This is a genomic window from Micromonospora radicis, assembly GCF_003583405.1.
Lineage (GTDB): Bacteria > Actinomycetota > Actinomycetes > Mycobacteriales > Micromonosporaceae > Micromonospora > Micromonospora radicis.
Window position 1 is genome coordinate 171,985 of the sequence record NZ_QXEC01000003.1, and the last position, 57,412, is coordinate 229,396.

Below are 57,412 nucleotides of genomic sequence, written 5' to 3' on the forward strand. Positions count from 1 at the left end.
ATGAGTATCGAGGCGGACACCTGGGATAGCGAGCTGTCCGGCGTCGCCCGGACCGCCCGTTGGACCGCGGCAGCGCGGGCCCGGGAGACAGCCCGCCCGGACCGGCTCTTCGACGACCCGTTCGCCGCGCTGCTCGCGGGCGCCGACGGGGACGCCCTGCTGCGGCACTTCCACACCGAACGGGCCGCCGCCGACGGCAACCCGGTCCTGCCCATCCGCACCCGGTGGTTCGACGACTTCCTGCGCGGCAGCGTCACGCCGGGCTGCCAGGTGGTCGGTCTGGGCGCCGGGTTGGACACCCGGGCGTACCGGCTGGACTGGCCCGCGGGGGTGGTGGTGTTCGAGGTGGACCAGGCCGCGGTGCTGGACTACAAGCAGCAGCGGCTGGCCCGGGTCGTCAACGTGGCGCGGTGCGAACGCCGGACCGTGGCGACCGACTTCACGGGTGAGTGGGGGCCGGCGCTGCTCGACGCCGGTTTCGACCCGGCGGCACGGACCGTGTGGTTCGCCGAAGGACTGCTGTTCTACCTGCCGGCGCCGCTGGCCACCGCGGTGGCGACCCAGGCCGCCGAGCTCTCCGCCGTGGGCAGCCGGATCGCGGTGGACCTGATCGGTACCGGAATCTTCCGGCTGCGCTACATGCGACCGTTCCTCGACAAGCTGGTCGAGGCCGGCAGCCCGTGGCGGTTCGGCACCGACACACCGGCCGAGTTCCTCCGGCAGGCCGGTTGGGCGGTCGAGCAGGTCACCGAGCCCGGCGCGGCCGGGACCGACTACGGGCGCTGGCCGCAGGGCGCGCCGCCGGTGGCCTTCCCGCAGCTTCCCCGCAGCTATCTCGTCACCGCCGGCCGCAGCGCCGGCGGCCCCGGCACCACACCCGACGGCGCTGCTGCGGCGTCGGATGCCCATCGCTGAGACAGGAGTTGGCCCCGATGCCCGTTCAGTTCTCCGGAGAGACACATGGCTGCTTCTCCGACTCCCTCCAGATGGCCTTCGGCGACGAGGGCCCCGGCGAGACCGTGGTCGAGGTGCTGACCGGGTCGGCCTTCGGCATGTACCTGCACCACGACGGGCGCCCGTTCTTCGCCCCGGGCGGCTGGAACCCGGAGAAGGGCATCGCCAACGTGCTGGACCTGCTCGGCTGGACGTGCGAGCGGACCGGCGGCTCCGTCGACGAGGTGGTCCGGGCGTTGGCGAAGGTGGACGACCAGCACCGGGCGATGGCCGGCCCGGTGGAGATGGGACTGCTCCCGCACCATCCGGGGCTCGGCCAGCCCATCGGAGCCGACCACTACCTGGTGGTCGTCGGCTTCGACGGGGAGAACGTGGTGATCCACGACCCGCGCGCGCATCCGTACACGGTGCTGCCGGTACAGAAGCTGCTCGACGCGTGGCGCACCGAGACGCTGTCCTACACCGTCCCGGACTTCAACCTGCGTACCGGCTTCCGGCGGGTACGCGAGGTCGACACCGCCGACGCGGTACGCCGGCTGCTGCCGATCGCCGCCGACATGGTCGCGCCGGATGCCTCCGCGGAGGCGGCCGAGGGCGCGGCGAAGGTGCTCGACGGCGGGCTGAGCACCTTCCTCTTCTTCCATCTGGCCGACTTCATGGTGTGCGTGGGCGCGCGGCGGCGCAACGACGCGGCCGTGGTGCTCGCCCGGTACGGCTACACCCGGGTGGCGGAGGTACTGGACCAGCAGGCCCGGCTGATCGGGTCGATGGAGTACCCGCTGGTCGCCGGGGACTACGCCGCCGCCGCGGCGACGATGCGCAAGCTCGCGCCCACGTTCGCCCAGTTGGAGACCGAGCTGCGGGCGGCGGTCCGGGCGTGAGGCACGACTACGCGGCAGTGGCCCGTCCTCACCCGGGCGGGGCCCTGGTGCGAGGAACGGAAGGCTGACCCGATGCACGCGATCCTGCTCGTGGGGGGACGGGGCACCCGCCTCATGCCACACACCCGCAACCGCCCCAAGGCACTGATGCCGATGGGGCGACACTCCCTGCTGGAGATCAGCCTGCGCCGGCTGCACGCCTGCGGGTTCACCCGGGCGACGCTCTGCGTCTCGCACCTGGGCTCGATGATCCGCTCCGCGATCGGCGACGGTTCCCGGCTCGGCCTGCGGGTGGACTACTGCGTCGACGAACGTCCGATGGGTACCGCCGCGCCGCTGCTGCTCGTCGCGGACTGGACCGAACCCGCCGTGGTGATGAACGGCGACCTGCTGACCTCACTCGACTTCGGTGACCTGCACCGGCGACACGTGGCCAGCGGTGCCGGGTTGACCGTGGCGTACCAGCGGTACTGGGTCTCCACCGGGGTCGGGCTGCTCCGCACCGACGGTGACCGGGTCCGTCGGGTGCACGAGAAGCCGACCTTCGAGTGGAACGTGTGCTGCGGGATCTACGTGGCCGACCCGGACGTCCGGTCGTACATCCGGGCCGGCGAGCCGACCGACATGCCGGCCCTCATCAACGCGCTGACCGACGCCGGTCGACCGGTCAACGGTCACGCCTTCAACGAGTCCTGGCACGACGTGGGCACACCGGCCCGTTACGAGCAGGCGCAGGCCGACTTCCTGGCGGATCCCGACCGGTACCTGCGGTTGGTGCCGTCCACGCCACCGGCGCAGCGGTCGCGCCCGGAACTCGACGTCGTCTTCCTCGACGAGCCGGTGACGGGCAGTGCCACGATCGAGACGTGGACGTGAGCGGCGGTACCGGCGAGGTCCTCGTGGTCTTCGCCGGCTACGGGCCGGCACGGGCCGGGGCGGAGCGGATGGCGGTCCGCGCCGCGACGGGCCTGGCCGCGCGGTCGCGGCGGGTGACGGCGCTGGTGACCGACGCCCATCCGGAGACCGTGGCCGGTCTGCGCGCCGCCGGGGTGCCGCTCCACGCCGACGCCGCCGAGCTGCTACGGGCCCGCCCGGACTTCGCCCCGTCGGTGGTGCACGCCTTCGACCTGGCCCGCCCCGACGCGCCGGCCGAGGCGGTGCGGCTGGCCCGCCGGTACGGCGTCCAACTGGTGCTGACCCCCTGCTCGGCGCCGCAGGTGTGGCCCGATGCGGTCCGGGCCGGTGAGGTCTGCCGGGCCGCCGACGTGGTCTTCGCCCTGACCGCCGCGGAGGTGACCGCGCTGAGCGGCCTGGGTGTGCCGGCCGACCGGATCCGCCGGCTGCCCTCCGCCTCGGACCTGACCGGGCCGGTCGACACCGCGGGGTTCCGGCGCCGCCACGGCATCGACGGGCCGTTCGTCCTCTTCGTCGGGCGGCGGATGGTCAGCAAGGGGTACCGGACCCTGCTGGAGGCGATGGCCCCGGTGTGGCGGCGGTTGCCCGCCACCCGGTTCGTCTTCGTCGGCCCGGACGTCGATCCGGACGCCCCCGCCCACTTCGCCGCCCACGCGGATCCGCGCCTGCACGACCTGGGCGCGGTCGACGAGCAGACCAAACACGACGCGATCGCCGCCTGCGAGCTGCTCTGCCTGCCCAGCGTCGCGGACGTGTTCCCACTGGTCTTCGCCGAGGCCTGGACGTGTGGCCGGCCGGTGGTCAGCGGGGCGTTCTCCGGCGCGTACGAGGTGGTGCGGCAGGGCGTGGACGGGCTCGTCGTCCCGCCCGGCCCGGCGCGCCTGGCCGCCGGGCTGATCGAGCTGCTCGGCGACGACGTGCGACGTCGGCAACTCGGGGCGGCGGGGCGGCGCCGCGCCGAGCGGTCGTTCGGCTGGGATCGGGTCCTCGACGCCTACGAATCGAGCTACGCGCCCTCGCCCGGCCCGGCCGCTCCGACCACGGTACCGCGGTGAGCGGCACCCGGTACCTCCTGCCCATCGCCCGGAAGGATGCACACCGATGAGCGCACCGACCGCCCCACGTTGGCGGGTCACTCTGGCCGACAACACCGTCGACGAGCAGGAGATCGCGGCGGTCACCGACGTGCTGCGCTCACGCTGGCTCTCCGCCGGTACGCAGACCGCCGCCTTCGAACGGGAGTTCGCCGACCGGCTCGGTGCCGACGACGCCGTCGCGGTCAGCAGTGGCACGGCCGCGCTGCACCTGGCGATGATGGCCCTCGACCTGGGACCGGGCGATGAGGTGATCATGCCGGCGCTGACGTTCGTGGCCTCCGCCGCGGTGGTGGCGCTGGCCGGCGCCACCCCGGTCCTCGCCGACGTGTGCGCCCCGGACGACCTCACCGTGGATCCGGCGGACGTGACCCGGCTGGTCACCCCGCGAACCCGGGCCGTCGTCGCGATGCACTACGCCGGCTACCCGGCGGACCTGGCCGCGCTGCGGATGGTCTGCGACCGGCACGGCGTGGTCCTGGTCGAGGACGCCGCCCACGCCCCGGTCGTCGAGCACGAGGGGCGGATGCTCGGGACGCACGGCGACATCGGCTGTTTCAGCTTCTTCGCCACCAAGAACGTCACCTCCGGTGAGGGTGGGATGGTGCTCGCCGGCGATCCCGCGGTACGGGAACGGATCCGGCTGGCCCGCTCACACCACCTGACCACCTCCACCTGGGACCGGCGCAGCTCGGGCGACGCCAGCTACGACGTCGCCGGGATCGGGCTGAACTACCGGCCGACGGAGGTCTCCGCCGCGCTGGGGCGCGTCCAGCTGGGCCGGCTCGGCCGGGACCGGCAGCGGCGCCGGGAACTGGTCGCGACGTACCGGGAGGTGCTCGCGGCGGCACCCGAGCTGGTGCTGCCGTTCGCCGGGCGGACCGGCGACTCCGCGCTGCACCTGATGCCGGTGGTGCTGCCCGAGGGGACCGATCGGGGCGGGGTACGCGAGGGACTCGCCGCCGCCGGCGTCCAGACCTCCGTGCACTATCCGCCGGTGCACCACCTGTCGGCCTACCGGGACAGCGCGGGCGCGGGTCGTTCGGCGCTGACCGTGACCGACGCGGTGGCACCACGACTGCTGTCGCTGCCGCTGCACAGCCGGATGTCCGACGACGACGCCGTACTGGCCGGGCGGGCGTTGCTGAGTTGTCTGCGGGGGCGCTGAGGGGTGGTGCCCGCGGCGGGCACCCGCCGCGCCACCGGCCCCGCCCCCGCCCCGGCCCCGGCCCGACCCGGCCCGGCCGCACGATCCCCCATCGACTGGACGGAGCACATCATGATCTCTCCACCCACCGCCGCCTCGGTCGAGGCGACCATCATCCGCCTGCTGATCGAGATGACCGGGATCGATGCGGCGAGGCTGACCGGCGACACCAAGATCTTCATGGAGCTCGGCCTGAACTCGGCCATGATCCTCGAACTGTTGATGCGACTGGAGGAGGACCTCGGCCGGCCGATGGTCGGCCAGGTGGACTGGTTGCACATGGAGACCATCGCCGACCTGGCCGGGTTCGTCGCCGGACGGCAGGACGGCAGCGCGCCCCGGTCCTGAACCGGGCGGTGCCGGCCCCGGCTGCCGGGGCCGGCACCGCGGCGGATCCTCAGGCGTAGTTGTGCACCAGCACCTGCGCGACGCAGACCGGCACCCGGCGCCGCTCCGTCTCGAAGGTCAGGCTCAGCGCCAGCTGGACGCCGTTGCGCAACGGCCGGACCTCACGCAGCCGCACCCCCGCCCGGATCCGGGAGCCGACGAGCACGGGCGACAGGAAGCGGACCCGGTCGCAGCCGTAGTTCACCTTCATGCGTACGCCCTCGGGAACCAGCACCTGCTCCAGTACCCGGGAGGTCAGGGCGAGGATGAGGAACCCGTGGACGACGGTGCCGCCGAACGGGCCGTCGGCGGCCCGCTTCGGGTCGACGTGAATCCACTGGTGGTCGCCGATCGCCTCGGCGAAGCGGTCCACCTGTTCCTGGTCGATCGACATCCACTCGCTGAAGCCGAGGTGCTGCCCGACCAGGTCGCGCAGGGGCTCGGCCTCGGTACCGACAATGATCATGTTGCCTCTCTCCTCGGGTCGGGTGATCGGACGGCCAGGGGTCACCGGGTCACTGGACGAGGAAGTAGGCCGGCCCCAGCCGCTCCGGCGCCGACGCGTCGGCGGTCGCGCCCAGGTGACGCAGGAACGGGACGTCCAGGCCCAGGTCCACCCGCCAGTACGCGCCGCCGGGGCTGCGGTGGGCGGGCCAGTCGTCGCCGAGCAGTCCCCAGCCGACCAGCGTGTGGAGGAAGAACGGATCCGCCGGCCACCAGCGGCCCTCGGCGTCACGCAGCTCCAGCCAGTGGTGCCGGTTGGCGAAGGGGCGCGACAGGCACAGTCCGGTGGCCGCCCGGACCGGCGTACCGAGTTCGCCGCCCCGGTGCACCAGGTGGCGCACCGCGAGGGTGCAGTCGGCCAGGCCGGTCTCCCGCACGAATCCCAGATCGGCGGTGAGTCCCGGCGGCAGCAGGTGGAACCGCAGCCGCGCCGCCTCGTCGAAGAGTCGCCGTTGCGCGGGGGTGGGCGCCGTCGGTGCGGCGGCCGGGACGAGTTCGAGGTCCATCTCGAACCGGGCCGCCTCGGGTCGCCGGGTCGCCACGACCTGCGGCGCGGACGTCACCGCCGGGTCCAGGTGGAAGGAACAGCCGGTGCAGTGCTCCCGCGCCGGGCAGTACGCGCGCACGATCACCGTACGGCGCGGGGTGGCCGCGGCCCCGGTGGCGCGCAGAGCCGCCGCCATCGCCTCGTACGTGGACCGCTGCGGTGACCGCACTTCCAGCGCAAGTGCCGCGTTACGCAGGTCGTAGCGGTCGAACAGCGGGCCGTCGGCTCTCCGGGAGTGTGGGAGACCCAGCTCGACCAGCTGCTCCAGGCAGGCCCGGGGCAGCCGGTGGAACTGTGCGGCGTGCTCCAGCGACGTCTCGAAGGTCCGGTGCTCGTCGGGTACCAGACCGGCCTGCCGCACCACGGCCTCGAGCCTCGTCGAAGCGGCGGTCCGCTCCGGGGTGGACATCGACGCCCTACCGGACGGGCTTGCGGGCGAGGAACAGTCCGTTGCCCGGTGCGCTGCGCACCGCGTGGAACTCCACGTCGACCAGCCCGGCGTCGGTGAACCAGTCGCGTACCTCGTCGAGCGGGTACGTCTGCTGGCCGACGCTGTTGAACATGCTCAGCGCCATCATGGCGCCGAAGCTGCGTCCGATCGGGCCCAGTTCGGGTGCGGGGAACTGATCGAGGAGCACCAGCAGGCCGCCGGGCCGCAGGGCGGCGGCGGTACGGGCGACCAGTTCCCGGTTCTGGCGGTGGCTCTTGGAGTGGATGACGTTGAACAGCAGCGCCATGGAGGTGCTGCCCAGGTCGTCGGTGAAGAAGTCGCCGGCCCGGAAGTCGATCCGGTCGGCCATGTCGTTCTCGGCGATGGCCCGGTCGGCGAGCCGCTGCATCTCCGGGATCTCGAAGATGGTCGCGCGCAGCCGGGGATGCCGGCTGCAGATCGCGATGCTGTAGAGGCCGTAGCCACCACCGAGATCCAGCAGGTGCCCCGCCGGGTCCGGCACCGGAATCCGCTCCAGCACCTCGTCGATGTTCATGTTGGTGAGGGCCACCATGCCGTCCTGGAACACCCGCCACTCCCTGGCCAGCCAGCGCGGCGTACGCGGCTGCTCCGGCTCGAACGGAAGGGTCAGGTCGCCGCGCAGCCGGCTCTCGAGGTTCGCCCAGTCGGTGAAGACGATCTTCTCGAAGTACGGGATACCCATGCTGATCATCGGTAGTAGTTCCCGGGTGGTGTCGGTGGCCGCGTACCGGTCACCGGCCCGGGCGACGTAGCCCAGGCAGTCGAGACAGTCGAGCAGGAACGCGGTGCCGCGGGGATCGAGGTCCGTCCGGCCGGCCACCTGCTCGGCGGTCAACTCCTCGTCGGCGAGCGCCGCCAGCACACCGGTGCGGAAGGCCAGGACGACGGCCCGGAAACCCCAGGCCGAGAGCATGTCGAACATGAAGGCGGGCACCGCGTTCTCGGCACCGGTCAGGGGCCGCTCGCCGGGGACGGTGATGGGCATGGTGGTCTCCTGTCGATGAGGCATCCCCGCTCGGCGACGGCGGATGCGGGTCAGTACGGGGCTGGCTGTTGGTGGACGGACGGGACGTCGTCGGGCCGCAACTCGCGCGGCCCGGCGAGCAGCCGCCAGTCCTTGCCGTCGAGGACCACCTCCTGGCACACCGGTCGGCCGGCGGGCGGCTGCCAGCGCAGTTGGACGCGGCGCGCGGTCGGCGCGTGGTTGACCAACAGCACCTCGTGCGGGTCGCCGGCCCGCCCGGGCAGGATCTCCACGTCCGGGTCGGCGCAGTCGACCTCGGGCGCCAGCCCCGCCAGCGCGGCGACCCGCCGGTACAGGACCTCCCAGGCGGCGGCGGTGAGCCGACCGGGCACGTCGAGCTGGCGCTCGAACGGGGCCGCGCAGAACACCACCTGCCCGGTGCCGACCGCGTTGCGCACCAGGGCCGGGGTGCCGTCGGGGTAGCGGCCGAGCACCTGCCCGGTGGTCACCGAAAGCACCGACGGCCGGACTCCGGCACCGGCCCAGTCGATCGCCCACCGGTCGGCGTCCCACTCGACGTACTCGCGTCCGGCGGTGAGCAGGGTGTAGTCGACCGGTTCGGCACCGGCCAGGTCGGACCCCGGAAACCCGTGCAGGTGGTCGGCCATCGAGTAGTACACGGTCGCGCCGTGGCGGGCCGCGCCGGCCAGCCGGTCCAGGTCGGTCAGGGTGACGTGACCGACCGACGGGCAGACCACCAGCCGGTAGCCGGTCGGGTCACCGGCGACGATGTCGACGTCCAGGTGTGCCCGTTTGAGCAGGAGGTAGGCGTAGAAGGTGGCCACCGTGCCGACCCCGGTGTCCAGGTACGACCCGCCGTCGACGCGGGCCCGTTCCGGTAGGTAGAGCGCGACCGGAGCCCGGCCCGGCCCGGGTCGCAGCCGGGGAGCCGCCCGCAGCGCCCCGCGTAGCCCGGCCATCGCCGGCCGGGGTGTCCCGTCGAGCCGGTGCAGACCCACGAAACGCTCACCCGGTCGCTGCTGGTAGGGCTCCGCGGTGGAGGCGATGTCCTGCCAGCACCAGGCCAGTACGCCGGCAGCGCCGTTGCCCAGGGCGGAGGCCGTGGCGGCGCGCAGGTAGGCCGCGGTGGTGGCCTCGTCGGTGCCGTAGCTGGTCAGCTCGTCGACGAGCGGCACCCCGAACGCCCGCGCGTAGCGGACCAGGAACGGCACCAGGCTGGTCGCCTTGTAGCAGCTGGTCGACTCGATCGACACCGGCGCCCAGGTGGGGAAGCCGTGCAGCGCGATCAGGTCCAGCCCGGTGGCGTTGTCCGGACCGAACGGCGCGGCGCCGAGCACGCCGGAGGCGTCGTTGGCCTGTGTCACCAGCAGCCCGGGAAGCTCCGCGCGTAGCGTCTCGGCCAGCCCGGTCTGCCAGGCGGCGACGGCCTCCCGGGGCAGCCGGGCGGCACCGGGGTCGACGTTGGCGATCTCGTCACCGAGATCCACGGCCAGCACGTTGCCGGCCCCGCGTAACGCGAGGGCCACCCGCCGGGCGTAGGCCCGCTGCCGCTCCAGCAGTTGCGCGTCGTCGAAGAAGCCACGGCCCGACCGCCAGGACAGCTCCAGGCGCTGTCCGTTCATCCAGATCGTCAGCAGCGAGAGCACGCAGGCCAGCCCCGCTTCGGCGGCCAGGTCGACGGCGGTACGCAGCCGGTCGAACACGACCGGGTCGTGCCGGCCGGGCGCCGGTTCGAAGTCCCGCCAGAACAGGAAGAGCCGTACGGTGTTCAGTCCCGCGTCGGCCATCGCCCGGAAGTCGCGGCGCAGGGCCGACGGATCCCAGTCCGTCCAGATCCGGCAGCCGGCCGCCGACGGGTGGTAGTCGACCCCGGCGACGGGGAACGGTGTGCCGTCGCGCCACAGCTCACCGTCGCGGATCTCGAAGCTCATGGGTGGTCCCGCACGAGCGCCGGCGCGGCGGGGGTCGGGTCGGCGGTGAGGGCGGCCGCGTACCAGTCGAAGGTCTGCCGCAGCCCTCGGTCCAGGTTGACCCGAGGTGCGTACCCGAGGGTGCGCCGCAGCCGGCCGAGGTCGGGTAGCCGCCGGTCCGGGGAGCCGGGCGGGGGGTCGAAGACCTCGAAGGTGGGGGTGTAGCCGGCCAGCCGGGTGACCCGCTCGGCCAGCTCCCGGATCACGATCTCCTCGGTGTCGTTGCCGATGTTGGCCACGACCGGTTCGGAGCCGGGCAGCCGGGTCAGGCCGATGGTCGCGTCGACGGCGTCGTCGATGTGGCAGAAGGCGCGGGTCTGGGTCGCCCCGTAGATGGCGAAGGGATCCTGGCGGGCCAGGGCCCGGGCCACGAAGTGGGGTATCACGTGGTCGTGCCCCATCCGGGGACCGTAGATGTTGTGGTAGCGGCCGATCCGTACCGGAAACAGGTCGGCGCACTGGCGCAGCAGCGTCTCGGCGACGATCTTGCTGAGCCCGTAGGAGGCCCGGGGCAGCGACGGGTCGGGCAGTACGAAGGGCACGTCCTCCGGCACCGGGAACGGCGCCAGGCCGAGGCGGGCGGCGCCGTCGGCGACCTCGCTGGTGGAGCTGAGGTAGACCCGCCCGGGTGGGCGACGCCGGCACCAGTCGATCAGGTTCAGCACGGCCCGCAGGTTCACGTTGAGTGCCAGCGACGGGTTCTCGCTGTTCTGCCGTACCCCGACGACCGCGGCCAGGTGGTAGACCTCGTCGAAGTCGTCGATCAGCAGGTCCGCGGGGATCGGGGTGGTCAGGTCGTGCCGGACCAGGCGGGCGTCGGCGCGGACCTGGTCGAGGTCCCGGTCGGCCCGGCCCCGGGACAGGTCGTCGAGCAGGGTCACGTCCGCTCCGTCGCGCAGCAGACGGCGGGCGAGGTGCAGGCCGACGAAACCGGCTCCGCCGGTGATCAGGATCCGGTCAGCCACGGCCCAGCCCCCGGTAGTCCACCTCGGCCACCCCGGACAGCGACGACGCCAGGTCGCCCCAGACGTCGACCACCAGCGCGGGACGGTTCATGGTGCGACGCAGCAGCGCGGCGTCGATCTCGGCGCGGTAGCGCGGGTGGTCCACCAGGAGCACCAGGGCGTCCGCGCCGGCCAGACCGTCGGCCAGGGACGTCGGGACGTACCCGAGCCCGGCGGTGACGGTGTCGGAGACCAGGTAGTCGTGGCCGGCCAGCAGCCGGACCCGCTCGCGCAGGCCGTCCGCGACGACCGTGGCGGCCGAACCCCGCACGTCGTCGGTCTCCGGCCGGCCCTTGTAGGCCATCCCGCAGACCAGGACCTTCGCGTCGGCCGGCACCCGGCCGGTGGCGGCCAGGGCCTTGAGCACCCGTTCGGTCACCAGGTGTGGCACCTGCTCGTTGACGGCGCGGGCGGCAGCCACCAGCGGCGGATGGTATCCCGCGGTTCCGGCCGAGTACATCAGCAGGTACGGATCCTTGGTCAGGCAGCTGCCACCGACGAAACCGGGCCGGGCCAGATCGGGCCGGGGATAGTTCAGGTTCGCGGCGGCGATGACCTCGGTGGCGTCCACGCCGACCGCCTCGGCGATCATCGCCAGCTCGTTGCCGAAGCCGTACAGCAGGTCGGTGTGGGCGTTGCAGGCCAGCTTGACCAGCTCGGCCGTCTCCAGGTCGGCGGTGCCGACCTGTTCGGGGGTGAGCCGGGCGAACAGCCGCCGGGCACGGTCGGTGGAGCGGTCGTCCAGACCGCCGACGACCTGCGGAAGGCTGGCCAGTTCGGCCAGCGCGCGGCCCTGGATGGTGCGTTCGGGGCAGAAGGCGAGCAGCGGCTCGTCGACCCGGGCGCGCAGCAGCGGCAGCAGGACGCGCCGGGTCGTCCCGACCGGGACGGTGCTGCGTACCACGACGAGGGTGTCCGCGGTGGTGGCGGCGGCGGCGGTCTCGGCGGCGGCGGTGAAGTGGCGCAGATCCGGCCGGCCGGTGCCGGTGTCGAGCGGGGTGCCGACGCAGATGACGATCGCGGACGGCGTGACGCCGGCCAGCGTGTCGGTGACGGTCAGCCGGTCCGCCGGCAGGCTGCGCAGCAGTTCGTCGACACCGGGCTCGAACAGTGCCGGTGTTCCGGCCCGCAACGCCGCCCGGGTCTTCGGGTCGGCCTCCACGCCGACGACGGACACGCCCGCCCGGGCCAGGCTCACCGCCAGGGTCAGGCCGACGTACCCGAGGCCGATGACGGCGACCGGGCCGTCCGGCCCGTCGGCGGGAGTCCATGGTCGTGGAAACGTGGGGTGGGTCATCTCAAACCTCGCTTCCGATCGGTACGGCGGTCACGGCCGCGATGACGGCCTGCCGGTCGACCTTGCCCATCGCGGTCCGGGGCAGCCGGTCCAACCGATGGAGTTCGTGCGGCACCTCGTACGGGGCCAGACCACGCGCCCGGCAGTGTTCGGCGAGGTCCGCCCGGTCGGTGCCGGGTCCGAGCACCACCGCCGCGTGCACCCGCTGCTCGCCGTCGGCGTCGGTCAGGCCGAAGACGAAGGCCTCCCGCACCTCGGGGTGCTCGCCGAGGATCCGCGCCACCCGGGTCGGGTTGACCTTGCGGCCGCCGACGTTGACGAAGGTGTCCTTGCGGCCGAGCAGGTGCAGCCGGCCATCGGCGTCGAGGCGGGCCAGGTCACCGGTGTCGTAGAACCCGTCCGGTGCGCACACCGGACCGGACCCGCCGAGATAGCCGTGGAACAGCGTCGGCGTGTACACCGACAGCTGGCCGGCGCCGGTCGGGTCGTCCGGCTCCGCGCGGGTCAGCCGCAGCCGTACCCCGGGCGCCGGTACGCCGACCGACGGGTCGGGCAGCTCGCCGTCGAGGTCCGGCTGGTAGCTGATCAGGCCGGTTTCGGTGCTGCCGTAGAACTGGCGCACCGGTACACCGAGCACCGCGCACGCCCGGACGCCGAGGTCGGCGGGGAGTGGTCCGCCCGACGACACCGCGGCCCGCAGCCGGGCCGGCGTGGGGCGGCGGTGCATGACCGGGGTGAGCAGCCGGTACACCTGCGGGGTGCCGAACAGCACGGTCGCCTCGGCGGCGAGCGTGTCGGCGAGCCGACCCGGCTGGAACCGCTGCGTGGTACGCAGTTCGGCGCCGGAGACGATCACCGCGGTGAGCGCGCCGACCAGGCCGAACGAGTGCGCCAACGGCACCGCGGCGACGACCACGTCGGCCGGGGTCAGGTCGAGGATCTGGCGGTAGGTGTGCCCGCCCTGCCACACGTTGGCCAGCGAATGACGAACGATCTTGGGTTCGCCGGCCGAACCGGAGGTCAGCTGGAGCACCTCGCCGAGGCGGCCGGCCCGGGGTGCGCCGGCCTGGTCGGGCTGGGCCCGGCAGCGCTCGTAGCTGAGGAAGGCGATCCCCGCGGGCTGGGTGCCGGCGGCGCGGGCCGGGCCGACCACGGTCCGTACGCCCGGGTTGCGGCTGGGCGCGAGCAGGTCGGTCAGGTGGGAGTTGACCTCCTCGACCGGCAGTACGTCCACACCGGCGGCGGTCAGCCCGATCAGGGTCGCCGCGCTGGCCGGGGTGTTGTCCACGATCAGCAGCACCGGGGCGGTCGGCTCCAGCGTCGCGGCGAAGCTCAGCACGGCGTACGCGGCCTCGTGCAGCTGCGCCCAGGTGGCCAGGTGGCCGCCGCCCGTCGTCGCGGTCCGCAGGGCCACCGCGGCGGGACGCTCGTCGCGGCGTCGGCGCAGCTCGGTCAGCAGCTCGCCGGGGGCCGCGCCGGTGCCGTCAATGACGCTGCCCTCCGCCGACGGCCCCCGGCACGGTCGCGTGGGCGACGCACACCGCCGCCAGCCCGGCCGGGGTCGCGTCCTCGAAGATGGTCTCCAGCAGGGTGGATCGCAGCGCCTCGGCGGCCTCCGGCCCGGCCGGTCGGCAGACGTCGACGAGCCGTTGCAGCACGTCGACGGCGCGGACCGAGTCGCCGCCACAGTCGAAGAAGTCCTCGTCGGGGGCGAGCGGGCCGCGCAGCAGCGCCTCGCCCATCAGCGCACCAATCGTGGCGCTGACATCGGGTTGTCCGTTGCGCATGTCGTCCCCGATCAGTTCGTGGTGGTGGGTGCACTCGGCGCCGGTGGCCGGGCGGGCGCGCCTCGACGCCGTATGCGTGCCCGGCCGCCCCGGGCGCCGTGCCACCAAGGTTCACCCGCGCCGGGCCTGGGCAGAAGACGCGACTGAGCGCGCCACTGCCCTGCGCGAACGGGTATGGCGCAGGGCGTCGACCGGTGTTCCGGTAGCTGCCCGCCCTGACCGTCCGAGCGCCCGTTGGCGGCTTGTCCTGAGCGGTACAGCGCCAAGAATGGCCAGGGACGGCAGAACCGGGAGGCGGTGGCATGGCAGACGACGTCGGCGTGCAGGGAGTGCGGTACGAGGAACTCGCGGCGCGGTACGGCACCCCGCTGTACGTGTACGACTCGGCGGTGCTGGGTGCCCAGTTCAGCCGGCTGCGGGCGGCGCTGGACCCCCGACTGGACTTCTTCTTCTCCCTGAAGGCAAACCCCAATGTGGCGATCTGTGCCCGGCTCGCCGGCCTCGGCGCGCACGCCGAGGTCTCGTCCCTCACCGAGCTGCTCACCGCCCGCCGGGCCGGGGTACGCCCGGAGAACATCATCTTCCTCGGCCCGGGTAAGAGCGCCGAGGAGTTGCAGGCCTGCCTGGCCCAGCGGATCCACGCGATCGTCTGCGAGTCCCTGGGTGAGCTGCGGCTCATCGACAGTCTGGCCCGGGCGGCGGGCACGATCGCTCCGGTGGTGCTACGGGTCAATCCGAACTTCAGCGTCAAGGGTTCGGGCCTGACGATGGGCGGGCGGCCCCGGCAGTTCGGCATCGACGAGGACGAGCTGATGCGGCAGAGCGGGCTGAGCAGCCGCTATCCCGGTGTCCGGCTGATGGGCGTGCACGTCTACATGGGAACCCGCATCCTCGACCCGGGGGTGGTCGCGGACAACAGCCGGCGCATCTTCGAGCTGGCCGAGCGGCTCTCCGCGCGGCTCGACTTCCCGCTGGAACTGGTCGACGTCGGCGGCGGTCTGGGGGTCGCGTACTTCGACAACGAACAGGACCTCGACGTCGACACCCTCGCCGGGCTGCTCAACCCGGTGCTCGGCGAGTTCCGGGCCCGGCACCCCGGTACCCGGTTGGTGATGGAACTGGGGCGTTACCTGACCGCACCGAGCGGCATCTACGTGGTCCGGGTCCGCTATCTCAAGAGTTCGCTCGGTCAACGGTTCGCGGTCACCGACGGCGGCACCCACCACCACATGGCGGCGGTCGGCATCGGCTCCTACGTCAAGCGCAACTTCCCGATCCGGTTGCTGGGCGCGGCCACCGGAGCGGCGGAGCCGTGGCAGGTGACCGGGCCGCTGTGCACGCCCAACGACACGCTCGGCAAGAACGTCATGCTTCCGCCGCTGCGTACCGGCGATCTGCTCGGTGTGCTCCGGTCCGGAGCGTACGGGCCGACCGCCTCGCCGGTGCAGTTCCTCAGCCACGGCTACCCCGCGGAGGTGCTGGTCCACGATGGACGGCCCTTCCTGGTGCGGGAGCGCGACCGTCCCGAGGACATGATGCGCCGCCAGCACCTGCCGGGCGCGCTGCGGGCCCGACCGGCCGTGCCGGTGCGCTGACGGCGGGGTCGGCCGGTGATCGGCCTCGCCAGCGGGCGGCCGGTCACGGGCGGGCGTCGGCGGGTGACCCCCGGGGTCACCCGCCGAACGTGTCGTCGTCTGGCGACGCGAGCACCGCGCCGGTCGGCACCCGGGCGAGGTCCACCGGGCGGCAGCGCCGGTACTCGATGTCGAACGGCTCGGTGCCGGCCAGCGCGACGCTGCCCCGGTAGCCGGGTGGCACCCGCAGGTCGCGTACCCGCCACGGGCCCGGGAGCCGTCCGCCGGACTGCTGCACGAGCAGCCCGTCGGGGCCCGCCACCGGCAGGTCGAGCCCGTTCAACAGGCGGTCCCCGGCGGCCTTGACGCACGCCTCCTTGCGGGTCCAGAGCGTCAGGTGCAGCGCGGTCCGCTCGGCCGGCGCGGCGGTGGCGACCAACCGCGCCTCGGCCGGCGGGAAGTAGCGACGGGCGAACGCCTCGACCGGTCGACCGCGGCGGGCCTGTTCGACGTCGACGCCGACGTCGCGTTCGACGCTCACCGCCAGCAGCGCGCAGCGGCCGGAGTGCGAGATGTTGAAGCGCGGCCCGTCGTCGCCGAGCAGCGGCTTGCCCCACCGCCCGGTGCGCAGCGGCACCCGCGCGGGTGCTTCCCCCCGGTAGGCGCCGAGGATGACGCGCACCGATCCGTACACGGCCAGGAACCGGCGCCGCACGGCCGGGTCGGCGTAGCCGTCTCGGCGGGCCCGTTCGGCCGGGCTCAGCAGTTCGTCGAAGACCCGGGCCTGCGGCGCGGGCAGGTCCAGCCCGAGCCGCCAGACGTGCACCACGCCGGGTGCGCTCACCGGCCACCCGTCGTCGCGGTGGGGCCGACGCCCGGGTACCCGTCGAAGGCGCCACGGTCGAGCGCGGCGGCCACCGCCAGCCGCTGCACGTTGCCGGTGCCCTCCATGTACTCCAGCGCCGTGGCGTCGCGCGCGAACTTGTCCAGCAGCGGCTGGTCCAGTCGGGCGCCCGGACCGAAGCTGCCCAGCGCCCACCTCGTCACGCCGATGGCCAGCCGGGTGGCCCGCAGCTTCGCGGCCGAGGCGAGGTGCCCGCTGCCGCTGTCGGCGTCGACCGCCACGGCCGCCCGGCGGGTCAGCCGGCGTACCCCCTCGATCTCCCCCGCGACCCGGGCCAGCAGGTCGCGTTCGTCCGGGCGCAGCACGCGACGGTGTTCCCGGACGTGGTCGCAGGCGGCCTGCGCGAGGCCCACCGCCATCGCCGCCACCGTGGGGCGCAGCAGGTTGAACGTCCGCTGCCAACCCCAGCTGCCCCGGCGCATCGGTGAGAGGTGCCGCCCGAGCAGCTGCTCGGCGGTGATCGGCACCGCGTCGAGGTGCAGCGCGCCGAGTTGGGCGCCGCGCACCCCGAGGGTGGGCACGGCGGTGGCGGTGAAGCCGGCGGCGGTGGTGTCGACCAGCGCCGCGCCGAGGCCGAGGGGCCCGTCGCCGGTGCGGTGGAACACCACCCCCATGGACGCGCGCAGGGCGTTGCTGATGTAGCGCTTGCGCCCGGTCAGGTGCCACCCGCAACCGTCGGTCGACTCGGTGGCGCGGGTGCGCAGACCAGCGGCGTCGGTGCCGCCGTCGGGCTCGGTGAGGGCGAAGAAGGTCCAGGTGGGTCGCTCCAGGAGCCGACCGTAGAACCACTCCTGCTGGGCGCGGTCGCCGATGGCGGCGACCAGTACGCCGGACATCGACGCGCCGGGTAGCGCCAGCATCATGCCCAGGTCGCCGCGGGCGATCTCCTCGCAGAACACCACCCGTTCCAGCGCCGAGGTGAGCAGGAAGCGTTCACCCGCCAGGACCAGCGGCGAGGGGTTGAACGCGGCGGGGATCTGCAGGCGCGCCGCGTGGTGGAACGCGGTGGCGTCCCGCAGCCGCAGCACCACGTCGGGATCGCCGTCCAGGTCCAGGGCGTACGGGCGCAACTCGGCGGCCCAGCCACGGGCGTGCCGGCGCAGCAGCCGCAGCCGGTGGTCGAGCTGGGGCACGGGTGGTCACCTCCTCACGCCGGCATCCGCACGTCGCAGTGGGCCGGCAGGTAGACGTCGGCGAGCAGGTGGGACAGGTACACGGCCCGTCCGGGACCGTCCCCGGTGAAGCCGGCGGCGCCGAGTACCGGCAGTAGCGCGTGATCCGCGGCGGTCAACTGGTGGTGCGCCTGCACCAGGTCGGCGACAGAGTCGGCGTCCGGGTCCGCGTCGGTCAGCAACGCCTCGACGGTGAGCTGGTCGGTGACCGCCTCGGCGAGGGTGGCCTGCACCAGTTGCTGGCGCAGCAGGGGCCCATCCGCGGCCCGCCGCCCGGCGAGGTGGGTGCGGATCCGGTCCAGCAGCCCCGCCGAGCAGCCCAGCCGCAGCCAGGCCAGGCCGAGCAGCCAGGCCCGGTACGACGCCCACCCGGGCCCGTCCGGACCGGGCAGTCCGCGGAAGGCCGCCAGGTCGGCGTCGCGCACCGGCGCCGGCAGGGCGACGGTGGTGGCGCCGTCGAGCCCCCGTAGCGGTGCCCCGCCGGGCCACACCCGCTCGGCGGCGCGGCCGACCGGGCCGGGTGCCAGTGCCTGCCCGGCCGGCCCGGCGACCAGTGCCCCCCCGGCGACCCGGTCGTAGAGGTCGGCGAGGGCGGCCTCGACACCGACCGACCGGGCGGCGTCGTACGGTCGGGTCCAGTGGGCCACGACGGTCATCGCCTTCCTGCTGCCGGAACGTCGAGCAGGCAGGTGGCGAGCCGTTCCTGGTCGGCGTCGTGGTCGGCGACCAGGACCCGCGCGCCGTCGACCTGCCACCGCGGCAGCCGGGTGGCCACCTCCTGCCACACTCCGGTGACCGGTTGCCCGGGCGGCGCCGACAGCACCAGCGTGTCGTCGGGCACCGGGGGCAGCCGCCCGGCCAGGCCCGCCCCCGTCACGAGTACCTGCGGTTTCTGTTCGGCCAGCACCTCGGTGAGGGCCGCCTCCGGCGTGCGGGACACGGTCGGCACACTTGTCGGCGGGTACAGCCGGCCGCCGTCGGCCACGGGGTCGAACGCCAGCACCACGACCGCGTCGCGCGCGACGCGCAGCCGCTGCGGCACCGGCAGGTCGTGCAGCAACACGGACTGGTCGACCGCGACGAGCAGCAGCCGGCCGGCGCCGTCGCGGCGGGCCCGGTTGGCCAGCACCTGTAGCGCCGTGAACGCGGTGACCAGGCCCTGGTCGAGTACGGCGAAGGCGAGCCCGGCGTCGGGCACCAGGTTGCTCAGGTGGCACATCGGGAAGCCCGGCTGCGAGTCGGGGGTGGCCGCGGCGAGGACGGCCAGGTCGAACCCGTCGGCGTACGGACGCAGCCGGGGCAGGACCGCGGTGAGCATGTCGGTGAAGGAGTTGCGTCGCCCCTCGAACGCGCCGGACGGGCAGGTCGTGCCGTAGGAACGCATCAGGTCCGGGTAGTAGATGTGGTCGTCGTTGCCGAACGGCCCACCGGGACCGAACACCTGGTGCACCGCCCGGGCGAGGCCGAGCGGCGCGGCGTGCCCCACCGGGGTGCCGGTCTGCGACCGACGCCCCGGCGCGGTGACGTACATCAGGCGTTCTCCTCGACCTGGCCGGCGACGTAGGCGACGAGCGCGCCGACGGTCTCGAAGTCGGTCGGTTCCAGGGTGTCGGTGTCGAACTCGACGTCCAGCTCCGCCTCCAGTTGGATGAGCAGCTCCAGCACGCTGGTGGAGTCGAAGGAGAGGTCCTCGAAGAGCCGTAGCTGGGTGGAGATGCTCGCCGGGTCGCGGCTCAGCATCTGCCCGAGGGCACCGACCACCACGTTGGTGATGTCACCGGCGGCAGCCTGCGGAGCAGCACCGATGGTCGCGTCGCTCATGTCGTCTCCCTGTCTGGTCGCGGTCCCCGCCGAGCGGACGGGACCGGTGGGGTGGGCCGATGCGGGGCGCGTCGGCCCGGGGTGCGGCGGGGTGATCGGCCGGCGCCGATCGGCTGGTGGCTAGGGTTGCGCGACGGTCGCGGAGCAGTTCCGCAGCCGTTCGGTGACCTCCCGGTCGAGGGCGGCGACCTGCTGGGCGGAGTCGGCGGCCACCACGCCGTAGAGCCGGCCGCCGAAGTCGGTGCCCGCACCGCTGGCGGCGTTCACGGTGGCGAAGTTGTTGATCACCAGGCCGGGTCGGTCCGGTCGGTCGGCGAGTACGCCGTCCAGCAGCGCCCGCAGCTCGCCGAAGGGCAGCGCTCTGGTCAGCCGCAGGGGGTACTGCCGGGCCAGCGCGACCGTGTCCGGGCCGAACCAGGTCCGCCGCAGCCGCTCCTGGTAGGTGGACATGTTGTTGCGCGCGTTGATCTCGATGATCGGGTAGAGCCGGCCGTCGGTGGTGGTCAGGGCGTCCACCCCGACCACCCCGAAGTACCCGTCGGCGGCCAGGCGGCGGCCGATCGCCGCGGCGGCGGAGCGTACCTGCCGGTGCTGCGGTTCCGTCAGGGGCGCCGGCATGCGATGCCCCTGGTGCACGCCGTCGCTGGTGATCGCCTCCTTGATCACGTCGAAGTGCACGGCACCGGCGCGGTCGACGGTCAGCTGGTAGTTGAGGTCGTGGCGCTTGGGCAGCCACTCCTCCATGACCAGGCCGACCCGGCCGGCGTCGCGGCGGGCCCGGCGGGCGATCAGCGCGTGCAGTTGCGCGAGTCGTCGGGTGTCGCGGACCACCATGATGCCCCGGCCGGAGACACCGAAGGCGTCCTTCAGGACGACCGGCCGTCCGGCGTCGAGCCAGTTGCCGGCGCGTCGGATCGCCTGGTCCAGCTCGTCGAGGTCGCGGCAGACCATGCCCTCCGGCTGCGGCAGCCCCACCTCGTCGGCGAGCAGCCGGCTGTAGATCTTGCTGTTGACCCGCTTGCAGACGGCGGCCGACGGTGCGGCCAGGGGCAGCCCGGTGAGTTCCGCCAGGCGTTCCTCGACCACCGACACGCCGTGCGGCCACAGTTGCGCGCCGGTGCCGACCAACCCGCCGAGCGCGGCGACCAGCCGCGGATCGGCCACGGCGTCCTCGCTCACCGTGCGCTGTGGCTGCCCGGTGGCGACGGTCAGGATCCGGGGCAGCGCCAGTCCCAGGCCGCCGAGGTAGCGCAGGTACTCCTCGTCGGGCGCGGCCTTGAGCACGACGTGGTCGTCCGGGCCGGCGAGCAGCAGCGCGCATTCGTCCATCCGGTTCACGATGACCCGGCTGGCGGGCATCACGATCCCGGGCAGGCCCGCTTCGCCCTTCGCCCAGTGGTCCTCGACCTCGAAGTTGCCGAGCAGCACGAGGGGACGGTCGGCGGCGCCGGTCAGCGCGGTACGCAACAGCGCGAGGACATCACCGCTGAGTGTGTGCGTGTGCACGTGTCGCTCTCCAAGATCGGGGGTTCAGTGGACGAGGACCATGGCGGAGACGGTGGCGCCGAGCCCCACCGACGTCATCAGGTACGGGTCGCCGGGCGCCAGCCGGCCCTGTTCGCAGGCCAGCTGGTAGGCGGCGAAGGAGTCCGCCGCGAAGCAGTGCCCGGTGTGCGGGAGGTTGTCCAGGACCAGCCGCTCGGCGCTGCGGATGTTCAGCAGCCGGAGCACCCGCAGCCAGGACAACCGGTTGACGTTGTGCGGCAGGATCGTCCCGATCTGGTCGAGGTCCAGACCGGACTCCTCGACCGCGGCCCGCACCACCTCGGCGACCATGACCGGGTAGTCGTCCCGGAAGGCCGCCGCGTCCGGCTCCGACATCCACGGCCCGGCGGAGAACCGGCCGTAGGTGCCGGCCGCGTAGGAGAGCACCCGGTCCCGCCGGCCGTGCGCGCTGACCAGCACCGCCGAGCAGCCCTCCCCCATCACGCCGGTGCCGGAGATGACCTGGGCGGAGGCGGTGAAGGCCTTCTCTCCGGTGAGCACCAGCGCCAGTGCCGCGGGGTCGGGGTCGTCGGCCAGCAGGGTGCCCGCGAGGTCGACGGCGAGCAGGCCGGACGCGCAGGCGTGCTGGCTGACGGTGAACGTGGTGGCGTGGGCCAGGCCCAGCCGGCGGGCGGCCTCCCGTACCGGGTTGACCGGGTACGGCGCCACCACCGGCATGGTCCGGGCGTGCAGTACGTAGCGGACCAGGTGCTCCCGGCCGGCCAGTTCGGCCAGCCCGGCGCCCCCGCTGACCAGCAGGTCGGCCAGGCTGCCCTGCGGGTCGAGTCGCACCTCGCGGAAGCCGTAGAACCGCTCGTGCATCCGGATCTGCGCCGCCGAGAACCCGTAGTCGGCCAGGCAGTCGCCCACCGGCACCCGATTCGGTGGCAGGTACGTGTGCACCGCCTCGATGGACGTCACCTGACCCCCCTTCCGCCGATGCCGGCCCGTTCGAGGTAGCGGCGGCGCCGGGCCGGGACCGCCGTACGCCACTGACCCTCCCGTGCACCGGGTGCACCGGAAAGCCGCCGACGGGCGCTCCAAACCCCTAGCCGGACGAGCATGCCCGCAAGCGGGGTTCCTGGGCGCGGTGATCGACGCGAAGACTGGCCTGGTCCGCCGACCGGGCCGACCAGGCCAGTGGGGAGAGTGTCCGTGATCATTCCGATGACCATCGCGGGACGTTCGGCGCACTCCCCCGATCGGATGCCGGTGGAGAACCCGGCCACCAGCGAGTTGTTCACCGAGGCGCCGCGGTGCACCGCCACACAGCTCGACGACGCGGTCCTCGGTGCCGCCGCCGCCTTCGGCCACTGGTCCCGTACCGATGCCGACTCGCGGCGGGCGGCGCTGCTGGCCTGCGGCGCGGCGTTGGCGCGGGCGGGCGACGAGGTGGCCGAGCTGCTCACCGCCGAACAGGGCAAGCCGTTGCGGCAGGCCCGGGCGGAGGTGGCGCTCGCCGCCGACTGGTTCGGCCACACCGCCGAGCTGTCGTTACCCCGGCAGGAACTGGTCGCCGAGGAGACCGTCGAGGCCACGATGGACCGGACGCCGGTGGGACCGGTCGCGGCGATCGCCCCCAGCAACTATCCGATCATCCTGGCCGTCACCAAGATCGCACCGGCGCTGTTGGCCGGCAACACGGTGGTGCTCAAGCCGTCACCGGTCACCCCGCTGGCCAGCCTGCGGATGGGACAGTTGCTGGCCGAGGCGCTACCGCCGGGCGTACTGAACACGATCAGCGGGGACGGTGACCTCGGACCGGCGTTGGTGGAGCACCCGGCGATCCGGATGATCTCCTTCACCGGTTCGGTCCGCTCCGGGCGGGCCATCGCGCGCCGCGCCGCCGACTCGTTCAAGCGGGTGGTCCTGGAGCTGGGCGGGAACGACCCGTGCGTCGTGCTGCCCGGCACGCGGATCGACCAGGTCGCCGGGGAGATCTTCCGGCGCGCCACCGTCAACAGTGGTCAGTTCTGCGCGGCGATCAAGCGGGTGTACGTGTCGGCCGGGCAGGCGGCCGAGCTGACCGAGGCGCTGCACGCCGAGGCGGAGGCGGCGGTACTCGGCGACGGTCGTGATCCGCGTACCGACCTCGGTCCGCTGGTCAGCCAGGCCCAGCTCGCGCACGTACACCGGTTGGTGGAGTCGGCGGCGCGGGCCGGCGCCCGGGTGGTGGCCGGCGGCGGGGCGCTGCCCCGGGCCGGGCACTTCTATCCGCCGACCGTGGTGAGCGACCTGCCCCCGGGCACCGACCTGGAGCAGGACGAGCAGTTCGGGCCGGTGGTGCCGGTGATCGGCTACCACGATCTCGACGAGGCGTTGGCCCGGGCCAACGGCACCCGTTTCGCCCTGGGGGGTTCGGTCTGGGGCGAGCCGGCCGAGGCCCGGGCCCTGGCCGCCCGCCTCGAGTGCGGCACCGCCTGGGTCAACACCCACGGTGACCTGCGCCACGACGTCCCCTTCGGCGGGCTCCGGGAATCCGGCAGCGGCGTGGAGTACGGCCACTGGGGGCTGTTGGAGTACACCAACATCAAGATCACCCATACCGTGCGACGGCCCTGAACAGCGGGAACCCGCCGCCGGCCTATCCCTCCTGGAGGTCAACCTTGTCCAGCGCAGTCACCTCGTCGGATTCCCAGCCATATCCGGAGTCGGACGACATCAGCTCCAACCCGTCCGGTAACCGGCTCTTCCAGGACGTGGTCGCCACCCGGCTGTCCCGCCGTACCGCGCTGACCGGCGGCGTCGTGGCGGCCGCCGGCTTCCTGGGCGCGGGCGTGGCCGGCCCCGGTACGGCGGCCGCCGCCGGGGCGCGGCACCGCCGACGGCTGCTGAACTTCCCGGCGGTCCCGATCAGCTCCGCGGACACCCTCACCGTCGCCGACGGGTACACCGCGGAGGTCCTCATCCCCTGGGGCACCCCGATCCGGGCGAACGGGCCGGCCTGGCGCCGGGACGCCTCGAACTCCGCGGCCGACCAGGCCAGGCAGATCGGCATGGGCCACGACGGCATGCAGTACTTCCCGTTGGGCCCCGACCGTGGCCTGCTGGTCCTCAACCACGAGTACGCCGACCAGGTGCTGCTCTTCCCCGACGGTGACGCGGTGATGACCCCGGAGAAGGTGGCCAAGTCGCTGGCGGCGCACGGCGTCAGCGTGGTGGAGGTCGCGCTGCGCCGGGGACGGTGGCAACTGGTGGACTCCCGGTACAACCGCCGGATCACCACGGACACCCCGGTACGCTTCTCCGGCCCGCTCTCGGGCAACCACCCCGCGTTGCAGACCGGGGCCGAGCCGCGCGGCACGCTGAACAACTGCTCGTGCGGCGCCACCCCGTGGGGCACCTACCTGACCTGCGAGGAGAACTTCAACGAGTACTTCGCCACCGAGGACCCGTCCTGGGAGCCCACGCCGGAGCAGGCCCGGTACGGCGTGACCCGGTGGGGCTACGGGTACCGGTGGCACCACGGGAATCCGCGCTTCGACCTCGCGGCGACCCCCAACGAACCGAACCGGTTCGGCTGGGTGGTGGAGATCGACCCGCGCGACCCGAACAGCAAGCCGGTGAAGCGCACCGCGCTGGGACGGATCAAGCACGAGACGGCCACGGTGACGGAGTCCCGGGGCCGGGTGGTGGTCTACACCGGCGACGACCAGGTCGGCGAGTACATCTACAAGTTCGTCAGCTCCGGCCGGTGGCGGACCATGCGGGCGACCGGCCGGCACCCGCTGGACCACGGCACCCTGTACGTGGCCCGCTTCGACGACGACGGCACCGGCCGCTGGTTGCCGCTCAAGCACGGCACCGGCCCGCTGACCGCGGCCAACGGCTGGCGCGACCAGGCCGACGTGCTGCTGCGGACCCGGCAGGCCGCCGACGCGGTCGGTGCCACGCCGATGGACCGGCCGGAGTGGATCGCCGTACACCCGAACACCAACGACGTGTACGTCACGCTGAGCAACGGCACCGGGTTCCCGAACGCGGCCAATCCCCGGCGGCCCAACCCGTTCGGTCACATCGTCCGATGGCGGGAGCGGCACGGGGACGCCACCGCCACCTCCTTCGAGTGGGACATCTTCCTCCTGGCGGGCGATCCCGACTTCGACCCGAGTGTGCCGCTGGACGCGGCGAGCAAGTTCGGCTCGCCGGACGGCCTGGCCGTCGACCGCGACGGACGGATGTGGATCCAGAGCGACATCTCCAACTCGTCGCTGAACAATCCCCAGACGTACTACGTCAACCTGGGCAACAACGCGCTGTTGGTGGCCGACCCGGTCACCGGCGAGGTCCGCCGCTTCGCGGTCGGTCCGCGCGGCTGCGAGCTGTCCGGCATCGCCTTCACCCCGGACCACCGAACCATGTTCATCAACGTGCAGCACCCGGGTGAGGCGGTGCCCACCCTGGAACGGCCCTCACCGGCGAACCCCCGCTCGGTGAGCAACTGGCCCGACCGTGACCCGAAGGGGCGTCCCCGCTCGGCAACCGTGGCGATCCGGCGCCGCGACGGCGGCGTGATCGGCCGCTGATCCCGCACACCGTACCGGGCCGGGGGACACCACTCCCCCCGGCCCGTCGCGGTCATCCGGCCGACGGCCCGGCGGCGACCGGCCGGCGGACCCGCTCCCCGCCGCCGACCGCGGCGGTCAGCTCCCGGGCGGCGTCCTCGACGACCTGCCGCGCCTGCGCCGCATCGGTTCCCGGGGCCATCAGGGACAGCACCGGCTGCCGGAAGCCCAGCCCGCGCACCGACGTCGGATGGATCCGCACCCCGGCGGCCCAGAGCCGGGTGAGCACCGGCCGTACGTCGTCGAGGTAGGACAGTGGCCCGCGGGTGCCGAGCGTGACCGCGTCGTGGGAGAAGACCACCTGGTCGGTGGCACCCCATCGCCGCAGCATGGCGATCGCCGCCATGGCACCGCTGCGCCGGGCGTTGATCTCGGTCACGTAGTAGGTGCCGTCGTCGGCGAGGACGAAGTCCACGCACATCCAGCCGCGGAAGCCCCGGGCGTGCGCGGCGGCCCCGAGGTCACGGCCGATCCGGGTCATCCGGTCCGCCTCGGCCGCGGGCACCGAGGCGGTTCCGACGTGTACGCCCCGGACCCGGGAGACGTCCACCGCCATCGCGGTGGGCACGATCTCCCGGACCCCGTCGTCGTCGATCCGCAGGTCCACCGCGGGGCAGCCGACGCCGGGCCGGTGCGCCACGAACTGCTGCACCAGCAGCGGGAAGGTCCGCAGGAAGGGGTCCCGCTCCACGGCGCTCCACAGCGCCCCGACGCCCCGGGCGTCGTGCTGCAACACCACCGAGCCGTCGCCGCCGACGCCGTACGGGCTGCGCACGATGACCCGCTCGTGCCGGGTCAACAGGTGCTCGACCGCGCCCCGCAGCTCCGTGTTGTCGACCACCAACAGGCCGGGCGGCACCCGCACCTCGGACACCTCACGGGCCAGGTCGAGGCAGCTAAGCTTCGAATCCAGGTACCGGCTGACCCAGTAGTCGCGTTCCGGCACCCCGTCGAGGCGTACCGTCAGGCCCCAGCCGCGCAGGGTCGCCGCGAGCAGGTAGACCTCCGCGGTCGCCCCCCATGTGACCAGCCGCGCCTCGTCGTGGCCGGTCAACAGCGAGCGGAGCCGGGCCAGCGCGGCGCCGTCGGCGAGCAGGTCCCGGGCCACCATTCCGCTGACGGGGGTCGGCGAGACGACCGGCGGCGCCGGCTCGTCCAACAGCCGGTGCACGTCGGCGTACCAGTGCCGGTCGTACCCCGCGGGCAGCACCAGCACCCGCCGCCGGCTGCTCCAGTAGGCCGCGTAGTCGCCGAGGTGCCCGGCCAGGCGGGTGACGACGTCGGTGACGGCCGGGCCCAGGGAGACGGCCGGGTTACGGGTGTTGAACTCGGCCACGTTGGGCACGACGACGTCGATCGGCTCTGTCATGCGGACCTTCCCAGTCAGTGCTGCCCTGCCGGCAGCTCGTCGGCGGTCACCACGGTCAGCTCGGGGTGGCCGATGGGTGGCAGGACCGCGGCGAGTCGGCGGGCCACCGCCAGCGTCGTGCGGTCCTGGAGGTAGTCGCCGGCCACCGCGATACCGATCGGCAGGCCCCGCGAGTCGACGCGGACCGGCACCACCGTGGACGGCAGGTAACTGACCCCGGTCAGGCCCGCCCAGACGATCTGGTCCCAGTACGGGCGCGGCACCCCGTCGACGGTGACGGTGCGCTCCTCGAAGGGCCGGTGGTCGTGCCGGGCGGCCAGGTTGGGGGCCACCGGCAGCAGGATCGCGTCGTAGCCGGCGAAGAACTGCCGCCACCGGGTCCGCAGCCGGGTCCGCTGGTCGTCGGCCTCCGTCCAGTCACGGTAGCGCTGGGCGACGTACTCGCCGCCCAGTACCGCCCGGGGCGGACGTCGTCCGGCGGCGATCTCGTCGATGTCGTCGGCGGTGTGTTCAGGCATCGCCACCGACGCCAGCAACCGGCGGAAGACGGTGTCGCTGGCGGCGAGCCGTACCCCGGAGGGGCGGGCCTCCTCGACCTGGACGCCGCTGTCGGCGAGCCGGTCCGCGGCGTCGCGCAGCGCGGCCCGGACCTCGGCGTCCACCGGGCAGTAGGGGTCGTCGAACCAGGTCGCCACCCGGCGCACCGGACGCGGCGGCGGCAGCGACAGCCGCCAGGCCGGCGCGTCCCACGGGTGCGGTACGGCGATCGCCGTCAGGGCGGTCTCCAGATCCTCGACGGTGCGGGCGATCGGGCCGACCACGGCGATGTCCGCCTCCCGCGGCTTGAACGGGTAGGGCGGCACGTGGCCGACCATCGGCACCGCGCGGTAGCTGGGTTTGTGGCCGAACACGCCGCAGGCACCGGCGGGTACCCGGATCGAGCCGGCCACGTCGGTGCCGAGTTCGAGGGAGGTGAACCCGGCGGCGACCGCACCGGCCGCACCGCCGGAGGATCCGCTGGTGGTGTACTCCGGATGCCATGGGTTGCGGGCCACGCCGAACAGCTCGTTGTAGGACTGCAGGTCGCCCGAGCCCGACGGCACGTTGGTCTTGCCGAACACGATCACCCCGGCGTCGCGCAGCGCGGCCACCGCCGTGGCGTCCTCCCGGGGCTGGTACGTCCGCAGGTCGGTCAGGCCGCCGGTGGTCCGCAGACCGGCGGTGGCGAGGCAGTCCTTGATGGTCACGGCCACCCCGTGCAGCGGCCCTCGCCGTTCGCCCCGGACGGTCGCCTCGTCGGCCTGCCGGGCGTACTCCCGGGCCCGCTCGTCGATGGTGACGACCAGTCCCAGTCCGGCGTTGAGCTGCTCGATCCGGGCCAGCTGGGTGTCGAGGTACTCCCGGGCCGAGATCCGCCGGGCGGCGATCGCGTCGGCCACCTGCCGCGCCGACCACCAGTACGGATCCGGGCCGGCCTGTCCAGGATCGAGCACCGTACGCCACCTCATTCCGTTGTCGTCGGCAGATCGCCGCCTGCCCAGTCTTCGCGTCGGGGACCGGCCCGCGTACCCCTCTCTTCAGCCCTCGATCGGCCATGGCCAGGCGGGCCCCGGGCGGCGGCCGACCGGCCGACCGTCGCGCCAGGGCCCCCGGGTGGCCGTCGGCACAGGGCCGACCGGTCGCCCGTCGGGACAGGGCGGATCGGCGGCCGTCGGCGGTTGGTCGGCGGCGGTCCGGCTGGCCCAGGATCGCAGCGACCCCACCAACCGCCGGCCCGGTGCCCGGTGCCGGCCCAGTCGTGAAGGTGCGCCGATGACCATGCCAGGAACGCGGGCCACGGGGTCCGGACGCGGTGTGCGCCCGACCATGCGGGCGGTCGTCTATCACGGCCCGGGATCGGTCCGCGTCGACGAGGTGGAGCTGCCCCGGATACGGCATCCGCGGGACGTGATCGTGCGGGTCACCCGGACCGCCGTGTGCGGTACCGACCTGCACCCGTACCGGGGAGAGTTGCCGGGGTTCGCGCCCGGCACGGTGCTGGGGCACGAGTTCGCCGGCACCGTCCACGAGGCGGGGGCGCAGGCGCCGTTCGCCGTCGGGACCAGGGTCTTCGCCTCCGACGTGGTCGCCTGCGGGCGCTGCGCGGAGTGCGCGCGCGGCTGGCACTACCAGTGCCCCTCGGTGACCCTCTTCGGGTACGCCGACGTGGTCGGGGCGCCGCTGCCCGGTGGGCAGGCCGAGTTCGTCCGGGTGCCGTTCGCCGACGTGGTGCTCGCCGCCACCCCGGACGACGTCACCGACGAGCAGGCGCTGTTCGCCGGGGACGTGCTGACCACCGGGCTGGCGGCGGTGCAGGGCGCCCGGGTGAGTCCCGGGGCCCTGGTCGCGGTGGTCGGCGCCGGCCCGCTCGGACTGCTCGCCGGGCTCTGCGCGGTGACGGCCGGCGCCGCACGGGTGGTGGTCGCCGACCCGACGCCGGCCCGGCGGGAGCGGGCGGCCGGTCTCGGGTTCACCGCGGTCACGCCGGAGCAGCTCGACGAGGCGGTACGCGCCGACGGTGGCCGCGGCGCGGACGCGGTCATCGAGGCGGTGGGCAGCGACGCGGCGCTGGGCTGCGCGATCCGGGCCGCCGCCGCACACGCCACGGTCTGCGCGGTGGGCGCCCACCACTCCACCGCGATGCCCTTCCCCACCGGGCTGGCGTTCGCCCGCGAGCTGACGGTGCGGTTCGCCGTCGGTGACCCGATCCGGATGCGGGAACCGGTGCTGGCGCTGATCCGGTCCGGCCGGCTGGATCCGAGCCGGATCGTCACGCACCGGCTGCCGCTGGGCGAGGCCGGTACGGCGTACCGACTCTTCGACCGGCAGGACGCGTTCAAGGTCGTCCTCACCGCCGATGCCGCCACCCCGGCGGTCTGAGCCGACGGTGCCACCCCGGCGGCCGGACCGCCCAGCGCCAGTCCGAGCGCGCACCGCCGGCCGACCGGGCCGGGGCACCGGACCGGGCGGAACGGATCGGGCCACCGCCCGCGTCCCGACGGGGGCGCGGGCGGTGGCCGCCGGCCGGCGCGCGCTCAGGCGGCCAGCGGGATGGGCGCCACCTCACGATCGGCGAGGAAGTCCGGTCGGGGACTCGCCACCGGCCGGGGCGCGTTGCGGACGCCGTTGTAGACCATCAACAGCATGCCGCGGTCGAACGGCGACAGGTTGGGCGACGAGGCGTGCAGCACGTTCGGGTGGAACATCAGCACGGAGCCGGCCGGTCCCTTGGGACTGACCAGTCCGCCCTCCTCGGCCAGCCGACGGATGACGGCCCGGTCGACCTGGAACTTCTCGGTGGCGGTGAGGGTCGCCATCCAGTTCGGCCCGTCCTCGTAGCCGGCCGGCATGCCGTCGGTGTCCGTGCCGGCGAGCAGCCCGTGCCGGTGCGAGCCCGGGATGAACGTCAGCGGACCGTTGAACTCGTTGACCTCGTTCAGGAACACCGTGACGTTGACCAGGTCCGGCCGCGGAATCCCGTCGCGGTCCCGCCAGTTGATGTAGTCCTGATGCCACTCCCACTGGTCGCCCGCGAAGGCGGCCTTGAGGTTGACCTTCGACTGGTGCACGTACACCTCGTCGTCCAGCAGTTGCCGGGCCGCCCCGGCCAGCTCCGCCGACCGGCTGACCCGGGCCACCACCGGATCGGTGCGGTGCGGTCCGTACACCGATCGCACCGTCACCCCGTCGCGCTCCAGTACCCGCTGCGGCCCCTGCTGGGCCAGGACCCGCGGGGCGGCCTCGACCAGCTCCGCCAGTAGCTCGGCGGGCAGGTGGTCCCCGGGCAGCAGCAGGAACCCGTCACGGTGGTAGTCCGCCACCATCGCGGCGGTCAACGGCGCGGGCCCTGCGGTGGTCCGCGCAGCATCGATCCCGGCCATCTGCGCTCCCTTCTCGTCTGCGAACGGAACCCCGCCGACGTGCGGCGGTGGTCCAGCGGTCGGGGCCGGCGCCGCAACGCGGCGGGCCCCGGTATCCCCACCAGTCAACCGCGACCGCCGCTGCCGGTCTGCTCCTCATTGCGACCTGGTCAGCTGGGCAGGTCGACCGCGCGCGCCTCCTGCGCTTCCGTCGGTCGGCGGACCCGCCGAAGGTGGGAACGTGACGCATCACGGGCCCGTTGGTCCGCCGATGCCTGAGCAATCTCGCCCGGAGAGTGAGTCAGATGAGCAGGATCGAGATCGATGCCGGCGACCTCGAAGAGGTCACCCTGACCCACGACGAGGCCGTGCTGATGCGCGGCCTGTGCGCCGAGGCCGTCGAGGCTCTCGGCGAGGCAGACCTGAGCACCCAGGCGGCGATGGCCACCGTGGAGCTGCTCGGTTGCCGGCTGCCCGAACGCCTGGTCGCGGCCCTGCTGTCCTTCCGCTGCACCGGCAGTTCGTCGGGTGGCCTGCTGGTACGCAACGTGCCGGTCGACGAGCGGCTCCCCGCCACACCCGCCGACGGCTACCTGCCAGACTGGCGCACGGTCGGCATCGCGACGGCGGCCCAGCTGATGGTCATGTCCCATCTGGGCGACGTGATCGGGTACGCCGACGAGAAGCACGGCCGGGTCGTACAGGACGTCGCTCCGATCGCCGGCGCCGAGAACTACCAGGAGAACAGCGGTTCCGCCTACCTGGAGCTGCACACCGAGAACGGCTTCCACCCGCACAAGCCGGACTTCCTGAGCCTGCTCTGCCTGCGCCCCGACCACGACCGCACCGGCCGTACGCTGACCGGCACGGTGCAGCGGGTGCACTCCCGGCTGTCCGAGTCGTGTGTGCGTACCCTGCGCCAGCCGCTGTTCCGGATCCAGTTCAGCAGTTCGTTCGCCCAGCTCGGTTCGAGCGGCTACTCCGAGCCGGTGGCGGTGCTGTCCGGGCCGGTGGACGATCCGGAGCTGACCGCGGACTTCCACGCCATGGAGCCGATGACCGACGAGGCACGGCGGGCCCTCGACGAGTTGGAGGCGGTGCTCACCCCGTCGCTCTCCTCGGTCGTACTGGACACCGGCAGCCTGCTGGTGGTCGACAACTGGCGCGCCGTGCACGGGCGTACCGGCTTCACCGCCCGCCACGACGGCACCGACCGGTGGCTGCGCCGGTGCTTCGTGGTGGCCGACCTGAGGCGTTCTCGGGGGGCCCGGCGGGCCGGCTCACGGGTGCTGGCGCCGCTGACCACGATCCTGGCCGACCGGTCGACCGGGCCGGCGGCGACGCCGCTGGCCGGTGTCACCGGCTCGGTCTCCGCTCGATGAAGGGCTCCCGATGCGTCGTTTCGTCACCACGCTGGACGAGTTGATCGCCCGGCCGCCCCGGCACCTGGTGTTGTTGTACTCGGGCGGCCTGGACGGCACCTACCTGCTCCATCTGCTCAAGGACGCGCCGGTCGCCACGACCGCGCTGAACGTACGCATCGGGGCCGCGGACGACGGCCGGGCCCGGGAGTTGGCCGCCCGCTTCGGCGCGTCGTACCAGGAGGTCGACGTGACCGAGGAGTTCTTCACCGAGGCGGTGCCCGCCGCGATCCACGCCGACGCCTACTACCAGGGGCAGTTCCCGGTCGGGTCCACCCTGAGCCGACCGTTGATGGCCCGGGCGGCGGTCCGGGTGGCCCGGGCCGTCGGTGGCGACGCCGTCGGGCACACCGCGACGTACATGCAGAACAGCACCGCCCGGCTGGGGCGCTCGGTCGTCGCGTTGGATCCGACGCTGTGCGTCGTCGCGCCGTTCCTGGGCTCCAACGTGACCCGGGAGCAGAAGCAGGCCCGGCTGGCGGAGGCCGGCGTCGTGCTGCCCGACGCGGTGCACAGCGTCGACGTCAACCCGTGGGCTCGGGTCATCGAGAACGGCAGCCTGGAGACCCCGGAGAACCGCCTGGACGAGTCGGTCTTCACCCTCACCCGGCATCCGGTGGACTGCCCCGCCGAACCGGCCGAGCTGAGTCTGACCTTCGCGGCCGGGCTGCCGGTCGCCCTGGACGGCACCACGCTGCCCCTGCGCGACCTGGTCACCGGGCTCAACGAGCTGGCCGGCGAGCACGGCATCGGCCGCTACGCCGGGCTGGAGGACACCCCGTTCGGGGTGAAGAACCACGAGGTCCGCGAGTCACCGGCGGCGGCGGTCATCACGGCCGCCCACCGCGCGCTGGCCAACGCCGTCCTCGATCCGCGCGAGCACACGGTGCGCACGCTGCTCTCGACCGAGTGGACCACCACGGCGGTGCAGGGCGGCTGGTTCAGCCATCTCGGGCGTACGCTTCGGCGGTGCCTGGCCGAGCTGGACGAGCCGTTGACCGGCACCGTCGAGCTGCGGTTGTACCGGGGTGCGGTGACGGTGCTGAGGCTGGTCACGCCGCACGGGCTGCACTACGCCCGGCTCGGCGCCGACTACCACGAGTGGATGGACGACTACGGGTACGCCTCCTGGCACCACCTGATGACCCTCGCCGACACCGTCCGCACCACGGTCGACGGCGACCCACCAAGTCGGAGGCAACCTCGATGAACAACGCGGCAACGCAGCCCCACCCCGCCGGATCCGGGTTCCGCGCCCGGCTGGTCGACCTGTCGCACGTGGTACGGCACGGCATGACGACGTACCCGGGTCTGCCCGGCCCGCACATCGAGGACCACCTGTCGCGGGAGGAGTCACGCACCCGGTACGCGCCGGGCACCGAGTTCCAGATCGGCCGGGTGACGCTCGTGGCCAACACCGGCACCTACCTGGACGCGCCGTTCCATCGCTTCGCCGACGGCGGCGACCTGTCCCAGGTGCCGCTGTCGCGGCTGGTGGACGTGCCGGGTGTGCTCGTCGACGTCAGCGGCTCGTCGACGCCGGCCATCGGCGTGGACGCCTTCGCCGGTCTGACCGTCGGCGGTCGGGCGGTACTGGTCCGCACCGGCTGGGACCGGCACTGGGGCACGGCGCACTACGGCGCGGCCGACCATCCGTTCCTGACCGCCGAGGCGGTCTCCTGGCTGGTGTCGCAGGGTCCGGCGGTGGTCGGCATCGACTCGGTCAACATCGACGACATGGCCGACCTGCACCGGCCCGCGCACACCGGGCTGCTCGCCGCGGGCATCCCGATCGTCGAGCACCTGTGCGGGCTCGACCAGCTGCCGGCGGAGGGTTTCCGCTTCCACGCCGCGCCGGTCGCCGTCGCGGGCATGGGCACCTTCCCGATCCGGGCGTACGCGCTGATCGACCCCGTCTGACCCGCGCCGTCACCTGCCGATGGGCCGCCATCCTCGACCGATGGCGGCCCATCTTCCGTCGGCGGGAAGAGGCTGGTCAGGTCACTGCGCAATCCAGGAGATGAGCCGCCACGGTCGCCAATAGCACGATGGGGCGGTAGCCGATGGAGGTCGGCGGAGACGGCACACGCCGTCCGAGCGGTCGACGTGACGGACGATCCGGACGCACGGCGGCCGACGCACGCCTCGTCTCATGGCAACGGCTCGGAGGGGGGCCGGAGGGGCGGGCTGGCCGCGGCGACGCGGTTACCACCCTAGCCCAGGCACCCGCGCGGCGCCGCCTCGTAGATCGGGCCTAGCCGATCGACGAGGGTACGACGCCCACCTCCGACCACGGCACGACCCAGCGACACAGTGGAGGTAGTGACATGCACAGCACACTCGATGTCGACCGCGGCACCCTGACCGTCGCGGTTCTGGTGGACAACGAAGTGTTCGGCCGGGGCATCGAGGCGGTGCTCGGTAGCGTGCCGGAGGTCTCGGCCGTGCACCGCTGCGGCTCCCGGGAGGAGTACGAGATGCTGTCGCAGTTCGGCGGCGTCGACTTCCTCATCGTGGCGCCGCCGGAGGCGCACTGGCTGGAGAACGAGGGCCGGGCGGTACGCGGCAGCACCCACGTCATCCTGCTGGTCGACGAGACGGCCACCACCAACGTCACCCAGCTGGCCTCGATGCCGGTGGACGGTTTCGTGTCCCAGCAGCGCCTCACCGCCGACCTGCTCAGCGACACCCTGCACCGGATTCGGCGCGGCGAGCTGCCGATGCCGCCCACTCTGACCCGGGCCCTGCTCGCCCGCGCCGACGAACCGGGGCCCGGCACCCGTACCCGCACGGTGAACCTGACCGCTCGGGAGACCGAGGCGCTCACCCTGCTGGTGAAGGGTTTGAGCAACAAGCAGATCGCGCGGCGACTCGCCATCTCCAGCCACGGCGCGAAGCGCCTGGTGGCGAGCATCATGCTCAAGTTGGACTCGCCCAACCGCACCACCGCCGCGATCAACGCCATCCGCGCCGGCCTGGTGGAGTGTGACTAGCCGAAGCTCGGCGTAGTGCTCGATCGCCTCACCCTCTACTATCGACCGCAGTCTGACGTGACGAGTCGAGTGACAAGGGGCGGCGACAGTGCGTTATGCCGATGGACCGAGCTTGACCTGCGACATCTACGTCGAAACGAGCCCAGCACAGGTCTGGGAGCTGATCTCCGACATCCACCTGCCACCCCGGCTCAGCCCGGAGTTGCAGCGGGTGGAGTGGATCGACGGGGCGGACCACCCGGAGGTGGGCGCGCGTTTCCTCGGCCACAACAAGCACCCGCGCCTCGGCGAGTGGTGCACCGCCTCGCAGATCACCACGTACGAGCGTCCGCGCACGTTGGGGTGGGTCGTCACGGACGCGGACGGCAGGTTCGCCGGCCCCGAGGGCGGGGCGACGGTGACGTCTCCGGCGGCCACCTGGCTCTTCGAGCTCACGCCCGAGTCGACCGGCACCCGGTTGCGGCACTCGGTACGGATCGGTCCCGGCCGCTCGGGCCTGAGCTTCCTCATCGACCAGCACCCCGAGCACGAGGAGCAGTTTGTCGAGGCCCGCCTCGGCGAGCTGCGCGCCAACATCGAGTCGGCCCTGCGTGGCATCAAGCGCCTCGCGGAGGGGCCGGCCGATCAGGCCCGGTAACCCTCGCTGACGATGCGCCGCGCGGACTCCTCGTACGCCGCCGGCTCGGTGGGCGCGAAGGTGCCCAGCCCGTCGACGTACCGGTTGTACATGCAGAAGGCCGCGGCGATCAGCACCGTGTCGTGGATCTCCAGGTCGGTGGCGCCCTCGCCGCGGGCCGCCGCGACCAGGTCCGCCGTCACCTTCCGGCCGTCCTGCTGGACGGCCGCGGCGATGCGCAGCAGGGCGCGCAGCTTCGCGGAGATCGGCGCCGTGTCGGGGTCGGCGCGGACCTGCCCGACGAGGGTCATCCCGGTGTCGAGCTGCGCCGCGGCGAACGCCGAGTGCGACGAACAGCAGAACGTGCACTCGTTGAGGCCCGACACATAGGCCGCGATCAGCTCACGCTCGCCGGCGGTCAACGGGTGCGGCCCGCGCAGCAACACCTCCGCCAACGCGTTGAGCGGTCCGGCGGTCTCCGGGCGGTACCTCATCAGCCCGGAGATGCCGGGGAACTGCTGCTCGTCCAGCCCAAGGTCGATGTGCGCCATGCTGCCACGCTCCTGGTCCTGTGTCACGGACGCCGAACCTCCCCAGGCGTCGACGGTGGACACGCTCGGTGACGCAGATTCTGGCATAACCTGCGGCCCGAATCTTCTTCGTCCGTGCCCTTTCCCGGCCCCTGTCCCGGCCGATCTCCGGGCCGCGGCCGCACCTCACGCGGCGGCCGGGCCACCGTTGACAGCCCACCTGTCCATAGGGGATGGTCGCTGTCTGCGAGCGCATCGAGGAGGCTCCCGTGCGACAGGCCGACGACCACGACGGGATCGACTGGCATCAGTACGTGATCATCGGCGCGGGTCCGGCCGGCATCCAGCTCAGCTACTACCTGCAACAGATCGACGCGGACTACGTGACCCTGGAACGGGCCGCGGAGCCGGCGGAGTTCTTCCGGCGGTTCCCCCGGCACCGCCGCCTGATCTCGCTCAACAAGGTGCACTCGGTCAGCGACGATCCCGAGATCCGCCTCCGCTGGGACTGGAACTCCCTGCTGCACGAGCCCGCCGACCTCCCGTTCGCCAACTACAGCAGCGAGTACTTCCCGCACGCCGACGACATGGTGCGCTACCTCGGCGACTTCCAGCGGCACCACAAGCTCGCGGTCCGTTTCGGAGTCGAGGTCCGCCGCATCGAGCGGCGCGACGACCACTTCCTGGTACACACCGAGGACCAGATCCTGGGCTGCCGGGCCGTGATCGTCGCCACCGGCTGGGGCCGGCCGAACGTGCCGGCGATCCGGGGCATCGAGCACGCCGTCGGCTACGAGGACATGCAGACCGATCCGGCCGCGTACGCCGGCAAGCGGGTCCTGATCCTCGGCAAGGGCAACTCGGCGTTCGAGACCGCCTCGGCCATCCTCGGCCAGGCGTCGATGGTGCACCTGGCGAGTCCTCGGCCGCTCCGGCTCGCCTGGAACACCAAACACCCCGGCGACGTCCGCGGCCACCACGGCGCGGTGCTCGACAGCTACCAGTTCAAGACCCTGCACTCCGTGCTGGACTGCGTCGTCGACGAGATCCGGCCCCGCGAGGGCGGTGGTTACCAGGTGCACCTCACCTACACCCACGCCGACGGTGAGACCGCCGTGCTGGACTACGAGGCGGTGCTCCGTTGCACCGGATTCGCGATGGACACTTCGATCTTCGACCCGGCCTGCCAGCCGGAGCTGGTGGCCAGCGGCCGGATGCCGACGACCGGGCCGGACTGGCAGTCCACAAACGTCGACGGGCTCTACTTCGCGGGCACCCTCGCCCAGGCCCGGGACTTCAAACGCGCCTCGTCGGCTTTCATCGACGGTTTCCGCTACAACCTGCGTACGCTGACCGCCCTGCTGCGCGAGCGGTACGACGAGGTGCCGCTGGCCCACACCGTCGCGGCCCGCGACGCCGATGCCCTCACCACGCTGACGCTCGACCGGATCAACTGGAGTTCTGCGCTCTGGACCCAGTTCGAGTACCTTTGCGACGTGCTGGTGGTGGACGAGACGACCGGCGAGGTCCGGCATCACGTCGACCTGCCCGAGGACCTCGCCCGGTCACGGTTCCACGACGAGCCGCACTACTACACGTTCGGGCTGCGCTGGGGTCGGGACGACTACGGTGACGTCTTCGCCATCGAACGGCATCCCGAGCCGCACCGGGCCGCCGAGAGCGCGTTCATCCATCCGGTGATCCGGCGCTACCACGGCGAGACGCTGGTCGACGAACTCCACCTGCTGGAGGATCTGCTGGCCGAGTGGCGCCGGCCGGATCGGCACGTCGAGCCGTTGCGCGCGTTCTTCGCCCGAGAGCTGGAACTGCGGCGTTGACCGTCGCCGTCCGCACCGGTCACCGCCGGATCAGCACCTCCGACATCGGCTTACGGGTCAGGTCGGGAACAGTCGCGTCGATGGCCGGATAGCCGACCGGCATCACCACGTACGGCCGCTCCTCCGCGGGGCGTTCGCACACCTCGTTGAGGAAACGCATCGGGCTGGGGGTGTGGGTCAGCGTGGCGAGGCCGGCGTGGTGCAGGGCGCTGATCAGCAGCCCGACCGCGATGCCCACCGACTCCTTGACGTAGTAGGGCTTCGGGCTGTTCGGGCCCTGGTGCACCTCGAAGACCACGATCACGACCGGGGCCACCTCCAGGAAGGGCTTGCGCCAGTCGGTCGCCATCGGGGCGATCGCCGCCAGCCACTCGGGGCTGGCCCGCCGGGCGTAGAACTCTCGTTCCTCGGCCTCGGCCGCCTCGCGCAGGCGCCGTCGGCGGTCCGGGTCGGTCACCACGACGAACCGCCACGGTTGCAGGTTAGCGCCGCTCGGTGCCGTGGCCGCGGCGCGGACCGCCTCCTCGATCACGGCGAGCGGTACGGGTTCGGGCGAGAAGTGGCGGATGGACCGGCGGGTCGCCATCAGGTCGGCGAAGTCCCGGGCCGTCTCGATCATGTCCGCCGTCGTCCTCGTGCCGATCCTGGTGCGGTCTGCGCTGATGCTCATGTACGCCTCCCGACGTCTCGCACCGCTACAGCATCGCGCACCGGGTTCGGGGCGCGGTTATGTAAAAGTGCTCTCGTTGGGCGTCGGCGCCACCGCACCGAGGGCGGTCGCCTCGATCAGGTAGTCGACCGCGTCGGTCAGCCGACCCCGCCGGGCCACCGCCGCGCGTTGCCGGGCTGCGCCACTGCCCGCGTCGAGCAGTCGGTCCAGTTCGGCGAGGACCAGCTTGTCGTCGCCGTGGTCGCGGAGCACCGGCAGGAGCGACCGGACGAGGTCGGCGACCACGTCCCGGGTCGGTGCCGGGCGACCGGTCCGCAGGTCGAGCACGTCGCCCTCCAGTCCGTCGCGGGCCGCCCGCCAGTACGCCACCCGGAGCAGTTCGGCCGGGATGTCGGCGGCCTCCTCCCCCCGGTCGACCGCCTCGGCGGCCCGGACCACCATGGCGCGGACCAGAGCGGCGTACAGCGCCGACTCCGGTGCGGTGACCGGTACGTCGGCCACCCGGATCTCCAGCGTCGGATGCTGCACCGAGGGGCGGATGTCCCAGAAGATGGTGCCGGTGTCGACGGTCGCGCCCGCCGTGAGCAGGGTTTCCACGATCTGCTCGTAGTGTGCGAGCGAGGTGAACGTCGGCGGTGGCCCGGCCACCGGCCAGCGGGGCCAGATCATCGTCCGCCAGCTCGCGTACCCGGAGTCGCGCCCGTCCCAGTACGGCGAGTTGGCGGTGAGCGCCAGCAGGAGGGGCAGGTGGCCGCGGAGGTGGTTGCTGATCAGCAGGGCGCGTTCCCGGTCGGGCAGCTCGACGTGCACGTGTAGGGCACAGATGGCCAGTTCGTCGTGCAGGCCGCGGAACGTCGCCGTGCCGCGGTCCTGCCGGGGCCCCTCGGTGACCGGCGGCGGGACCGGGCCGGGCAGCACGGGGGTGCCGGTCGCGACCAGACGCAGCCCGGCGTTCTCGGCGCAGCCGGCGACGACCCGGCGCGCCTCGGTCAGTTGGGCGAGCAGTTCCGTGACCGACGTGGTCGGCTCGGTCCTCGTCTCCACGTGCAGCTTGGTGATCTCGCCGGAGACACCGGCGCCGAGGCGGGCCCGGGCCGCTCGGACGACCGTGTCGGCCTGGGGTGTCACCGACCGGGTGACCGGGTCGACGACCAGGAACTCCTCCTCCACCCCGAAGGGTGGTGCCGTCGCCGTGCTCACTCGCTCACCCGCACGTCGGATCGCCCTCTCCTCGGCCAGCTCCGCCGCAGCGGTGCGGCCCGGTGGTCAGGCTACCCGGAAACCGGGGTGTGGTGGTGGTGGCGAGGCCGCCCGCTCGTCACTGTGGAGTCCGCACGAGCGGCGGTTTCGTACCGGTCGGGGTGTCCGACCCGGGTGCGGTCAGGATGCGGGCCATCAGGGCCGCCAGCAAGGCGGTTCGCTCCGGCATCCGGGAGACGTCCACGTACTCGCCCCTCGCGTGCGGGTAGCCGCCCACCCCGCCGAGGCCGTCGAGAGTCGGCACACCGAGCGCGCCGGTGAAGTTGGCGTCCGACGCGCCGGGCGCGGACACGCCGTGTACCGGCGGCAGCCCGAGTTCGGCGGCGACCGTGCGGGCGGTCTCCAGTAGCGGCAGTGCCACCTCGGCCGGCATCGGATACCGGTTGATCCCGCCGCCGATGCTGAGCCGGGCACCGCCCAGCCGGGGGGTCAGTGCCCGGATCGAGCGGTCCACCCGGTGGAGTTCGTCGCGGGTCCAGGCGCGGACGTCGACACAGAACACCGCGGCTTCGGGCACCACGTTGGTCATCGTGCCGGCGGAGAGGGTCGTGGGTGTCACGCTGGTCTCGCCCGATGCCAGCGCACCGATGGCGAGGACGTGGTGGGCCAGTTCCACACCGGCGTTGACCCCGCGGTGTGGCTCGACCCCGGCGTGCGCGGCGCGACCGGCCACCTCGACCCGGTAGACCGAGCCGCCCTTGCGCGCCACCTTCAACTCGCCCGTTTCGGTGCTGGGTTCGCCGACCAGCACCGCGCCGGAGCGCCGGGCCTGTTGCTCGATCAGCGGTCGGGACGCCGGGGAGCCACTCTCCTCGTCGCAGGTCAGCAGCAGACCGATCTGGGAGGTGTCGGGCAGGAGTTCGAGGGCGGTGAGCATCTGCACGATGCCGGCCTTCATGTCGCACACGCCGGGTCCGGTGGCGATGCTGCCGGTCAGGGTGAACGGCCAGTCTCGGATCGTGCCGGCGCGCCAGACCGTGTCGTAGTGCCCCAGCAGCAGCACTCGTTGCTCGGGTGCCGGCCAGAGCAGGTGGGGCAGTCCGTCGAGGACGACGCGCTGGGCCGGACGGCCCAGCGCGGCGCTGCCCCAGGCTTCCAGCAGGTCGGCGCAGGAGGTCAGTTCGGCGGCGGCCGCCGGCGGTGATTCGCGGGTCACCAACTCGGCCAGCCGCGTGATCATCAGTCCAGCTCTGGTTCGCGCACCGTGGCCGATTGCATCGACATCGATCATCACTCAATGGTGCACCGGGGTCGCTTCGGAAGGCAGACCCGCGCCGTCACCGGTTGCCTCGCTGGCGGGTATCCCCTGGTCAGAGCTTCGGATACGGCACGCTCGGATACGACCGGGTTCGCGCGCGCCGTCCGCGGCACGCGCAGGCGGACGCCACGGTGAAGAGCCACCGGCCCCACCGTGGCGTCCGCCGTCGGGTACGCGCCCGATCACTCTTGGAGCACGGAGAGGATGTTGCCGGCCGGGTCGCGGAACCACGCGATCGGCGGGCCCTCACCGCGGTAGATGCCCTTGGCGTCGACGTTGTCGTACGCCTCGAACCGCACGCCCCGGGCGACCAGATCGTCCACGGCCTGCTCGATGTCGTCGACCGGGAAGTTGAGCATGGTGTATGTGGCCGGCTGGTGTTCGGCCTTGGGATACACCAGCACCTCACGGCCACCGGCCAACCGCAGGTGCAGCATGCCGTACTCCTCGTCGACGTCGAGCCCCAACGTCTCGCCGTAGAACCTCTTCGCGGCCGGGATATCGTCCACCGAGAACCCGTTGAACGCCTTGGAACGCGCCAGCGACGTCCCTGCGGCGGGCCGGTCAGCCCGCTTCGCGGCGAGGTACGCCTCGTTGAGTTCGATCACCTGGACGTAGTTGCCGTCCGGGTCGAGCAGCGTGCCGAACAGCCCGTCCTTGCGTTCCTCCAACGGGACGAGCCACGTCACCCCCATGTCGTCGAGGCGGGCGGCGACCGCCCGCGCGTCGTCGACCTCGAAGTTGAGGATCACGCGGCCCGGTTCGGCGTTCTTGCCGGCGAGGTCGTCGCGGCCGTCCACCAGCACCTCGAACCCGCCGAAGTCGAGGAACCCGGACGGCGTCTGCACCGGGTCGAAGGCAGCGACGTACCAGGCGCGCAGCCGTTCCGCGTCGGCTGTGCCTAGCAGGATGCTGCCGAGCTGGATTCGTCCCATTCCGCTCCTCCTCGTACCGTTCTACACGAACTTCCATCCATCTATAACATGGGGGCCGGACACCCTCGCCGCGCCACGCGTGCGGCTCGGCCGCCGTACCGGCTCAACCCGGTGGCGAGTCCCCGATCCGCCGCGCGAACGCCTCGGTGAGGCGCACCGACCGGCCGATCCGGTGCGCCTCCGCCAACAGGGCCCGACCCCAACGGCCCCACAGCCCGACGAGCCGGGAGGTGAGCAGCACGGTGTCGGCCGCACCGTCCTCCAGCGGGGTACGCAGGCCGATCGCGTGATGCCCCACGTGCGAGGTACCGAAGGTCGCCTCGGCGAGCAGGTCCGCGTCGAAGTCCAGCAGGATCGCCGATGGCAGCGCCGTCGGCACCCGGCCGCCCGCCCCGACGACGACCGTCCGGCCCGCCGGGTCGAGGCGGGGTAGCTCCCGCGCCAGTTCCGCGGCCACGTCGATGCCGCGCGCCCGCCGCGCCCACGACAGCAGGAACTGGTAGCTGGCCTCCAGGTCCAGCGGGCTGGCGCGCTGCATCAGCCGCCAGACGATCTCGACCGGTGGCTGCGGGTGCTTCGCCAACAGCCGGCGCAGGTTGCGCATGCTCTCGGCCAGGATCGCGTCCCGGTCCCGGGCGTGCGGGGCGTGCACCACCCACGCCCGCCGGGAGAGGCGAAACCCGACCCCGTCGTTGAACAGGCGGTAGGCCAGTTCCAGATCCTCCAGACCCCAGCCGTGGAAGTCCTCGTCGAAGCCGCCCAGCCGCTGGAAGTCGTCGGCCCGCACGGAGCAGTTCAACGTCCAGAACAGCACCCAGGGGGCAGCCAGCCGGCCCAGGTCGAAGTCGCAGTCGACGAACTGCGGTTGTCGGGCGTCGGCGAAGCCCGCCTCGTCGCCGAACCGGGCGACGACCTGCTCGGGCAACGCCTCGGCGGCTGCCGCCGCGAGACCGGGTACCGTCCCGGCGAGGTCGTATCCGTGGGCGTAACCCACCACCGCGGTGCGGCCGCCGGCCTCGTGCTCAGCGAGATGGCAGTCCAGATAGTCCGGTCCGACGAGCGCGCCGGTGTCCAGGAACACCAGGACCGGAGCCGCCGCCAGGCGCGCGCCGGCATTGCGCGCCATCCCCGCCCGGAACCCCTCGTCCGGCTGGAAGTGGTATTGGACGCGCATCGACTTCGCCGCCTCGGCCACCACCGCGCGGGTGTCGTCCGACGAACCGTCGTCGGCGACGATGACCTCGAACGACGCCGCCGGCATCCGCTGCCGTGCCAGGTTCCCCAGCGTCTGCCGCAACAGCTGACTGCGGTTGTAGGTCGGGATGATGACCGACAGCTGCGGGCCGTTCCTGGATGAGATCGACATGAACGCCCCTCGGGTCGACTGTCCGGTTACCAGTCTGGCGACCGCAGCCCCGTCGGCGCGCCTCACAGATTGCCCTCGTGCTACGGCCGGCCGGGGCGGCCGACGGCCGGTCGCGGCGGCCCCCGCCGTGCCGGGCTCGGCTCAGTACCGCCGCAGGGCGTGGACCTCCCGGGCCAGTTCCTCGGTCAGCCGCACGGAGCGGCCGATCCGGTGCGCCTCCGCCAGGAAGTCCGCGCCCCACCGAGACCAGAGCCCCGCGAGCCGGGAGGTCAGGAGTACGTTCTCCACCGCGTCGTCGGCCACCGGCGAACGCAGGCCGATCGCGTGGTATGCCAGGTGCGAGGTGTCGGCGGTCGCCGTGGCCAGCAGGTCGGCGTCGAAGTCCAGCAGCACCGCGCCGGACAACCCCGCCGGTACGCGGCCACCCGCGCCGACGACGGCCGTGCGGCCCGCGGCGTCGAGGTGGGGCAGTTCCCGTGCCACCTCGTCGGCCACGTCGACGGTACTTACCTTGTCCGCCCAGGAGAGCAGGAACTGGTAGTTGTCCTCCAGGTCCAGCGGTTCGGTCCGCTGCATCACCTTCCAGATGACCTCGATCGGCGGCTCGGGATGCCGGGCGATGAAGTGCGCGATGTTGGCCTTGCCGTCGGACATGTTCGCGTCCCGGTCGCGTCCCTGGGGCGCGTGCACCGCCCACGCCGACCGGGTCAGGCGGAAGTTGACACCGTCCTTGAACAGCCGGTAGGCCAGTTCCAGGTCCTCGATGCCCCAGCGGCGGAACTCCTCGTCGAACCCGCCGACCCGCCAGAAGTCGGCGGCGCGCACGGAGCAGTTCAGCGACCAGAACAGCACCCACGGCGCGAGCAGCCGGCCCAGGTCGAAGTCGCCCGCGGCGAAGTTGCGGTGCCGCGGGTCGAAGAAGGCCGGTTCGTCGCGGAATCGGGCCACGACGTCCTCGGGCAGCGCCCCCTCCATGGCCTCGGCCAGGCCGGGCATCTCACCGTCGATGTCGTAGCCGTAGGCGTAGCCGACCACTGCCAGCCGCTCGCCACCGGCGTACTCGGCGAGCAGGCGTTCCAGGTACTCCGGGGCCACGAAGGTGCCGGTGTCCAGGAAGGCCAGGATCGGCGAGGTGGCCAGTCGGGCGCCGGCGTTGCGCGCCGCACCGGCCCGGAAGCCCTCGTCCGGCTGGTAGCTGTACTTGATGCGCAGCGATCCCGCTGCTTCGTCCACCACCGCGCGGGTGTCATCGGTGGATCCGTCATCGGTGACGATGACCTCGAACCTCTCGACCGGCAGTCGTTGCCGCGCCAGGTGCTCCAGCGTCAGTCGTAACGCCGCACTGCGGTTGTACGTCGGGATGATGACCGACACCTCGGCATCGGTCCGCATTGGACGGGACATGGGGGAACCCTTCCGGTTTGGGTCACCGGCGGCCAGTCTGTCACCCGCGTCCGAACGGCACATCTTCCAGATTGCGGTGCTGCCCGGCGTACGCCCGGACGAGACGCAGGTGAGCGCACGCTCGAAGATGCCCCCTGTCGATCTCCCTGACACGCTGGGGCGACCTGTCCGATTCCGGTTGCCGGTGACCGCGCGGCGGCACGACGAGGACGCGTGGTGGAACCAGTCGAGCTGCGCCGCCGGACACGCCAGACGGAGGGGCGACACATGCCTGGCCCGATCGAACTCGTCGTACCGAACAACGGTGAGTTCAATGTCCGTAACCAGACGGTAGACCTCGGCCCGCGCGGTACCGGCGACTACCTCGACTTCGGCACCTACCTCGCCGACCAGGCCGTCTTCTGGAGCAGGGCGGACCGGGTGCTCCTGCTGCCGGCCGGCTACGACCCGCTCTGGTTCGCCGACGTGCACGGGGCACTCGGCCTGGCACCGCCGACGGTGGTGTCACCGCAGCCGCGCAGCAACCGGCTGTTGAGCGACCTGTTGCACGACGCGGCCGCGCTGTCCGCGCTGCGGCGGGCCCTCGGCGGACGCCCGGTGCGGCTGCTGTCCTGGGGCGCGACCCCGGAGTTGTTCCTGCTGGCGGAGAGCATCCGCAGTTGGGGACAGCGGGTGGAGGTCGACGGCGTCACCCGCGACAACGACTGGACCAGCCGCTACCTCGACTCGAAGCTGGGCTGCCTGGACCTGGCCCGGGACCTGGGGATCGCGACGCCCCGGTCGATCACGGTGATTGACCGCGACGAGTTGCGCGGGGCCCTGGCGGTGACCCTGCGACGGCACCCACGGGCCATCGTCAAGAGCCCGTACGGGGTGGGTGGGCAGGGATCTGCCGTGGTGGACGCCGACGACGAGAGCACGGCCGACTTCTGGGACCGGATGCACGACGACCCCTACCTGCGCGCGTACCCCCTGATCGTGCAGGAGTTCGTCGCCCACGCCCCCGGTCTGGGCTGCCCCGCGCTGGACTTCCGGGTCGACGACGACGGCGTCTGCGACCTCGCGCTCAGCGCGGTCACGACCGCGCAGGGGCATCTCTTCCAGAGCGTCAACGTCGGGGTGGGCTCGCTGCCCACCGAGGTGGCCGACCGGATCGTCCCCCTCGGTCGTCGCATCGGTGCGGCGGCCGGGGCGCTGGGCTTCCGGGGCTGGCTCTGCGTGGATCTCATCGCCGGTGCGGACGGGGAGATCTACCTAGCCGAGATCAACGCTCGACGCAGCGGTGCCATGCACTCAATCGGCCTGCTCAGTTCCGTGCGGTGGGGGCGGGACGTCACCCTGTCGTCGCACGACCTGAGCCGGGTACGGGGGCCGGGCCCGGTCTCCTACCGCGACCGGGTACGACCGGCGTTCCAGCGGGCCTGGGCGGCCGGGCGGCGGGTGTACCCGACAGCGGTTCGAGGGCTCTCCTCCGCCGAGCCGATGCTGGCGCTGGTGGCGGCCGGCTCCACCGCCGCCGAGGCCGAGGCCATCGTCCGGGACGTCCTGGCGGAGATCGACGAGCCGGCGCCAAGCACCGCTGGACCTGCCGGTCGGACGCCTGGCACCGGCGGGTGAGCGCCACGATGACCACCGCAAGTTCTGTTAACCTCGATCGATCTCCGTGCGCGTCGTCCGCACGGTTTCCGGATCCCGGCACCGACGCCGGCCGTACGCACGGCGACACGTGCGTACGGGTGCGCTGCCGCCGAGGCCGGGCGTCGACCGAGCCGCTGACCACTAGGAGACAAGATGGCCAACTCGCGGCGCTGTTCCGTGGTGATCCCGACCTACAACCGGGCCGACCTGCTGGGCTACACACTGGAGTCGCTGACCCGGCAGAGCCTGCCGGCCGACCGGTTCGAGGTCCTGGTCGGTGACGACGGCTCCACCGACCACACCACGTCGGTGGTCGACCGCTACCGGGACCGGCTCGACCTGCACCACCTCTATCAGGAGCACGACGGCGTCGGCGCCACCCGGGCCCGCAACGCGTGCATCCGGCGGGCGACGGGCGATATCTGCGTCATGCTCGACTCCGGCGTGATGGCGCACTCCACGATGCTCGACGCGCACCTGGCCCGCCACGACTCGACCCCCGAGCCACTCGCCGTGATCGGCTACGTCTACGGCTTCGACCTCGACGGCGACAACAACAGCGAACTCGAACGGTTGATCGACCCGCTGGACGCCGACGCGACGATCGAGCGGCTTGCCGCCCGCCGCGACTACGCCGACGTCCGCGAGGGGTTCTACCGCCGCTACGACAACGACGACTTCGCCGACCTACCGGCGCCGTGGATCATGTACTGGACGTGCAACGTCTCGGCACGTACCGGTCAGCTACACGACGTGGGCCTGTTCGACGAGACCTTCCGCACCCTGGGCGGCGAGGATCTGGACCTGGGATACCGGCTGCACTGCGACGGGGCCCGCTTCGTGCTCGACCGCGCCGCCAGCTCCGTGCACTACCCCCACCCCAAGGACTTCAGCCTGAACCTCACGAACGCGACGATCAACTACCAGCACATGATCGGGAAGTACCGCTCGCCGGTCATGCCGCTGCTGCTGGCGACGCCGACCATCCACCCGTTCAACATCAACGACGTGATCTCGGTGCTCGACCTGCCGCCGGACGCCACCCGGATGGACGGAAAGCAGGCCCGGTGACGACCTGGTGGCGCACCGCACTGGCGGAGCTGGGCAAGCGGTGGAGCATCGTCCGGATCCTGCCGCGCGCCGGTACCCGGCTGGTCGTCGGCCTCGCCGTGATCAACGTCGTGCTGGGAGCCCTGCCGGTGATCTTCGTGGTCGCCACGAGCAACGTCCTCGGCCGGGTACCCGAGGCGGTCACCGGTGGAACGGACTCGGCGGCCTGGCGCTCCCTGCTCGCCATCTTCGCGGTGGCCGCCGCGGCCTTCGTCGGCCAGCAGATCGTCGCGCCCTTCCAGAACTCGCTCGGTGAGCTGATGGCCCGACGCATCGACGGGCAGATGTTCGACGAGCTGATGACCGCCGCCCTGCGACCCCGGGGCATCGCGCCACTGGAGGACCAGGCCGCCCTCCAGGACCTGCGGGCCGCCGTCGACGAGGTGCAGCACGGCTTCCAGAGCCCCGGCCAGGCCTGCGCCGGCCTGCTCGCGCTCGGCGCCCGGTACGTGCAGCTGATCGGCTACGCCACGATCATCGCGCTGGCGTTCGCCTGGTGGGCGGCGCTGGCCCTGGTCGTGGTGGTGCTGCTGTTCCGCTACGGGCAGCGCAACGGCATCCGCCACTACTCCCGGCTGCGCTACGCCCTCGACGGGCCCGAGCGCAAGATCGACTACCTTCGTGGCCTCGGTATCCAACCCCCGGCCGGCAAGGAGATCCGCGTCTTCGGGCTCGCCGGCTGGTTGACCTCGACGCTCGAACAGGCGTACCGGTCCTGGCTGGCTCCGCTCTGGGTGGCCCGCCGACGGCTCTACCTCTGGCCCTTCTTCCGGTACGCGGTGGTCGGACTGGTCCTCACCAGCATGGTCTTCGCCCTCACCGGACGCGCCGCGGCCGGCCAGCTGACGCTCACCGGCTTCGCGCTGGTCATGCAGGCCAGCCTCGGCGCGCTGCGGCTGTCGGAGTTCTACCCCGAGGCGGACAACCAGATCGCCGTGGGCATGACCGCGTACGACGCGGTCCAACGGTTCGCGCAACGGGTCGACACGTACCCCGCCGAGGTCCGCGACGAAGTCCCGCGCCGACCCTCGGCGGCCGCTCCGGACGTCGTACCCGACCCCGTCACCACGATCCACTTCGACCAGGTCTCCTTCGCCTACCCCCGGCAGGACCGGCTGGTGTTCGACCGTCTCGACCTGACGATCCCGGTCGGCCGCTGCACCGCCATCGTCGGCCTCAACGGAGCCGGCAAGACCACCCTGGTCAAGCTCCTCGCCCGGCTCTACGAACCAACCCACGGCGCGATCCGCGTCGACGGCGTCGACATCCGCACGTACCCGGTCAGCCAGTGGCGCCGCAAACTCGGCGTCATCTTCCAGGACTTCGCCCGCTACGAGATCTCCGCGGCGGCGAACATCGGCTACGGCGCGATCGACGCCGCCGACGACCGCCCCGGCATCGAGCAGGCCGCCCGGGCCGTCGGCATGGCCGACGACCTGGCCCGGCTGCCCCGCGGGCTGGACACACCGCTGACCAAGCAGATCGGCGGCGGCACCGACCTCTCCGGCGGGCAGTGGCAGCGGGTGGCGCTGGCCCGCGCCCTGTTCGCCCTGCGCCACGGGTCACCCGTCGTGGTCCTCGACGAACCCACCGCCAGCCTCGACGTCCGCGCCGAGGCCCAGTTCTTCGACGAGTTCGCCGAACTGACCCAGGGCGCCACGACCCTGCTGATCTCGCACCGCTTCTCCACCGTCCGGCAGGCCGACCACGTCGTCGTACTGACCGACGGCAAGGTCGCCGAGCAGGGCAGCCACGACGAACTGATCGCCCTCGACGGCCAGTACGCCCGGCTGTTCCGACTGCAGGCCGACCGGTTCACCGACGTCACCCAGCCCGAGGAGGTGGCGAGGTGATCCACGTACTCGTCGGTTGCCGGCAACTCCTGGCCACCGCCTGGCGGATGGACCGCATCCGCACGATCGGCTCGATCGTCCTGATGGTCTGCGGTGCGCTCGCGGCACCGCTGCTCGCCGTCGGCCTCGGCGCGATGACCGACGCCGTGGTGGCCGGGGACTGGCGCGCGGGCGCGTGGTACGGAGTACTGGTCGCCGTCCTGGCCATCGTCACCCTCACCTTCAGCCACTTCGCGCACGTCCTCTACTTCGAACTCTCCGAACTCGCCGAGATCGACTTCGACCGCAAGCTCATCGAGCTGTCCAACGGGGCCGTCGGCATCGCCCACCACGAGCAGGCCGACCAGGCCGACTCGCTGACCGTCCTGCAGCGCGAGAGCCGCCGCTTCCGCACCGGGCTGGAGGCCCTGTTCGGCGGGGTGAGCCTGTTGCTCGCCATGGTGGTCACCGCCGTACTGCTGGCCCGGCTGCACCCGCTGCTCCTGCTGCTGCCGCTAGCCGCGATCCCCCCGCTGTACACCGGGCGACTGGCCGAACGGCGCCTCGACGCGGCCAAGACCGCGACCGCCGAACCCATCCGTCTCTCACTCAACCTGTTCAACCTGGCCACCTCCTCCCGTCATGCCGGCGAGGTGCGGGTCTTCCGGCTGGAGGAGCAGCTTCGCCGCCGGCGCACCGAACTGTGGGCGCGCGGCACCGCCGGCCTGCACCGGGCCCAGACGGCAGCCGCCGCCACCCAGGTCGCCGGACAGCTGGTCTTCGCCGCCGCGTACGTGGGTGGTGTCCTGCTGATCCTGCGCGACGCCACCACCGGCCGGCACAGCGTCGGCGCCGTGGTCCTCGCCGTGGCCCTCGCCGCGCAGGTCAACCAGCAGGTCACCACGGCGGTCGCGCTGATGCAGGATCTTCTGCGGATGGCCAGCACCTACCGCCGGATGGAGCGGCTCGGTACCGCGGTCGCCGTGCCGGACACGTCGTCCGCCGGTCAGGTGCCGCCGGATCGGCTGCGGGCCGGGATCGTCTTCGACGGCGTCGAGTTCCGCTACCCCGCCACCGACGCGGTGGCGCTGCGCGACGTCGATCTCGCCCTGCCCGCCGGGTCCGTCGTGGCGATCGTCGGCGAGAACGGCGCCGGGAAGACCACCCTGGTCAAGCTCCTCTGTGGCTTCTACCAGCCGACCCGGGGCCGCGTGCTGGTCGACGGCGTGGACCTGCGCGAGCTGCCGATCGAGGCGTGGCGGCAGCGGATCTCCGCCGGCTTCCAGGACTTCGTCCGGTACGAACTGCTCGCCCGGCAGGCGGTCGGCGTGGGCAACCTGGCCCAGATCGACGACGCGGCGGCCGTGCAGGCGGCGCTGGATCGCGCCCGCAGCAGCGATGTGCTCACCCACCTGGCCGAGGGGTTGGAGACCCAACTCGGCAAGAGCTACGCCGACGGCGCGGAACTGTCCGGCGGACAGTGGCAGAAGCTGGCGCTCGGCCGGGCACTGATGCGGGAAACCCCCCTGCTGCTGGTGCTCGACGAACCGACCTCGGCGCTCGACCCGGAGGCAGAGCACGGTCTCTTCGAGCGGTACGCCGAACAGTCCCGGCGGGTCGCCGCCACGACCGGCGCGATCACCCTGCTCGTCTCGCACCGGTTCTCCACCGTGCGCATGGCCGACCAGATCATCGTCGTACGCGACGGACAGATCGCCGAGATGGGCAGCCACGCCGAGTTGGTCCGCGCCGACGGCCAGTACGCCGAGCTGTACGCACTCCAGGCCAGGGTGTACCAGTAGCCGCCGGCGGGTTCCACCCGGGCGGGCGGCGGCCACGCAGGTCGGGTACGACGGCGAGTCGGCCCAGGTGCAGGTCGGTTCCGGCGGGACGGGTCCGCACCATGCCGAGCAGTCGGCCGTCGCGCCAGAGACCGGTGGTACGCCAGTCCGCGAGCCATTCCGCCACCTCCCCCAGCGATTCGTGCAGCGCCGGGATGGCGAGGGTCTCGTTGGTCACCGCTTCGTTCACCCAGCAGCAGCGCTGCAGCACGGTGACCGCCGCCGCGTCGGGCCCTGCTCCACCGAGTCGCCGATGCGGATGGCGACGGTGGCACCCAACGGCACCATACGCAGGGTGGTCACCACCTGTTTGGCGTGCTGGACGCGGCACCCGGATCGACCGACGGCCGCCAGTCCCGCCCGATCAGCCCGTACACCCACGAGTCCGAGACCTCGCCGTTGACCACGCAGTCTTCCCGCAACGTCCCTTCACGCACGAATCCGAGCTTCTCCAGGACCCGGGCAGATGCCGCGTTGCGCGTGTCGACCTCGGCCTGGACCCGATTCAGGTCCAGCGTCTCGTATGCCCACCGCAGCAGGGCACGCGCGGCCTCGGTCGCGTAGCCGTGGCCCCAGGCGGCATCGTCGAAGCAGTAACCCAACGACGCGCTGCGGTAGTCCGGATTCCATCGGGTCAGGCTGCACCAGCCGAGGAACGCCCCGTCGGAGTCCCGGTCCACGGCCAGCCGTGCCCCGGTGCCTTCCGCCGCCAGCTGCCGGCAGGCCGTGATGAACCGCTCGGCGCGTACGGGCTCGGTCCAGGGCGGCGCGTCCCAGTAGCGCAGCACGTGGGCGCTGCTGTGCAGGGCGAAGAGGGCGTCGGCATCGGTGTCGTCGAAGGGGCGCAGTCGCAGGCGAGTGGTGTGCAGCGTGGGGGTGGGCAGGGTCGAGGGTGCCATGGTGCCTCTCTCGGCGCGTCGGGGCGTGTTCGCGATGGCGACGACCACCTCGGTCTCTTCCACGTCGGCCAGTGTCGCGGAGATGACCACCGCCGTCACCGGCTTATCGCGTAGGCGCCCGACCGGATCCCGCCGCGTCGAGGTACTCGGTGAGCCGGGCGGCTCCGGTGAGCATGGCCCGACCGCGTGCGGTGAGCTGTTCCCGCCACTGGCGCAGCGCCGCGGCGAGCGGTTCGGTACCGCCGGCTTCGCGTACCCGACGCAGGACGTCGGCGATGTGGTCGAGCCGGTACCCGCCGCGGCGTAGCAGGTGTGCGAGTTCGGCGTCACGGACGTCGTCGGACGAGTAGACCCGGTGGCCGGTCGCCGGGGCGCGCACCGGCTGCAGGATGCCAGCCCGTTCCCACTTGCGCAGGGTCGCGGGGCGTACGCCGAGCCGGTGGGCCAGCACGCTGATCGGTACGGCGTCGGGGCTCTGCGGTCGCGGCGGCGAGGCGGTGAGCACGGCGATCGCCGCCTCGACCGCGTCCAGGGTCTCCCGGTCGCGTTGCCGCAGCGCATGGCTCTGGTCGAGGGTGCGCAACGCCGCGTCGATCTCACCCCGGTTGACGGCGCGCATGATGTCGCCGCTGGCCGCGTAGCCGTGGCCCGCGATCAGCGCGAGGTAGGCGCTCAACGCCTTGGCGTGCACCTCGGTGAACCGGCGGTGGCCGGTCGGGCTGCGCTGGGCCGGCGGCAGGACGCCATCTCGTTCGTAGTTGCGCACGGCCTGCGCGGAGAGGCCGTGCCGGCGCGCGAGGTCGACCGGTCGGCGCACCTTCGGGTGGAGGGTTTCGTGGCTGTCACCGCGCTGCATCGCCCGCAAGTTTAAACCGGAGGTTCAACGATACGGTTGATGGAATGACATCTCCTCTTGACCTGCTTGCCGTGCCGCCGACCCTGCTCGCGCTCGGTGAGCCGACGCACGGCGAGTCAGCCTTCCGCCAACTCCGCAACGATGCCTTCATGTCGCTGGCCGAGCGGGGCTACCGGTCGATCGCGCTGGAGAGCGACCGGGCGGCGGGCCTGACCGTCGACGAGTTCGTGCAGGGCAGTGCCACCGTCACGCTCGACCGCGCACTGGCCGACGGCTTCAGCCACGGGTTCGGCGCCGCCCCGGCCAACCGCGACCTGCTGCTGCGGATGCGCGAGTGGAACGCCGGCCGGCCGGCTTCCGAGCGCCTGACGTTCCACGGCTTCGACGCCCCGCTGGAGATCGAGGGCGCACCGAGCCCACGGCGCTACCTGACCAGGGTTTGTGACTTCCTCGACCTCGACCGGTCAGCGGAGATCGACGACCTGGTCGGGGACGAGGCGCGGTGGAGCGACCCGGCAGCGATCTGGGAGCCCGGCAGGTCGATCGGGCGTACGGCCGACGCCCAGCGCCTGCGGGTGCTCGCCGACGACCTGCTGACCGAGCTGTACCTGCAGGCACCTCTCCGACGCGAGGGCTGGCAGAGCGCGTTCGCGCACGCCACGTCCGCCGTCGCGGTGCTGCGCTACCACGCGGCGGCCGCCGCGCCACTGGCGCAGGAGGTGCGCTTCGCCCGCCTGGCCGGGGTCCGGGACGCCCTGATGGCCGAGAACCTGCTCGCCATCCGGTCGGCCGAGGCGCATCGCGGACCCACACTGGTCTTCGCGCACAACACGCATCTTCAGCGCCACTCGGCCACGATGACCATGGCCGGGATGGACGTGTCGTGGGCCGGTGCCGGCGCGATCGTCGCATCGCTGCTGGCCGACCGGTACGCGGTGATCGTCGGTAGCCTCGGGTCGAGCCCCGCACTCGGCATCGAGGCGCCCGCCGCGTCGACCTACGAGGGCACCCTCCAGCAGGACGGCATCCTTCCCCGGTACGTCCGCGCATCCGACGTACCGGCGGCCGAGCGGAGAACGCACGACTACCGCTACTTCCCGCTGGACCGGGCCGCCATCGCCCACGCCGACGTGGTGCTGCACATCCCGACCGGCGTCGACGCGGCCGTGCTCGCCGACCGGGTCCTCGCGCTGCCCGACGTCGAGCAGACCGTGGCCAGCGAGGCGAACGGGTCGCCCGAGGGCAGCTGGGGCGACCGGTTCTTCCACGTCGGACCGGACCGGCGCCGGCCGTTCGCCACGATCGTCGAGCACGACGTGCCCGGTTTCGACGAGGCGTCCCAGCTCGACCGCCCCGGCGTCTTCCGGCTCAACCTGGACCTGGGCCGGGCCGAGTTCGAGAACCTGTTCGGCTTCCCGCCCGAGGCGTTCGAGGAGCACCGGCACGAGTTCGACTTCGCCCGGCTGGACACTCTCGTGCCGCACCCGGGCTACGCGCGGTACGGCTTCGGCAGCATCGTCATGCCGGGCCCGCAGCTGCTGCCCGAGGTCGACCGGCTCCTCGCCCACGCCCACGCCCGCGCCGTCGACCGCCACCGGCGCGCCACGCGCCGCGCGTCCGACCCGCGGCACTGAGCCGACGACCGGCCCTACCCGGCCGGCTTGACGCCCCGCGACGACTCGCTGGTTCTCGTGGTCAGGTGGCGGGTAGGCGTACTTCGAACCGGCAGCCGCGTTCGGTGTTGCGGACGTCCACCCGGCCGCCGTGCGCCTCGACGAGGCCGCGCACGATGGCCAGGCCGAGTCCGCCGCCCGCGCCTGATCCGGCCACTGCCGGTGTGCGGGCGCGTTCTCCTCGGAACGCGACGTCGAAGACCCGGTCCAGATCCTCCCCCGGGATGCCGCCGCAGGTGTCGGAGACGGCCAGCCACACGTCGTCGGAGTCATGGCCGGCGGCGATGTGCACGCTGCCGTCCTCCGGCGTGTAACGGACGGAGTTGATCAGCAGGTTGCTGACGATCCGGGCGAGTTCACGTTCGCCGGCCCGGACGTGCGGCCAGCCGCTGTCCGCGGCCACCAGGTGGATGCGGCGGCGGGCGGCCAGGGGTGCGACGCCGGCGATCGCGTCGGACACCACGTCGCGTAGCGGCACGGTGGTGGGTACCAGCCGCAGCGCACCGGCGTTGATGCGGGACAGCTCGAACAGGTCGTCGACGAGTCGGGTCATGCGGTCGGTCTCCACCCGGATGCGCCGGTGGTATTCGTCGACGACGGCCGGGTCGTGGATGATGCGGTCCTCGAGCGCCTCGGCCATGGCCCGCAGCCCGGCGAGGGGAGTGCGCAGGTCGTGTGACACCCAGGCCACGAGTTCCCGCCGGCTGGCCTCCAGCCGGCGTTCGCGGTCCCAGGCGGTCTGGGCCCAGACCGCGGAGGCGGCCAGCCGGCTGCCGAAGACGGCACCGACGGCGAGGCTGATCACCGCGGAGGCGCTGACGGTGATCAGGACGACCCACAGGTCGTGCGCGGACAGGAACATGGCCTGCGCGACCGTGGCGACGCCGGCGACCACGGCCAGTACGGTGACCACGAGCAGGATCAGGATGTGGGCGAGGATCGATCGGCCACGCAGCAGCCGCAGCGCGGCGGCGCCGGCCAGCCCGACGACACCGCCGGCGGCCAGGGCGTAGAGCCCGATGAGCAGCGTGTCGCTCACTGGCCGGTTTCCTCGTCGAGTGGGTCGTAGCGGTATCCGACGCCCCAGACGGTGCGGATCCGTCTCGGGTCGGCCGGGTCGTGCTCGATCTTCTCGCGGAGCCGGCGAACGTGCACGGTGACGGTCGACTGGTCGCCGAACTGCCAACCCCAGACCTTGTCCAGCAGGTCGTCGCGCGACCATGCCCGCCCGGGATAACGCATGAAGAAGATCAGGAGGTCGAACTCCCGCCCGGTCAGCGACAGCGGCACGCCGGCCATCGTGGCGGTACGCCGGGCGGTGTCCACGATCAGGGTCGCGTCGGTCAGCTTCGCGGGGGCGGCGGGTTGGGCGGCGGGTGCGGCGGTGCGGCGGAGCACGGAGCGGATCCGCAGCACGAGTTCCCGCGGGGAGAAGGGCTTGGTGACGTAGTCGTCGGCGCCGACTTCGAGCCCGAGGACACGGTCGGCCTCCTCACCGAGGGCGGTGAGCATGATCACCGGCAGGTCGGGCAGCTGCCGCCGGATGCGGCGGCAGACCTCAAGGCCGTCGATGCCGGGCATCATGAGATCGAGTACGACCAGGTCGGGGCGCTGCGCGGCGATCGCGGCGAGGCCGGCGGCGCCGTCGGCAGCCAACTGGACCTCGCAGCCGGCCTGCTCCAGGTAACGCCGGACCACGTCACTGACCGTCGGATCGTCGTCGACCACCAACACCCGGTGTCCCATCCTGAGCACGCTATCCACTGGCAGATCACGAGCGCGTCCGGGAGGATCTTTCGGATCCCTTACGATCTGCCGCGCGCCATTCGTCGGGTGGCCGTGGGCCGCGCAGATGCCCTGGAGGGCCAGGTCACGAGCGGCGTCCGCCGGAGTGCCGGGCCGCTGACGTGTCCCGCTGGCGCCACGTCTCGGCGAACAAGGCGTACGTGTAGCCGTCCACCCAGCCCAGCTCGGCGTGCCAGGAGTCGCCGACGCCGTGCTGTTCCCGACGCATGCCGATCTTCTCCAGGAGTCGCACGGATGCCAGGTTGTCGGCGAAGCAGCCGGCGGTGACCCGTCGCACGCCCAAGCGGTCGAACGAGTACGCCACCATCGCGGTGACCGCCTCGGTCGCGTAGCCCTGGCCGCCGTACGCCGGGTCGAAGATGTAGCCGAGTTGGGCTTCCGTCCGGGCCGGCATCCCGGGTTGCCCCATGCCGTCGACGAGGTCGAGCGAGACCGTGCCGATCACCACGCCGTCGAGGACCACCGCCACGCTGTGATCGTCGGGGTCCGCCGCCGACCGCCGCCAGGCCGCCCGGTAGGACACCGGGTCGACCTCGGTACGCAGGAGCCAGCGGGTGACCTCCGGCAGGTTGCGGTACTCCAGGATGCGGTCCACGTCCTCGTCGCGCACGGG

General features: G+C 72.6%; 51 protein-coding genes and 1 pseudogene (1 of these 52 cut by a window edge). 21 read left to right on the top strand and 31 right to left on the bottom strand.

Going from position 1 to position 57,412, the window contains the following annotated elements:
• From D2L64_RS05525 to D2L64_RS05550, 6 genes are all read left to right on the top strand, one after another.
• Window positions 1-915, top strand: coding sequence for a class I SAM-dependent methyltransferase (locus tag D2L64_RS05525; RefSeq protein ID WP_158603452.1), 915 nt, complete (start codon window positions 1-3; stop codon window positions 913-915).
• Between the two features lie 17 nt (window positions 916-932).
• Window positions 933-1,835, top strand: a complete 903-nt coding sequence (locus D2L64_RS05530; protein ID WP_119573597.1) for a hypothetical protein — start codon at window positions 933-935, stop codon at window positions 1,833-1,835.
• 72 nt (window positions 1,836-1,907) lie between these two features.
• Window positions 1,908-2,711 carry a nucleotidyltransferase family protein gene (locus D2L64_RS05535; RefSeq protein ID WP_119573598.1) on the top strand — a complete coding sequence of 268 codons (804 nt, stop codon included), beginning with the start codon at window positions 1,908-1,910 and terminating at the stop codon, window positions 2,709-2,711.
• Window positions 2,702-3,805 carry a glycosyltransferase family 4 protein gene (locus D2L64_RS05540; RefSeq protein ID WP_119573599.1) on the top strand — a complete coding sequence of 368 codons (1,104 nt, stop codon included), beginning with the start codon at window positions 2,702-2,704 and terminating at the stop codon, window positions 3,803-3,805. Before D2L64_RS05535 ends, D2L64_RS05540 begins: the two co-directional genes overlap by 10 nt.
• Before the next feature lie 46 nt (window positions 3,806-3,851).
• The gene (locus D2L64_RS05545; RefSeq protein WP_119573600.1) at window positions 3,852-5,012 is read left to right on the top strand and encodes a DegT/DnrJ/EryC1/StrS family aminotransferase; all 1,161 of its coding nucleotides are present in this window, start codon (window positions 3,852-3,854) and stop codon (window positions 5,010-5,012) included.
• A 111-nt stretch (window positions 5,013-5,123) separates the two neighbouring features.
• Entirely contained in the window at window positions 5,124-5,399 is a 276-nt protein-coding gene (locus D2L64_RS05550) for an acyl carrier protein (RefSeq protein WP_147376189.1), read from the top strand.
• 49 nt (window positions 5,400-5,448) lie between these two features.
• Here D2L64_RS05550 and D2L64_RS05555 read toward each other — a convergent pair whose 3' ends face one another.
• From D2L64_RS05555 to D2L64_RS05595, 8 genes are read right to left on the bottom strand one after another with little or no spacing between them, the layout of a single operon-like run.
• Window positions 5,449-5,904: a MaoC family dehydratase gene (locus tag D2L64_RS05555; RefSeq protein ID WP_119573602.1), complete on the bottom strand. Its 456-nt coding sequence runs from the start codon at window positions 5,902-5,904 to the stop codon at window positions 5,449-5,451.
• 49 nt (window positions 5,905-5,953) lie between these two features.
• A complete protein-coding gene (locus D2L64_RS05560) occupies window positions 5,954-6,898 on the bottom strand; it encodes a hypothetical protein (RefSeq protein WP_119573603.1) in 945 nt (314 codons plus the stop codon).
• Between the two features lie 7 nt (window positions 6,899-6,905).
• A complete protein-coding gene (locus D2L64_RS05565; protein ID WP_158603454.1) occupies window positions 6,906-7,946 on the bottom strand; it encodes a methyltransferase in 1,041 nt (346 codons plus the stop codon).
• A 50-nt stretch (window positions 7,947-7,996) separates the two neighbouring features.
• Window positions 7,997-9,877 (bottom strand): beta-galactosidase trimerization domain-containing protein, encoded by a 1,881-nt coding sequence (locus D2L64_RS05575; protein ID WP_119573606.1) that lies wholly within the window; start codon window positions 9,875-9,877, stop codon window positions 7,997-7,999.
• Window positions 9,874-10,881, bottom strand: a complete 1,008-nt coding sequence (locus D2L64_RS05580) for an NAD-dependent epimerase/dehydratase family protein (protein ID WP_119573607.1) — start codon at window positions 10,879-10,881, stop codon at window positions 9,874-9,876. Before D2L64_RS05580 ends, D2L64_RS05575 begins: the two co-directional genes overlap by 4 nt.
• Window positions 10,874-12,217, bottom strand: coding sequence for a nucleotide sugar dehydrogenase (locus D2L64_RS05585; protein WP_119573608.1), 1,344 nt, complete (start codon window positions 12,215-12,217; stop codon window positions 10,874-10,876). The genes D2L64_RS05580 and D2L64_RS05585 overlap by 8 nt, the downstream gene beginning before the upstream one ends.
• A 1-nt stretch (window position 12,218) precedes the next feature.
• Window positions 12,219-13,706, bottom strand: a complete 1,488-nt coding sequence (locus D2L64_RS05590) for a class I adenylate-forming enzyme family protein (RefSeq protein WP_267898656.1) — start codon at window positions 13,704-13,706, stop codon at window positions 12,219-12,221.
• On the bottom strand, window positions 13,702-14,004 hold the full coding sequence (locus tag D2L64_RS05595; RefSeq protein ID WP_119573696.1) for an acyl carrier protein: 303 nt from the start codon (window positions 14,002-14,004) through the stop codon (window positions 13,702-13,704). The genes D2L64_RS05590 and D2L64_RS05595 overlap by 5 nt, the downstream gene beginning before the upstream one ends.
• Window positions 14,005-14,306: 302 nt before the next feature.
• On the opposite strand from D2L64_RS05595, the gene D2L64_RS05600 reads away from it, so the two are divergent.
• Window positions 14,307-15,599: a type III PLP-dependent enzyme gene (locus D2L64_RS05600; RefSeq protein WP_119573610.1), complete on the top strand. Its 1,293-nt coding sequence runs from the start codon at window positions 14,307-14,309 to the stop codon at window positions 15,597-15,599.
• Between the two features lie 76 nt (window positions 15,600-15,675).
• On the opposite strand, the gene D2L64_RS27210 is transcribed toward D2L64_RS05600, so the two are convergent.
• The 7 genes from D2L64_RS27210 to D2L64_RS05635 form a co-directional block, all read right to left on the bottom strand.
• A complete protein-coding gene (locus D2L64_RS27210) occupies window positions 15,676-16,422 on the bottom strand; it encodes a 4'-phosphopantetheinyl transferase family protein (RefSeq protein ID WP_158603456.1) in 747 nt (248 codons plus the stop codon).
• Window positions 16,419-17,615 carry an acyl-CoA dehydrogenase family protein gene (locus tag D2L64_RS05610; RefSeq protein WP_119573611.1) on the bottom strand — a complete coding sequence of 399 codons (1,197 nt, stop codon included), beginning with the start codon at window positions 17,613-17,615 and terminating at the stop codon, window positions 16,419-16,421. The genes D2L64_RS27210 and D2L64_RS05610 overlap by 4 nt, the downstream gene beginning before the upstream one ends.
• 14 nt (window positions 17,616-17,629) lie before the next feature.
• On the bottom strand, window positions 17,630-18,310 hold the full coding sequence (locus tag D2L64_RS05615) for an acyl-CoA dehydrogenase family protein (RefSeq protein ID WP_119573612.1): 681 nt from the start codon (window positions 18,308-18,310) through the stop codon (window positions 17,630-17,632).
• Window positions 18,307-19,185 carry a hypothetical protein gene (locus D2L64_RS05620; RefSeq protein WP_119573613.1) on the bottom strand — a complete coding sequence of 293 codons (879 nt, stop codon included), beginning with the start codon at window positions 19,183-19,185 and terminating at the stop codon, window positions 18,307-18,309. The genes D2L64_RS05615 and D2L64_RS05620 overlap by 4 nt, the downstream gene beginning before the upstream one ends.
• A complete protein-coding gene (locus D2L64_RS05625; RefSeq protein ID WP_119573614.1) occupies window positions 19,185-19,475 on the bottom strand; it encodes an acyl carrier protein in 291 nt (96 codons plus the stop codon). The genes D2L64_RS05620 and D2L64_RS05625 overlap by 1 nt, the downstream gene beginning before the upstream one ends.
• Window positions 19,476-19,595: 120 nt before the next feature.
• On the bottom strand, window positions 19,596-20,981 hold the full coding sequence (locus tag D2L64_RS05630) for a preATP grasp domain-containing protein (protein WP_119573615.1): 1,386 nt from the start codon (window positions 20,979-20,981) through the stop codon (window positions 19,596-19,598).
• Window positions 20,982-21,005: 24 nt separating this feature from the next.
• Entirely contained in the window at window positions 21,006-21,941 is a 936-nt protein-coding gene (locus tag D2L64_RS05635) for a 3-oxoacyl-[acyl-carrier-protein] synthase III C-terminal domain-containing protein (protein WP_119573616.1), read from the bottom strand.
• Window positions 21,942-22,175: 234 nt separating this feature from the next.
• Between D2L64_RS05635 and D2L64_RS05640 the strand changes: the two genes are divergently transcribed.
• Both D2L64_RS05640 and D2L64_RS05645 read left to right on the top strand, forming a co-directional pair.
• Entirely contained in the window at window positions 22,176-23,582 is a 1,407-nt protein-coding gene (locus D2L64_RS05640; protein WP_233558786.1) for an aldehyde dehydrogenase family protein, read from the top strand.
• A gap of 44 nt (window positions 23,583-23,626) precedes the next feature.
• Window positions 23,627-25,546, top strand: coding sequence for a PhoX family protein (locus tag D2L64_RS05645; RefSeq protein WP_199714424.1), 1,920 nt, complete (start codon window positions 23,627-23,629; stop codon window positions 25,544-25,546).
• 52 nt (window positions 25,547-25,598) lie between these two features.
• On the opposite strand, the gene D2L64_RS05650 is transcribed toward D2L64_RS05645, so the two are convergent.
• Window positions 25,599-26,954 (bottom strand): preATP grasp domain-containing protein, encoded by a 1,356-nt coding sequence (locus tag D2L64_RS05650; protein WP_119573617.1) that lies wholly within the window; start codon window positions 26,952-26,954, stop codon window positions 25,599-25,601.
• 14 nt (window positions 26,955-26,968) lie between these two features.
• The gene (locus D2L64_RS05655) at window positions 26,969-28,447 is read right to left on the bottom strand and encodes an amidase family protein (protein ID WP_158603457.1); all 1,479 of its coding nucleotides are present in this window, start codon (window positions 28,445-28,447) and stop codon (window positions 26,969-26,971) included.
• Window positions 28,448-28,766: 319 nt separating this feature from the next.
• On the opposite strand from D2L64_RS05655, the gene D2L64_RS05660 reads away from it, so the two are divergent.
• Complete coding sequence (locus tag D2L64_RS05660; RefSeq protein ID WP_147376195.1) at window positions 28,767-29,873, top strand: alcohol dehydrogenase catalytic domain-containing protein; 1,107 nt, start codon at window positions 28,767-28,769, stop codon at window positions 29,871-29,873.
• Window positions 29,874-30,028: 155 nt separating this feature from the next.
• On the opposite strand, the gene D2L64_RS05665 is transcribed toward D2L64_RS05660, so the two are convergent.
• Entirely contained in the window at window positions 30,029-30,874 is an 846-nt protein-coding gene (locus tag D2L64_RS05665; protein WP_119573620.1) for a phytanoyl-CoA dioxygenase family protein, read from the bottom strand.
• Window positions 30,875-31,158: 284 nt separating this feature from the next.
• On the opposite strand from D2L64_RS05665, the gene D2L64_RS05670 reads away from it, so the two are divergent.
• From D2L64_RS05670 to D2L64_RS05690, 5 genes are all read left to right on the top strand, one after another.
• Window positions 31,159-32,235 (top strand): TauD/TfdA family dioxygenase, encoded by a 1,077-nt coding sequence (locus D2L64_RS05670; protein ID WP_119573621.1) that lies wholly within the window; start codon window positions 31,159-31,161, stop codon window positions 32,233-32,235.
• 10 nt (window positions 32,236-32,245) lie between these two features.
• Entirely contained in the window at window positions 32,246-33,484 is a 1,239-nt protein-coding gene (locus D2L64_RS05675; protein WP_119573622.1) for an argininosuccinate synthase domain-containing protein, read from the top strand.
• Complete coding sequence (locus D2L64_RS05680; protein ID WP_119573623.1) at window positions 33,481-34,194, top strand: cyclase family protein; 714 nt, start codon at window positions 33,481-33,483, stop codon at window positions 34,192-34,194. Before D2L64_RS05675 ends, D2L64_RS05680 begins: the two co-directional genes overlap by 4 nt.
• A 407-nt stretch (window positions 34,195-34,601) precedes the next feature.
• On the top strand, window positions 34,602-35,267 hold the full coding sequence (locus D2L64_RS05685) for a helix-turn-helix transcriptional regulator (protein WP_119573624.1): 666 nt from the start codon (window positions 34,602-34,604) through the stop codon (window positions 35,265-35,267).
• Between the two features lie 112 nt (window positions 35,268-35,379).
• Entirely contained in the window at window positions 35,380-35,904 is a 525-nt protein-coding gene (locus D2L64_RS05690; RefSeq protein WP_199714425.1) for an SRPBCC family protein, read from the top strand.
• Here the strand turns inward: D2L64_RS05690 and D2L64_RS05695 are convergent.
• Window positions 35,892-36,434 (bottom strand): carboxymuconolactone decarboxylase family protein, encoded by a 543-nt coding sequence (locus D2L64_RS05695; RefSeq protein ID WP_119573699.1) that lies wholly within the window; start codon window positions 36,432-36,434, stop codon window positions 35,892-35,894. The two genes, D2L64_RS05690 and D2L64_RS05695, sit on opposite strands and share 13 nt — an antisense overlap.
• 248 nt (window positions 36,435-36,682) lie before the next feature.
• Between D2L64_RS05695 and D2L64_RS05700 the strand changes: the two genes are divergently transcribed.
• Window positions 36,683-38,251 (top strand): NAD(P)-binding domain-containing protein, encoded by a 1,569-nt coding sequence (locus D2L64_RS05700; RefSeq protein WP_233558787.1) that lies wholly within the window; start codon window positions 36,683-36,685, stop codon window positions 38,249-38,251.
• A 19-nt stretch (window positions 38,252-38,270) separates the two neighbouring features.
• Here D2L64_RS05700 and D2L64_RS05705 read toward each other — a convergent pair whose 3' ends face one another.
• The 6 genes from D2L64_RS05705 to D2L64_RS05730 all read right to left on the bottom strand — a co-directional run bounded on the left by D2L64_RS05705 (window position 38,271) and on the right by D2L64_RS05730 (window position 45,144).
• Window positions 38,271-38,921, bottom strand: a complete 651-nt coding sequence (locus D2L64_RS05705; protein WP_119573627.1) for a nitroreductase family protein — start codon at window positions 38,919-38,921, stop codon at window positions 38,271-38,273.
• 57 nt (window positions 38,922-38,978) lie between these two features.
• Window positions 38,979-40,121: a carboxylate-amine ligase gene (locus D2L64_RS05710; RefSeq protein WP_119573628.1), complete on the bottom strand. Its 1,143-nt coding sequence runs from the start codon at window positions 40,119-40,121 to the stop codon at window positions 38,979-38,981.
• Window positions 40,122-40,239: 118 nt separating this feature from the next.
• Window positions 40,240-41,361, bottom strand: a complete 1,122-nt coding sequence (locus D2L64_RS05715; protein ID WP_233558788.1) for a M20/M25/M40 family metallo-hydrolase — start codon at window positions 41,359-41,361, stop codon at window positions 40,240-40,242.
• A gap of 260 nt (window positions 41,362-41,621) precedes the next feature.
• A complete protein-coding gene (locus D2L64_RS05720; RefSeq protein WP_119573630.1) occupies window positions 41,622-42,374 on the bottom strand; it encodes a VOC family protein in 753 nt (250 codons plus the stop codon).
• Between the two features lie 103 nt (window positions 42,375-42,477).
• Complete coding sequence (locus tag D2L64_RS05725) at window positions 42,478-43,740, bottom strand: glycosyltransferase (RefSeq protein WP_119573631.1); 1,263 nt, start codon at window positions 43,738-43,740, stop codon at window positions 42,478-42,480.
• A gap of 141 nt (window positions 43,741-43,881) precedes the next feature.
• The gene (locus D2L64_RS05730; protein WP_158603458.1) at window positions 43,882-45,144 is read right to left on the bottom strand and encodes a glycosyltransferase; all 1,263 of its coding nucleotides are present in this window, start codon (window positions 45,142-45,144) and stop codon (window positions 43,882-43,884) included.
• Window positions 45,145-45,411: 267 nt separating this feature from the next.
• Here D2L64_RS05730 and D2L64_RS05735 point away from each other — a divergent pair, with 267 nt between their 5' ends.
• The 4 genes from D2L64_RS05735 (at window position 45,412) to D2L64_RS05750 (ending at window position 51,526) form a co-directional block, all read left to right on the top strand.
• On the top strand, window positions 45,412-46,761 hold the full coding sequence (locus tag D2L64_RS05735) for an ATP-grasp domain-containing protein (protein WP_119573633.1): 1,350 nt from the start codon (window positions 45,412-45,414) through the stop codon (window positions 46,759-46,761).
• 174 nt (window positions 46,762-46,935) lie between these two features.
• A complete protein-coding gene (locus tag D2L64_RS05740; protein WP_119573634.1) occupies window positions 46,936-47,853 on the top strand; it encodes a glycosyltransferase in 918 nt (305 codons plus the stop codon).
• Window positions 47,850-49,745, top strand: coding sequence for an ABC transporter ATP-binding protein (locus D2L64_RS05745; protein ID WP_119573635.1), 1,896 nt, complete (start codon window positions 47,850-47,852; stop codon window positions 49,743-49,745). The genes D2L64_RS05740 and D2L64_RS05745 overlap by 4 nt, the downstream gene beginning before the upstream one ends.
• Window positions 49,742-51,526, top strand: a complete 1,785-nt coding sequence (locus D2L64_RS05750; protein WP_119573636.1) for an ABC transporter ATP-binding protein — start codon at window positions 49,742-49,744, stop codon at window positions 51,524-51,526. The genes D2L64_RS05745 and D2L64_RS05750 overlap by 4 nt, the downstream gene beginning before the upstream one ends.
• Here the strand turns inward: D2L64_RS05750 and D2L64_RS27520 are convergent.
• From D2L64_RS27520 to D2L64_RS05765, 3 genes and pseudogenes are all read right to left on the bottom strand, one after another.
• Window positions 51,507-51,889: pseudogene (locus D2L64_RS27520) on the bottom strand (FMN reductase); the annotation flags it as partial. The gene D2L64_RS05750 and the pseudogene D2L64_RS27520 sit on opposite strands and share 20 nt — an antisense overlap.
• Window positions 51,865-52,563, bottom strand: a complete 699-nt coding sequence (locus tag D2L64_RS05760; protein ID WP_233558789.1) for a GNAT family N-acetyltransferase — start codon at window positions 52,561-52,563, stop codon at window positions 51,865-51,867. The pseudogene D2L64_RS27520 and the gene D2L64_RS05760, both read right to left, overlap by 25 nt.
• Window positions 52,564-52,567: 4 nt before the next feature.
• Window positions 52,568-53,281: a TioE family transcriptional regulator gene (locus D2L64_RS05765; protein WP_119573701.1), complete on the bottom strand. Its 714-nt coding sequence runs from the start codon at window positions 53,279-53,281 to the stop codon at window positions 52,568-52,570.
• 83 nt (window positions 53,282-53,364) lie between these two features.
• Here D2L64_RS05765 and D2L64_RS05770 point away from each other — a divergent pair, with 83 nt between their 5' ends.
• Window positions 53,365-54,954, top strand: a complete 1,590-nt coding sequence (locus tag D2L64_RS05770) for a DUF6194 family protein (protein WP_119573637.1) — start codon at window positions 53,365-53,367, stop codon at window positions 54,952-54,954.
• A 61-nt stretch (window positions 54,955-55,015) separates the two neighbouring features.
• On the opposite strand, the gene D2L64_RS05775 is transcribed toward D2L64_RS05770, so the two are convergent.
• From D2L64_RS05775 to D2L64_RS05785, 3 genes are all read right to left on the bottom strand, one after another.
• The gene (locus D2L64_RS05775) at window positions 55,016-56,032 is read right to left on the bottom strand and encodes a sensor histidine kinase (protein WP_119573638.1); all 1,017 of its coding nucleotides are present in this window, start codon (window positions 56,030-56,032) and stop codon (window positions 55,016-55,018) included.
• Window positions 56,029-56,739: a response regulator transcription factor gene (locus D2L64_RS05780; RefSeq protein WP_119573639.1), complete on the bottom strand. Its 711-nt coding sequence runs from the start codon at window positions 56,737-56,739 to the stop codon at window positions 56,029-56,031. The genes D2L64_RS05775 and D2L64_RS05780 overlap by 4 nt, the downstream gene beginning before the upstream one ends.
• A 124-nt stretch (window positions 56,740-56,863) precedes the next feature.
• Window positions 56,864-57,412, bottom strand: the 3' portion of a protein-coding gene (locus D2L64_RS05785; RefSeq protein WP_119573640.1) for a GNAT family N-acetyltransferase. Its footprint extends 42 nt past the window's final position; only the last 549 of its 591 coding nucleotides appear in the window; its start codon lies off the right edge, out of view; it ends in the stop codon at window positions 56,864-56,866.

Bases quoted from the DNA above. Each gene is read 5' to 3' on its own strand.
- D2L64_RS05525 (WP_158603452.1), top strand. From the start codon at position 1: ATGAGTATCGAGGCGGACACCTGGGATAGCGAGCTGTCCGGCGTCGCC.
- D2L64_RS05530 (WP_119573597.1), top strand. From the start codon at position 933: ATGCCCGTTCAGTTCTCCGGAGAGACACATGGCTGCTTCTCCGACTCC.
- D2L64_RS05535 (WP_119573598.1), top strand. From the start codon at position 1,908: ATGCACGCGATCCTGCTCGTGGGGGGACGGGGCACCCGCCTCATGCCA.
- D2L64_RS05545 (WP_119573600.1), top strand. From the start codon at position 3,852: ATGAGCGCACCGACCGCCCCACGTTGGCGGGTCACTCTGGCCGACAAC.
- D2L64_RS05550 (WP_147376189.1), top strand. From the start codon at position 5,124: ATGATCTCTCCACCCACCGCCGCCTCGGTCGAGGCGACCATCATCCGC.
- D2L64_RS05555 (WP_119573602.1), bottom strand. From the start codon at position 5,904: ATGATCATTGTCGGTACCGAGGCCGAGCCCCTGCGCGACCTGGTCGGG.
- D2L64_RS05560 (WP_119573603.1), bottom strand. From the start codon at position 6,898: ATGTCCACCCCGGAGCGGACCGCCGCTTCGACGAGGCTCGAGGCCGTG.
- D2L64_RS05565 (WP_158603454.1), bottom strand. From the start codon at position 7,946: ATGCCCATCACCGTCCCCGGCGAGCGGCCCCTGACCGGTGCCGAGAAC.
- D2L64_RS05575 (WP_119573606.1), bottom strand. From the start codon at position 9,877: ATGAGCTTCGAGATCCGCGACGGTGAGCTGTGGCGCGACGGCACACCG.
- D2L64_RS05585 (WP_119573608.1), bottom strand. From the start codon at position 12,217: ATGACCCACCCCACGTTTCCACGACCATGGACTCCCGCCGACGGGCCG.
- D2L64_RS05595 (WP_119573696.1), bottom strand. From the start codon at position 14,004: ATGCGCAACGGACAACCCGATGTCAGCGCCACGATTGGTGCGCTGATG.
- D2L64_RS05600 (WP_119573610.1), top strand. From the start codon at position 14,307: ATGGCAGACGACGTCGGCGTGCAGGGAGTGCGGTACGAGGAACTCGCG.
- D2L64_RS05615 (WP_119573612.1), bottom strand. From the start codon at position 18,310: ATGACCGTCGTGGCCCACTGGACCCGACCGTACGACGCCGCCCGGTCG.
- D2L64_RS05620 (WP_119573613.1), bottom strand. From the start codon at position 19,185: ATGTACGTCACCGCGCCGGGGCGTCGGTCGCAGACCGGCACCCCGGTG.
- D2L64_RS05625 (WP_119573614.1), bottom strand. From the start codon at position 19,475: ATGAGCGACGCGACCATCGGTGCTGCTCCGCAGGCTGCCGCCGGTGAC.
- D2L64_RS05650 (WP_119573617.1), bottom strand. From the start codon at position 26,954: ATGACAGAGCCGATCGACGTCGTCGTGCCCAACGTGGCCGAGTTCAAC.
- D2L64_RS05660 (WP_147376195.1), top strand. From the start codon at position 28,767: ATGACCATGCCAGGAACGCGGGCCACGGGGTCCGGACGCGGTGTGCGC.
- D2L64_RS05665 (WP_119573620.1), bottom strand. From the start codon at position 30,874: ATGGCCGGGATCGATGCTGCGCGGACCACCGCAGGGCCCGCGCCGTTG.
- D2L64_RS05670 (WP_119573621.1), top strand. From the start codon at position 31,159: ATGAGCAGGATCGAGATCGATGCCGGCGACCTCGAAGAGGTCACCCTG.
- D2L64_RS05675 (WP_119573622.1), top strand. From the start codon at position 32,246: ATGCGTCGTTTCGTCACCACGCTGGACGAGTTGATCGCCCGGCCGCCC.
- D2L64_RS05680 (WP_119573623.1), top strand. From the start codon at position 33,481: ATGAACAACGCGGCAACGCAGCCCCACCCCGCCGGATCCGGGTTCCGC.
- D2L64_RS05685 (WP_119573624.1), top strand. From the start codon at position 34,602: ATGCACAGCACACTCGATGTCGACCGCGGCACCCTGACCGTCGCGGTT.
- D2L64_RS05695 (WP_119573699.1), bottom strand. From the start codon at position 36,434: ATGGCGCACATCGACCTTGGGCTGGACGAGCAGCAGTTCCCCGGCATC.
- D2L64_RS05705 (WP_119573627.1), bottom strand. From the start codon at position 38,921: ATGAGCATCAGCGCAGACCGCACCAGGATCGGCACGAGGACGACGGCG.
- D2L64_RS05715 (WP_233558788.1), bottom strand. From the start codon at position 41,361: ATGATCACGCGGCTGGCCGAGTTGGTGACCCGCGAATCACCGCCGGCG.
- D2L64_RS05720 (WP_119573630.1), bottom strand. From the start codon at position 42,374: ATGGGACGAATCCAGCTCGGCAGCATCCTGCTAGGCACAGCCGACGCG.
- D2L64_RS05725 (WP_119573631.1), bottom strand. From the start codon at position 43,740: ATGTCGATCTCATCCAGGAACGGCCCGCAGCTGTCGGTCATCATCCCG.
- D2L64_RS05730 (WP_158603458.1), bottom strand. From the start codon at position 45,144: ATGTCCCGTCCAATGCGGACCGATGCCGAGGTGTCGGTCATCATCCCG.
- D2L64_RS05735 (WP_119573633.1), top strand. From the start codon at position 45,412: ATGCCTGGCCCGATCGAACTCGTCGTACCGAACAACGGTGAGTTCAAT.
- D2L64_RS05740 (WP_119573634.1), top strand. From the start codon at position 46,936: ATGGCCAACTCGCGGCGCTGTTCCGTGGTGATCCCGACCTACAACCGG.
- D2L64_RS05770 (WP_119573637.1), top strand. From the start codon at position 53,365: ATGACATCTCCTCTTGACCTGCTTGCCGTGCCGCCGACCCTGCTCGCG.
- D2L64_RS05780 (WP_119573639.1), bottom strand. From the start codon at position 56,739: ATGGGACACCGGGTGTTGGTGGTCGACGACGATCCGACGGTCAGTGAC.